55 protein-coding genes and 2 pseudogenes (2 of these 57 only partly in view) are annotated in these 57139 nt (G+C 68.7%); 16 read left to right on the top strand and 41 right to left on the bottom strand.

Annotated elements, in window-relative coordinates:
• From JZ792_RS12205 to JZ792_RS12190, 5 genes and pseudogenes are all read right to left on the bottom strand, one after another.
• Positions 1-304: the 5' end (the start) of an adenosylcobinamide-GDP ribazoletransferase gene (locus tag JZ792_RS12205; RefSeq protein ID WP_216910045.1), read on the bottom strand. The gene continues 446 nt to the left of window position 1, outside the view; 304 of the gene's 750 nt are visible here — the first part of the coding sequence; it begins with the start codon at positions 302-304; the stop codon falls past the left edge of the window.
• Complete coding sequence (locus JZ792_RS42635) at positions 301-423, bottom strand: hypothetical protein (RefSeq protein ID WP_256461409.1); 123 nt, start codon at positions 421-423, stop codon at positions 301-303. Before JZ792_RS42635 ends, JZ792_RS12205 begins: the two co-directional genes overlap by 4 nt.
• 128 nt (positions 424-551) lie before the next feature.
• Positions 552-1613: pseudogene (gene cobT, locus JZ792_RS12200) on the bottom strand (nicotinate-nucleotide--dimethylbenzimidazole phosphoribosyltransferase); the annotation flags it as partial.
• 134 nt (positions 1614-1747) lie between these two features.
• Positions 1748-2308 (bottom strand): bifunctional adenosylcobinamide kinase/adenosylcobinamide-phosphate guanylyltransferase, encoded by a 561-nt coding sequence (locus tag JZ792_RS12195; protein WP_438804331.1) that lies wholly within the window; start codon positions 2306-2308, stop codon positions 1748-1750.
• A 165-nt stretch (positions 2309-2473) separates the two neighbouring features.
• Positions 2474-3472, bottom strand: a complete 999-nt coding sequence (locus tag JZ792_RS12190; protein WP_216910039.1) for a helix-turn-helix domain-containing protein — start codon at positions 3470-3472, stop codon at positions 2474-2476.
• Between the two features lie 86 nt (positions 3473-3558).
• Here JZ792_RS12190 and JZ792_RS12185 point away from each other — a divergent pair, with 86 nt between their 5' ends.
• Positions 3559-3720 carry a hypothetical protein gene (locus JZ792_RS12185; protein ID WP_216910037.1) on the top strand — a complete coding sequence of 54 codons (162 nt, stop codon included), beginning with the start codon at positions 3559-3561 and terminating at the stop codon, positions 3718-3720.
• A gap of 90 nt (positions 3721-3810) precedes the next feature.
• On the opposite strand, the gene JZ792_RS12180 is transcribed toward JZ792_RS12185, so the two are convergent.
• On the bottom strand, positions 3811-4482 hold the full coding sequence (locus JZ792_RS12180; RefSeq protein ID WP_216910028.1) for a DUF3043 domain-containing protein: 672 nt from the start codon (positions 4480-4482) through the stop codon (positions 3811-3813).
• 223 nt (positions 4483-4705) lie between these two features.
• Between JZ792_RS12180 and JZ792_RS12175 the strand changes: the two genes are divergently transcribed.
• Both JZ792_RS12175 and JZ792_RS12170 read left to right on the top strand, forming a co-directional pair.
• Entirely contained in the window at positions 4706-5056 is a 351-nt protein-coding gene (locus JZ792_RS12175) for a HesB/IscA family protein (RefSeq protein ID WP_109526305.1), read from the top strand.
• A gap of 83 nt (positions 5057-5139) precedes the next feature.
• Positions 5140-6108, top strand: coding sequence for a carbohydrate kinase family protein (locus JZ792_RS12170; RefSeq protein WP_216910026.1), 969 nt, complete (start codon positions 5140-5142; stop codon positions 6106-6108).
• A gap of 62 nt (positions 6109-6170) precedes the next feature.
• Here JZ792_RS12170 and asnB read toward each other — a convergent pair whose 3' ends face one another.
• The gene (asnB, locus tag JZ792_RS12165) at positions 6171-8114 is read right to left on the bottom strand and encodes an asparagine synthase (glutamine-hydrolyzing) (protein WP_109526303.1); all 1944 of its coding nucleotides are present in this window, start codon (positions 8112-8114) and stop codon (positions 6171-6173) included.
• Between the two features lie 617 nt (positions 8115-8731).
• On the opposite strand from asnB, the gene ctaC reads away from it, so the two are divergent.
• Both ctaC and JZ792_RS12155 read left to right on the top strand, forming a co-directional pair.
• Positions 8732-9712, top strand: a complete 981-nt coding sequence (ctaC, locus tag JZ792_RS12160; RefSeq protein ID WP_254189703.1) for an aa3-type cytochrome oxidase subunit II — start codon at positions 8732-8734, stop codon at positions 9710-9712.
• Positions 9713-9727: 15 nt separating this feature from the next.
• The gene (locus JZ792_RS12155; RefSeq protein WP_109526301.1) at positions 9728-10144 is read left to right on the top strand and encodes a cytochrome c oxidase subunit 4; all 417 of its coding nucleotides are present in this window, start codon (positions 9728-9730) and stop codon (positions 10142-10144) included.
• A 75-nt stretch (positions 10145-10219) separates the two neighbouring features.
• Here JZ792_RS12155 and JZ792_RS12150 read toward each other — a convergent pair whose 3' ends face one another.
• From JZ792_RS12150 to JZ792_RS12080, 15 genes are all read right to left on the bottom strand, one after another.
• The gene (locus JZ792_RS12150; protein WP_216910022.1) at positions 10220-11074 is read right to left on the bottom strand and encodes an SDR family NAD(P)-dependent oxidoreductase; all 855 of its coding nucleotides are present in this window, start codon (positions 11072-11074) and stop codon (positions 10220-10222) included.
• Positions 11075-11214: 140 nt separating this feature from the next.
• Complete coding sequence (locus tag JZ792_RS12145) at positions 11215-12492, bottom strand: FAD-binding oxidoreductase (RefSeq protein WP_216910020.1); 1278 nt, start codon at positions 12490-12492, stop codon at positions 11215-11217.
• A 408-nt stretch (positions 12493-12900) separates the two neighbouring features.
• Entirely contained in the window at positions 12901-14292 is a 1392-nt protein-coding gene (locus JZ792_RS12140; protein ID WP_216910018.1) for an ABC1 kinase family protein, read from the bottom strand.
• 131 nt (positions 14293-14423) lie between these two features.
• A complete protein-coding gene (locus JZ792_RS12135; protein ID WP_216910016.1) occupies positions 14424-15302 on the bottom strand; it encodes a hypothetical protein in 879 nt (292 codons plus the stop codon).
• A gap of 193 nt (positions 15303-15495) precedes the next feature.
• Entirely contained in the window at positions 15496-16266 is a 771-nt protein-coding gene (locus JZ792_RS12130) for a sporulation protein (protein WP_216910014.1), read from the bottom strand.
• 131 nt (positions 16267-16397) lie between these two features.
• Positions 16398-17123, bottom strand: coding sequence for a lysophospholipid acyltransferase family protein (locus JZ792_RS12125; protein WP_216910012.1), 726 nt, complete (start codon positions 17121-17123; stop codon positions 16398-16400).
• Between the two features lie 191 nt (positions 17124-17314).
• Positions 17315-18328, bottom strand: coding sequence for an ROK family glucokinase (locus JZ792_RS12120; RefSeq protein ID WP_216910010.1), 1014 nt, complete (start codon positions 18326-18328; stop codon positions 17315-17317).
• Positions 18325-18813, bottom strand: a complete 489-nt coding sequence (locus JZ792_RS12115) for a hypothetical protein (RefSeq protein WP_216910008.1) — start codon at positions 18811-18813, stop codon at positions 18325-18327. Before JZ792_RS12115 ends, JZ792_RS12120 begins: the two co-directional genes overlap by 4 nt.
• Positions 18810-20042 (bottom strand): ArsA family ATPase, encoded by a 1233-nt coding sequence (locus JZ792_RS12110; protein WP_308165267.1) that lies wholly within the window; start codon positions 20040-20042, stop codon positions 18810-18812. The genes JZ792_RS12115 and JZ792_RS12110 overlap by 4 nt, the downstream gene beginning before the upstream one ends.
• 29 nt (positions 20043-20071) lie before the next feature.
• Entirely contained in the window at positions 20072-20509 is a 438-nt protein-coding gene (locus tag JZ792_RS12105) for an SRPBCC family protein (protein ID WP_216910006.1), read from the bottom strand.
• A 93-nt stretch (positions 20510-20602) separates the two neighbouring features.
• The gene (locus JZ792_RS12100; protein WP_216910004.1) at positions 20603-20986 is read right to left on the bottom strand and encodes a polyketide cyclase / dehydrase and lipid transport; all 384 of its coding nucleotides are present in this window, start codon (positions 20984-20986) and stop codon (positions 20603-20605) included.
• 86 nt (positions 20987-21072) lie between these two features.
• Positions 21073-22200, bottom strand: coding sequence for a glycosyltransferase family 4 protein (locus JZ792_RS12095; RefSeq protein ID WP_216910002.1), 1128 nt, complete (start codon positions 22198-22200; stop codon positions 21073-21075).
• Between the two features lie 95 nt (positions 22201-22295).
• A complete protein-coding gene (locus JZ792_RS12090; RefSeq protein WP_216910000.1) occupies positions 22296-23294 on the bottom strand; it encodes a hypothetical protein in 999 nt (332 codons plus the stop codon).
• 6 nt (positions 23295-23300) lie between these two features.
• On the bottom strand, positions 23301-24362 hold the full coding sequence (locus JZ792_RS12085; protein ID WP_308165264.1) for an NlpC/P60 family protein: 1062 nt from the start codon (positions 24360-24362) through the stop codon (positions 23301-23303).
• A 259-nt stretch (positions 24363-24621) separates the two neighbouring features.
• The gene (locus tag JZ792_RS12080; RefSeq protein ID WP_216909998.1) at positions 24622-25188 is read right to left on the bottom strand and encodes a C40 family peptidase; all 567 of its coding nucleotides are present in this window, start codon (positions 25186-25188) and stop codon (positions 24622-24624) included.
• 590 nt (positions 25189-25778) lie between these two features.
• Between JZ792_RS12080 and JZ792_RS12075 the strand changes: the two genes are divergently transcribed.
• Both JZ792_RS12075 and JZ792_RS12070 read left to right on the top strand, forming a co-directional pair.
• On the top strand, positions 25779-27614 hold the full coding sequence (locus JZ792_RS12075; protein WP_216909996.1) for a DEDD exonuclease domain-containing protein: 1836 nt from the start codon (positions 25779-25781) through the stop codon (positions 27612-27614).
• Positions 27615-27650: 36 nt separating this feature from the next.
• Positions 27651-27926: an Lrp/AsnC family transcriptional regulator gene (locus JZ792_RS12070; protein ID WP_216909994.1), complete on the top strand. Its 276-nt coding sequence runs from the start codon at positions 27651-27653 to the stop codon at positions 27924-27926.
• Between the two features lie 6 nt (positions 27927-27932).
• Here JZ792_RS12070 and JZ792_RS12065 read toward each other — a convergent pair whose 3' ends face one another.
• From JZ792_RS12065 to JZ792_RS12055, 3 genes are all read right to left on the bottom strand, one after another.
• On the bottom strand, positions 27933-28214 hold the full coding sequence (locus tag JZ792_RS12065; protein ID WP_216909992.1) for a hypothetical protein: 282 nt from the start codon (positions 28212-28214) through the stop codon (positions 27933-27935).
• Between the two features lie 284 nt (positions 28215-28498).
• Entirely contained in the window at positions 28499-29560 is a 1062-nt protein-coding gene (gene trpD, locus JZ792_RS12060) for an anthranilate phosphoribosyltransferase (protein WP_216909990.1), read from the bottom strand.
• Between the two features lie 53 nt (positions 29561-29613).
• Positions 29614-30039, bottom strand: a complete 426-nt coding sequence (locus tag JZ792_RS12055; RefSeq protein WP_216909988.1) for a hypothetical protein — start codon at positions 30037-30039, stop codon at positions 29614-29616.
• A gap of 220 nt (positions 30040-30259) precedes the next feature.
• Here JZ792_RS12055 and ctaE point away from each other — a divergent pair, with 220 nt between their 5' ends.
• The 4 genes from ctaE to qcrB all read left to right on the top strand — a co-directional run bounded on the left by ctaE (position 30260) and on the right by qcrB (position 34629).
• The gene (ctaE, locus tag JZ792_RS12050) at positions 30260-30868 is read left to right on the top strand and encodes an aa3-type cytochrome oxidase subunit III (RefSeq protein ID WP_216909986.1); all 609 of its coding nucleotides are present in this window, start codon (positions 30260-30262) and stop codon (positions 30866-30868) included.
• A 61-nt stretch (positions 30869-30929) separates the two neighbouring features.
• Positions 30930-31817, top strand: a complete 888-nt coding sequence (qcrC, locus tag JZ792_RS12045) for a cytochrome bc1 complex diheme cytochrome c subunit (RefSeq protein WP_216909984.1) — start codon at positions 30930-30932, stop codon at positions 31815-31817.
• A 20-nt stretch (positions 31818-31837) separates the two neighbouring features.
• Positions 31838-33013 (top strand): cytochrome bc1 complex Rieske iron-sulfur subunit, encoded by a 1176-nt coding sequence (gene qcrA, locus JZ792_RS12040; protein WP_216909982.1) that lies wholly within the window; start codon positions 31838-31840, stop codon positions 33011-33013.
• A complete protein-coding gene (gene qcrB, locus JZ792_RS12035) occupies positions 33010-34629 on the top strand; it encodes a cytochrome bc1 complex cytochrome b subunit (RefSeq protein ID WP_216909974.1) in 1620 nt (539 codons plus the stop codon). Before qcrA ends, qcrB begins: the two co-directional genes overlap by 4 nt.
• A 66-nt stretch (positions 34630-34695) precedes the next feature.
• On the opposite strand, the gene JZ792_RS12030 is transcribed toward qcrB, so the two are convergent.
• Positions 34696-35184, bottom strand: a complete 489-nt coding sequence (locus tag JZ792_RS12030) for a polyadenylate-specific 3'-exoribonuclease AS (protein ID WP_216910091.1) — start codon at positions 35182-35184, stop codon at positions 34696-34698.
• Between the two features lie 186 nt (positions 35185-35370).
• On the opposite strand from JZ792_RS12030, the gene JZ792_RS12025 reads away from it, so the two are divergent.
• Positions 35371-36759, top strand: a complete 1389-nt coding sequence (locus tag JZ792_RS12025; protein ID WP_216909972.1) for a class II 3-deoxy-7-phosphoheptulonate synthase — start codon at positions 35371-35373, stop codon at positions 36757-36759.
• A 137-nt stretch (positions 36760-36896) separates the two neighbouring features.
• On the opposite strand, the gene JZ792_RS12020 is transcribed toward JZ792_RS12025, so the two are convergent.
• Entirely contained in the window at positions 36897-38144 is a 1248-nt protein-coding gene (locus tag JZ792_RS12020) for an MFS transporter (RefSeq protein WP_216909970.1), read from the bottom strand.
• Between the two features lie 133 nt (positions 38145-38277).
• Between JZ792_RS12020 and JZ792_RS12015 the strand changes: the two genes are divergently transcribed.
• A complete protein-coding gene (locus JZ792_RS12015; protein WP_216909968.1) occupies positions 38278-39204 on the top strand; it encodes a LysR family transcriptional regulator in 927 nt (308 codons plus the stop codon).
• Positions 39205-39312: 108 nt separating this feature from the next.
• Here the strand turns inward: JZ792_RS12015 and JZ792_RS43195 are convergent.
• Together JZ792_RS43195 and JZ792_RS12010 are read right to left on the bottom strand one after the other, a co-directional pair.
• Positions 39313-39537 (bottom strand): annotated as a pseudogene (locus JZ792_RS43195) (DUF4262 domain-containing protein); the annotation flags it as partial.
• Positions 39538-39604: 67 nt separating this feature from the next.
• Positions 39605-40633 (bottom strand): ADP-ribosylglycohydrolase family protein, encoded by a 1029-nt coding sequence (locus tag JZ792_RS12010; protein ID WP_254189680.1) that lies wholly within the window; start codon positions 40631-40633, stop codon positions 39605-39607.
• Positions 40634-40801: 168 nt separating this feature from the next.
• Between JZ792_RS12010 and JZ792_RS12005 the strand changes: the two genes are divergently transcribed.
• Positions 40802-41434, top strand: coding sequence for a VOC family protein (locus JZ792_RS12005; protein WP_216909966.1), 633 nt, complete (start codon positions 40802-40804; stop codon positions 41432-41434).
• 65 nt (positions 41435-41499) lie between these two features.
• On the opposite strand, the gene pknB is transcribed toward JZ792_RS12005, so the two are convergent.
• On the bottom strand, positions 41500-43467 hold the full coding sequence (gene pknB, locus JZ792_RS12000) for a Stk1 family PASTA domain-containing Ser/Thr kinase (RefSeq protein WP_216909964.1): 1968 nt from the start codon (positions 43465-43467) through the stop codon (positions 41500-41502).
• A gap of 215 nt (positions 43468-43682) precedes the next feature.
• Here pknB and JZ792_RS11995 point away from each other — a divergent pair, with 215 nt between their 5' ends.
• Positions 43683-44051, top strand: a complete 369-nt coding sequence (locus tag JZ792_RS11995) for an Rv2175c family DNA-binding protein (protein ID WP_216909962.1) — start codon at positions 43683-43685, stop codon at positions 44049-44051.
• On the opposite strand, the gene JZ792_RS11990 is transcribed toward JZ792_RS11995, so the two are convergent.
• The 5 genes from JZ792_RS11990 to JZ792_RS11970 form a co-directional block, all read right to left on the bottom strand.
• Complete coding sequence (locus JZ792_RS11990; RefSeq protein WP_216909960.1) at positions 44023-45195, bottom strand: phytoene/squalene synthase family protein; 1173 nt, start codon at positions 45193-45195, stop codon at positions 44023-44025. The two genes, JZ792_RS11995 and JZ792_RS11990, sit on opposite strands and share 29 nt — an antisense overlap.
• Complete coding sequence (locus JZ792_RS11985) at positions 45192-46874, bottom strand: alpha-(1->6)-mannopyranosyltransferase A (protein WP_216909958.1); 1683 nt, start codon at positions 46872-46874, stop codon at positions 45192-45194. Before JZ792_RS11985 ends, JZ792_RS11990 begins: the two co-directional genes overlap by 4 nt.
• Before the next feature lie 85 nt (positions 46875-46959).
• The gene (crtI, locus tag JZ792_RS11980; protein ID WP_216909956.1) at positions 46960-48522 is read right to left on the bottom strand and encodes a phytoene desaturase family protein; all 1563 of its coding nucleotides are present in this window, start codon (positions 48520-48522) and stop codon (positions 46960-46962) included.
• A 196-nt stretch (positions 48523-48718) separates the two neighbouring features.
• Complete coding sequence (locus JZ792_RS11975) at positions 48719-48922, bottom strand: hypothetical protein (protein WP_109526272.1); 204 nt, start codon at positions 48920-48922, stop codon at positions 48719-48721.
• Positions 48919-50091: a polyprenyl synthetase family protein gene (locus tag JZ792_RS11970; protein ID WP_216910087.1), complete on the bottom strand. Its 1173-nt coding sequence runs from the start codon at positions 50089-50091 to the stop codon at positions 48919-48921. The genes JZ792_RS11975 and JZ792_RS11970 overlap by 4 nt, the downstream gene beginning before the upstream one ends.
• A gap of 242 nt (positions 50092-50333) precedes the next feature.
• Between JZ792_RS11970 and JZ792_RS11965 the strand changes: the two genes are divergently transcribed.
• Entirely contained in the window at positions 50334-51335 is a 1002-nt protein-coding gene (locus JZ792_RS11965; protein ID WP_438804329.1) for a methylenetetrahydrofolate reductase, read from the top strand.
• A gap of 20 nt (positions 51336-51355) precedes the next feature.
• Here the strand turns inward: JZ792_RS11965 and JZ792_RS11960 are convergent, their stop codons facing one another.
• The 6 genes from JZ792_RS11960 to JZ792_RS11935 form a co-directional block, all read right to left on the bottom strand.
• Entirely contained in the window at positions 51356-52507 is a 1152-nt protein-coding gene (locus tag JZ792_RS11960; RefSeq protein ID WP_216909954.1) for an LLM class flavin-dependent oxidoreductase, read from the bottom strand.
• Positions 52504-53313, bottom strand: a complete 810-nt coding sequence (locus tag JZ792_RS11955; RefSeq protein WP_216909952.1) for a DUF1684 domain-containing protein — start codon at positions 53311-53313, stop codon at positions 52504-52506. The genes JZ792_RS11960 and JZ792_RS11955 overlap by 4 nt, the downstream gene beginning before the upstream one ends.
• A 262-nt stretch (positions 53314-53575) precedes the next feature.
• A complete protein-coding gene (locus JZ792_RS11950) occupies positions 53576-53761 on the bottom strand; it encodes a hypothetical protein (RefSeq protein ID WP_216909950.1) in 186 nt (61 codons plus the stop codon).
• The gene (locus tag JZ792_RS11945; RefSeq protein WP_216909948.1) at positions 53758-55416 is read right to left on the bottom strand and encodes a dipeptide ABC transporter ATP-binding protein; all 1659 of its coding nucleotides are present in this window, start codon (positions 55414-55416) and stop codon (positions 53758-53760) included. The genes JZ792_RS11950 and JZ792_RS11945 overlap by 4 nt, the downstream gene beginning before the upstream one ends.
• A complete protein-coding gene (locus JZ792_RS11940) occupies positions 55413-56285 on the bottom strand; it encodes an ABC transporter permease (RefSeq protein ID WP_216909946.1) in 873 nt (290 codons plus the stop codon). The genes JZ792_RS11945 and JZ792_RS11940 overlap by 4 nt, the downstream gene beginning before the upstream one ends.
• Before the next feature lie 41 nt (positions 56286-56326).
• On the bottom strand, positions 56327-57139 hold the 3' portion of the coding sequence (locus tag JZ792_RS11935; RefSeq protein WP_216909944.1) for an ABC transporter permease. It continues 195 nt past the right edge of the window; 813 of the gene's 1008 nt are visible here — the last part of the coding sequence; its start codon lies off the right edge, out of view; its stop codon occupies positions 56327-56329.

Raw genomic sequence — 57139 nt, 5'->3', positions numbered from 1 at the left:
TGATCTCCCGCGCCCGCTCCGGCGGACCGTAGCTGCCGAGTCCGTCGAAGGTGTCGGCCAGCCCGTCCAGGTGCATGCCGCGGGTCGCAGCCGCGAGTGCGACGACGACGAGCAGGCCCGCGAGCAGCGTGCTCGCGCCGACCGAGGTGAACAGCCACAGCAGCCCGGCCGCCGCGGCGCCGAGCAGCGCGCCGACGACCGGGGCCAGCGCGATCGCCCGTCCGGCGACGTTCCGATCGACGTCGTCGGGCCCGCGCACCGGCAGCACGGTCAGCCAGGACACGGCGAGCCGCAACCCGTTCATATCGGCGCGCGCTCGCTGTCGATCCGGATCTTGCCGCCGTGACCCTCCACGATCTTCTCGCACACGGCAGGCCCGATGCCCGTTTCGGTCGCGTCACGCCCTTCGGGGCAGCCACTCATTTCGTCAGATTCGGCCGCGCCGCCTCGGCCTCGGGGCCGTCACCGGACGTGTCGATGCCGACCTCGGCATTACCACCGGATGTGCCGCCGCCCGCCTCCGCTTCAGGGGTGTCGGATGTGCTGGTGCCCGCCTCGGCTGCGGGGCTGTCGTCGGATGTGCTGACCCCCGCCTCGGCGAAAGTCGACATTTCGGCGAGGGTGGCGACGGCGGCGCGCAGGATCGGCAGTGCGGTGAGAGCGCCGGAACCCTCGCCGAGGCGCATGCCGAGGTCGATCAGCGGTTCCAGACGCAGGCGGCCGAGTGCGAGGGCGTGGGCCGGTTCGGTGGAACGGTGGCCCGCGAGCCACCAGTCGCGCGCGCCCGCGGCGAGATCCTCGGCGACCAGCGCGGCGGCGGTCACGACGACACCGTCGAGGATGACGGGCGTGCGCCTGCTCGCGGCGTGCGCCAGGAATCCCGCCATGGCGGCGATATCCGCGCCACCGGCCACGCGCAGCAGTTCGACCGGATCCTTGGCGACGGGCCGCGCGCGGCGCATGGCGTCACGGATCGCGGCGACCTTGCGCGACCAGCCCGCGTCGTCGATACCGGTGCCGCGGCCCACCGCGCGGACCGGTTCGGTATCGGTGAGCGTGGCGATGAGCACGGTGGCCGGGGTGGTGTTGCCGATACCCATATCGCCCGCGACGAGCAGATCCGCGCCCGCGTCGATCTCCTCGTCGGCGATGGCCCGGCCGACGGCGAGCGCCGCGTCGATCTCGTCGAGGGTGAGCGCGTCCTCCCGATCGATGGATCCGCTGGACCGGCGCACCTTGTGCGCGCCGACGACCTCGTCGGTTTCGGCGTCGACGGCGATATCGACCACGCGCACCGTCGCGCCCGCCACCGCGGCCAGGGCGTTCACGGCGGCGCCGCCCGCGCGGAAGTTGGCGACCATCTGCGCGGTCACCTCGCTCGGATAGGCGGAAACACCGTGGCGCGCGATCCCGTGGTCTCCGGCGAAGACCACCACCCGCGCGCGCCGGAACTGTTCCGGCGGGCACACGCCCTGGCAGGCCGCGACCCAGTTGCCGAGTTCCTCCAACCGCCCGAGCGCCCCGGCGGGCTTGGTCAACTGCTGCTGTCGTCGCGCCGCCGCCGCACGAGTCTCCGGGTCGGGGGGTGTGACCGGTCCGAATCCGTCTATCACTGTCGAGCCTCTCGGTCGGGGCGTCTGTGCCGCGCGTGGTTCCGCCGACCAATCTTGCCCGGCCGGTTCTCGCGCGGTGACAGCGCCCGACTCGTTCGCACCGCCCACCACGTGCGCCGACGGCGAACGGTCGCCTATTTCAGGCGCAGCGGCAGACCCGCGACGATGAGGAACGCTTCGTCGCACGCGGCGGCCAGTCGTTGATTGAGCGTGCCGATCTCGTCGCGGAACAGTCGCCCGGAACGCGTCGCCGGGATGACGCCCATGCCGACCTCGGGGCTCACGATCACCAGGTGCCCCGGATACGCGGCCACCGCCGCGACCAGTTCATCCGCGTCCGGTCCCACGGTGCCGCGCGGGGCGTCCCAGGCCGCGCGCGCATCGATGCGGGCGGTGAGCCAGGTGCCGATATCGTCGATGAGCGTCGCACCGGTCGACGGATCGGCGAGAACGCCTGCCGGGTCGATACTTTCGACGACGGACCAATCCGGTGGACGCCGTCGCCGGTGGACGGCGATGCGCTCGGCGAAATCGAGATCGGCGGGGTCGGGAACCGAGGTCGCCACGTAGCGCACCGGCCCGTCCGCCCCGGCCAGGTTTTCGGCGTACGCGGATTTCCCCGACCTGGCTCCGCCGAGCACGAGCGTGCGCGGTGGGCGGACGGGGTCGGCGCTCGGCGGTGGCACGGTCGGCAATCTATCAACCACGTGGTCGTCGGCCCCGCGTGGAACCATCTCGGCACGTGTCGAAGTCGGCCGGAACGAATGTGCCCGGATCCGCCGGGCGGTTCGCCGTTGCCGACGGTGCCCGTGCCCGGCAGGTGGGAACGCCGAGGCGACGCGATCAGCGGCGGAGCGCGTTCACCCGATCGGGGCCGGGTCCGATCGCTGCCCTTCCGAGGAAGAACCGAAGCGTCGGCGGTACTCGGTGGGCGCGATTCCGACCAGTCGCTGGAAGTGGTGACGCAGCAGCGCGCCCGAACCGAAACCCGCGCGTCCGGCGATCTGCTCCAGTCCGAGATCGGATTCCTCCAGCAGCTGCTTCGCGTAGAGAACGCGCTGGTTGGTGAGCCATTTTACCGGCGTCGTCCCGGTTTCGGCGGCGAAGCGGCGGGCGAAGGTCCTGGTGGACATCGTCGAGCGGGCGGCCAGCTCCTCGACGGTGTGCTGGAGTTCGAGGTTCTCGTTCATCCACTGGAGGGTCTCGCCGAGACTTTCCGAACTGCACGCGGCGACGGGGCGCTCGATGAACTGGCGCTGACCGCCGTCGCGCTGGGGCGGCACCACCATGCGGCGGGCGATGGCGTTGGCGGCATTGCTGCCGATCTCCCTGCGCACCAGGTGCAGACAGGCGTCGATGCCCGCGGCGGTGCCCGCGCTGGTGATCAGATTGCCCTCGTCGACGAACAGGACGTCGGGATCGATGGTCGCCTCGGGGAAGCGGGCGGCGAGTTGGTCGACGTATTTCCAGTGCGTGGTGCATTTGCGCCCGTCCAGCAGACCGGCCGCGCCCGCCATGAACGCGCCGGAGCAGACGGTGAGCACGATCGCGCCCGCGTCGTAGGCGGCGCGGACCGCGTCGATGATCGGCTGGTTCTCGGGGTTGTCCAGGCCCGAGACATGGAACGCCGCGATGGCGACGAGGTCGGCGTCGAGCAGTGCGTCGAGCCCGTGATCCGGGGTGACCGTGACGCCGGGGGTGGTGGAGCGCAACGGCTTCCCGGGTTCGGCGCCGCAGACCCTGAAGTCGAATCCCGGCAGCCCGTCCATGGTGCGGTCGAGGCCGAAGACCTCGCAGACGACGCCGAATTCGAACATGGCGAGTGGTTCGGACAGCGCGACGGCCACCTTGGAGAGCATGGGCTCAGCGTACCTGGCCGAATATTTGCGGACAACGGCAGAACAGCCACTTTCGGCGGAAAATCTATGGGCGCAAAATTACTGCCATGATTACTTTTCTCCTCACCATGGCGATCATCGTGGCCTTCGGCGTATTCCTGGTCCGTGGCCGCACCCCGGCGGGTTCCCGCGATGTCATCGATCGCGACGCCCAACGCGTCCGCGCCGAACTGGACGTCATCCTCGGCCGTGCCTCCCACCACCACTGACCCCGGACCAGGTCCGGATATGCCACGGGCCTCTCCGTGACCGCATCCGAGGGGTGCGGTGACGGAGAGGCCCGTATGCGTCTGTCGAGGTCAGACGGCGTCGCCGGGGCTCACGCGGGGTTTGGGCGCGCGCATCTTGCGGATCTGGGAGGCGCGGACGAAGGCGTACCAACCGAGTTTGAACCCGGTGTCTGCGGTGTCGGGGAAGCGCTCGCGAACCCGGTTGTTGACGATCCGGCCGAGCACGAAGCCTTCGATCATCATGAACAGCATCATGACGAGCATGCCGAGGGTCAGGATCGATTGCAGGCGCGGCGCGGCGAACATCGACAGCAGCAGCACGACGGCCATCGGCATGAACAGCCCGACGAGATTGCGGCGACCGTCGACCACGTCGCGCACGTGGGCCCGGACCGGACCCTTGTCGCGCGGCAGCAGGAATTTGTCCTCGCCCGCGAGCATCCGGTTACGACGATCCTGGGCCGCGAGCCGCCGCTCGGACGAGGCCGATTTGCGGTCTTCCCTGGTGCCGCGGGTCGCTTTGCGGCGTGCCCTCGCCTCCTTGGAGGTGAGGGGCGCGGGCGCGACGGGGCCGCGCCGCTTACCTTGCGCGTCACGACGTTTCGGTGTGGGGCGGCCCTTTCCGAGGGTCGCGGTGGTGGAACTTCGAGTGGTACCGGCGGTCTCGCTACCGTTCGCGTCCGCCGTGGTGTCGGCGGTCGCGTCGGTGCTGCTGGACTCGCCGCGACGGAACAATTTCACACCGACCAGGCTATTCGATGCTCCACGCGGCAGGAAATGCGGTCCGCCGAGGGGGTGTGGGGCATGTCTCCGGCGGGTGCGGGAGAGGCCGGGCACAATGGAGGTTGTGCTCACGCCGGGGTGCGGTGGTGGCAAGATAGGGAATAGCAGCCCGCTGAGTGGCGTTGGACCACCAAGCCGTGCGCTGTTCACGGGTTGACGACAGCTGTCCTTAGGAGAGTTCATGACTGTGCAGAACGAGACGACCACCCACGGCGCGACTCTGACCGAAGCCGCCGCCCTCAAGGCGAAGGCGCTCCTGGATCAGGAAGGCCGCGACGATCTGGCGCTGCGTATCGCGGTACAGCCCGGCGGTTGCGCGGGCCTGCGCTACCAGCTCTTCTTCGACGACCGCTCGCTCGACGGTGACCTGGTCGTCGATTTCTCCGGCGTCAAGCTGGCCGTCGATCGGATGAGCGCCCCTTACATCCAGGGCGCGTCGATCGACTTCGTCGACACCATCGAGAAGCAGGGCTTCACGATCGACAACCCCAACGCCACGGGTTCGTGCGCGTGCGGAGACTCCTTCAACTGACTTCTGGTTGATACGGTGAGGGCAGGGACATTTCTCGTCCCCGTCCTCACTTTCTGTTGCCTACCGTTGAAGGGCTCAGCCTCGTGTCAATCGCCGTGTCCGCGTCCATCGCGACCGACCATCTCATGCGTTTCCCCGGACGGTTCGCCGACGTACTCCTGGCCGATCAGCTCGACCATGTGTCGCTGAGCTTCCTGGTCGATGATCTCCAGATCCGCCGCGGTGGCGTGGCGGGAAATATCGCCTACGCCATGGGCATCCTCAACCGGGCGCCGTTGCTCGTCGGGGCGGTCGGCGCCGATTTCGGCGAATATCGCGCCTGGCTGGAGAAGCACGGGGTCGACTGCTCGACCGTGCTCACCTCCGACCGCGCCCACACCGCGCGGTTCGTGTGCACCACCGATGACGACATGGCCCAGATCGCGTCGTTCTATCCGGGCGCGATGAGCGAGGCCCGCGACATCTCCATCATCGAACTCGCCGAATCGAACACCCTCGACCTGGTGCTGGTCGGCGCGAACGATCCCGAGGCGATGCTGCGCCACACCGAGGAATGCCGCGAGGTCGGCATCCCCTTCGTCGCCGATCCGTCCCAGCAGCTCGCCCGCCTCGACGGCGACCAGGCCGTCCGGCTGATCGAGGGCGCCACCTACCTGTTCACGAACAAGTACGAGTGGGCGCTGCTGTTGCAGAAGACCGGTCTGAGCGAGGCCGAGGTGGCCGCCAAGGTCGGTATCCGGATCACCACGCTCGGCGCCGACGGCGTGCAGATCGTCGACCGCGACGGCACCGAGGTGCGCGTCGGTGTCGTCCCCGAGCGCGAGAAGGTCGAGCCGACCGGTGTCGGCGACGCGTTCCGCGCCGGATTCCTGACCGGCCACACCGCCGGTCTGAGCCTGGAGCGTTCGGCCCAGCTCGGATCCCTGATCGCGGTGCTGGTGCTGGAGACCATGGGCACCCAGGAATGGTCGCTGAACAAGGACGACGCGCTCGAGCGGCTGACCGACGCCTACGGCGCGGACGCGGCCGCGGAGATCAAGCCGCTGCTCTGACACCGAGCGAAGACGAATGCCCCCGGACCGCGCGTCCGGGGGCATTCGGTGTATTCGGGGGTTTACAAGGAGACCGGGTAGGCCGGCTCCTGGATTTCCGGCTTGATCCGGTCCTCGACGAAGATGCCGTGCCACACCATGAACACCAGCAGTGTCCACAGCCTGCGACTGTGATCGGAGCGTCCGGCGCGGTGATCGTCGAGCATGGTCTTGATCGCGGCCTTGTCGAGCAGGTGATCGGTCTGCGAATCGGCGATCTGGGCCTGGGCCCAGTCGAACAGTTCGGTGCCGCGAAGCCAGTGCCGCAGTGGCACGGGGAATCCCAGTTTGGCGCGATGCAGCACATGCGACGGGACGATGCCCTCGAGTGCCTGGCGCAGCGCGTACTTGGTGGTCTCCTTGGTGATCTTCTGGTCGTAGGGCAGGCCCTCGGCGACCTTCAGCACTTCTGAATCCAGGAACGGCACCCGCAGTTCCAGCGAATTGGCCATCGTCATCTTGTCGGCCTTGACCAGGATGTCGCCGCGCAGCCAGGTGAACAGGTCCAGATGCTGCATCCGCGCCACCGGATCCCAGGCGGCCGATTGCGCGTACAGCGGCGCGGTCACGTCCTGATGGGTCCATTCGGGACGGAATTCACGCAGCACCGAACGCAACTGGGCGTCGCTGAAACTGCGGGCGTTGCCGTAGTAGCGCTCTTCCAGGCCGAGCGAGCCTCGGTGCAGCAAGCTCTTACCTCGGGTGCCGTCCGGAATCCGCTCCGACAATCGGCCCGCCAGTCGCCGCAGCCCCTTCGGCAGATATTCGAAGGGCTTGAGCGACAGCGGTTCCCGGTAGATCGTGTATCCGCCGAACAGTTCGTCGGCGCCCTCGCCCGAGAGCACCACCTTGACGTGCTTGCGGGCTTCCTTGGCCACGAAGTACAACGGGACCAGCGCCGGATCGGCCACCGGATCGTCGAGGTACCAGACGATTTCGGGAATCGCCGCGGCGAATTCGGCCGGGGAGACCACCTTGACGATGTGGCGGGCGCCGATCGCCTCGGCGCTCTCGGCGGCCACGTCGACCTCCGAATAGCCCTCGCGCTCGAAACCCGTGGTGAAGGTGATGAGTTTCGGGTTGTGCCGCATGGCCAGCGCCGCGATGGCGGTCGAGTCGATGCCGCCGGACAGGAACGATCCGACGGTGACATCGGCGCGCATGTGTTTGGCGACCGAGTCCTCCAGCGCCGCGGCGATCTCGCGGTAGCGCGCGGCCTCCGACCCGGCCGCGAAGGAGCGCACCCGGAAATCCGGCCGGAAGTATCGGGTCGACTTCGGCTCGCCGCCTTCGCGCACGGTCGCGTAGGTGCCCGATTCCAGGCGCCTGATCCCCGCGTGCAGCGTTTCCGGCTCCGGCACGTATTGCAGCACCGTGTAGTGCTCCAGCGCCCGCGGATCGAGGGCGTCGGACAGGCCGAGGGCGGGCAGCAGGTCGAGCAGGCTCTTCTTCTCGCTGGCGAAGGCGGTGCCGCCGGGGCCCGTCGCCAGGAACAACGGTTTGATTCCGAACGGATCGCGAGCCAGGAACAGTTCCTCGGTCTCGGTATCCCAGATCGCGAAGGCGAACATGCCGCGCAGGCGTTTCACCGCGTCGGCGCCCCAGTAGTGGTACGCGGCCACGATGGCCTCGGAATCGCCCTCGGTGGCGAACATCGTGCCGTCGGGGAATTCCGCCCCGTGGTCGGCGGCGAGTTCTTCGCGCAGTTCGAGGTAGTTGTAGATCTCCCCGTTGAAGGTCAGCGCGTACCGCTGCGGGTTGTCGGCCGGACCCCAGCGCAGCGGCTGGTGCGAATGTTCGATATCGATGATCGAGAGCCGGTTGAAGCCGAAGATCATGTGGTCGTCGTGCCAGGTGCCGCGCTCGTCGGGGCCGCGGTGGCGCATGCAATGCAGGGCGTCGTAGACCTGGTCGACCACATCGGATGTCGCCGCATCAGCTGTCAGGAATCCGAGCAGTCCGCACACGGTGTCGGCAACCTCGTTTCTCCGGTCGGGACGCCTCAGTCGAGGCGTCCGAAGTATCTTGCGGGGGGACGGTGCGCGGTCTCCGACGTGAGCGTGCGCGCCCGGTGGGACCGGGCCGCGATCGAGCGGAGCGCAGCGGCCGAAAACTCGTGTCCGAGTATGCCGCACGCACCGGATCCGCGCGTCACGGCAGTCCCGCCCGGCATCGGATTTCCTCGGCTGTGATGACAGGCTCGCCGCCCGTCGCGGCACGCGATCACGGTGCTGTCCACCGGTATCCAGGGCTTTTGCCGGACCTGCCCGGCCCGGTCCCGGCGGGCGGAGTGTCGAAGACGACCCGACGACGAACTGTGCGCCGGTTTGGTCTACGCTGCGTAGTACTCAGGTCATTCTCAGCTGGCGTGTGCACCACGTCGTGCCGGTGGCGGACGGCCTGAAACGTGCTTGGAACGTGTCGCCGGGGAGATCGCACCCTCGGCGGCGCATATGTCGGAATGTGTGGCGACCAGGAAGGCGTGAGCGTGGCGCACAAGGCGAGCGAAGAGATCGGGGCACGACCCGCCAGGGGCCGAGTCCTCCGGCGGGCCGGGCTGGCGGTATCCCTCGGGATCACCGCGATGCTCGTCTCGGGCTGCTCGATCGACAATGTCTGGCTGCGGTTCGGCTGGCCTTCCGGCATCACGCCGCAGGGCACCCGGATGCGGGAGCTGTGGACCTGGTCCGTCCTCGCCGCCTTGGTGATGGGCGTCCTGGTCTGGGGTCTGACCTTCTGGACCATCATCTTCCACCGCAAGAAGAAGGACTCCCCGGAGTTCCCGCGCCAGACCGGCTACAACGTGCCGCTGGAGCTGACCTACACGGCGATTCCGTTCGTCATCATCGCGGTGCTGTTCTACTTCACCGTCGTCGTGCAGAACTACGTGCACGAGAAGGTGCCGGATCCGGACGTCACCATCGACGTGACCGCCTTCCAGTGGAACTGGAAGTTCGGCTACCGCGATATCGACTTCAAGGACGGCTACAAGTTCGACGGTATCGACACCGTCCGCGAGGATGCCGCCAAGGAGCAGCTCGAGGAATACGAGCACCTCACCAAGGACGGCCACCCGCAGCCGGGTCCGCTGCACGGCAAGCCCGCCAACGACATCCTCTCGTTCCTGCACTACGACAAGATCGAGACCGTCGGCTCGTCGAGCGAGATCCCGGTCCTGGTGCTGCCGACCGGCAAGGTCATCGAGTTCCAGCTCGCCGCCGCGGACGTCATCCACGCCTTCTGGGTGCCGGAGTTCCTGTTCAAGCGCGACGTGATGCCGAACCCGAAGGAAAATCATTCCGACAACGTCTTCCAGATCACCGAGATCGAGAAGGAAGGCGCGTTCGTCGGCCGCTGCGCGGAGATGTGCGGTACCTACCACTCGATGATGAACTTCGAGGTCCGCGCGGTGTCGCCGGAGAACTTCACCAAGTACCTCGACGCGCGCAAGGCGGGCAAGACCAACGCCCAGGCGCTCGAGTCCATCGGTGAGTCCCCGGTCGCCACCTCGACCCGTCCGTTCAACACCGATCGCACGACCAAGACCGCGGTCGAAGCCAAGTAAGGGACTGATTCCGATATGAAGATCGAAGCGCGGATTTTCGAGCTGCTCACGGTGTTCTTCGTGATCACCGGCATCATCTACGGATTCTTCACCGGTAGGTCGCGCACCGGCGTCGAGTGGGCGGGCACCACCGCGATCGTGCTGACCGCGGGTCTGTCGCTGATCATCGGCACCTACTTCCGGTTCGTCGCCCGTCGTCTCGACCTGCGTCCCGAGGATTACGAGGATGCCGAGATCGTGGACGGCGCCGGTGACCTCGGCTTCTTCTCGCCGGGTAGCCCCTGGCCGATCCTGCTCGCGGGCGCGGGCTCGATCACCGCGCTGGGCTTGGCGTTCTTCCAGTTCTGGTTGATCGGCATCGGCGTGGTCTGCGTGCTGGCCGCGGCGGGCGGACTGGTCTTCGAGTACTACCTCGGTCCGGAGAAGCACTGAACTCGTACCGCGAGACAACGAAGCGCCCCGCTCACCGGCGGGGCGCTTTTCGTTGTGCGCCCGCCTGTCGCGAGGTCACCTGCTGAAGGTGTCGATGAGACGCTGGGTGGAACGCGGGGCCGCGTCCGCGAGGCCGCGCAGCGCGCGGGTCAGCCGGGGCTGGCGGCTCCGCGGGGTGTCGTAGCGCTCGCGGATGGTGTTCTCGATGGTGCGGGCCGACTCGGCGGCGGTGACCGCGAAATCGGCGGTGTCGTCCTCGGTGTCGGTGCCCGTCACCGGGTAGCGCACCGCGCTCACCTGGATACCGTGCGGCGCCAGCTCGGCGTCGGCGCACTGACCGAAGGTGGTCCACGCCGCCACGGAGCTGGCGTAGGACGCGAAATACGGGGTGGCGGCGGCATTCGGATGCAACGGCCCGACATTGATGACATGGCCCGACCCCGATTGCAGCATCGCGGGTAGCAGGCCGAGGGTCAGGCGCAGCGGGCCGAAGTAGTTGGCGGCCATGGTGCGCTGGTAGTCGCGGAAGCGATCCAGCGATTGCGTGACGGGGCGGCGCTGCGGGCGGGTCGCGTTGTTGACGAGGACGTCGACGGCGCCGAATTCACCGCGCACCCAGTCCACCAGCTGGTCGATATCGCCGAGCGCGGACAGGTCGCACCGGTGCCAGCGCGCGAGCCCGCCGGTCGCGGTGATCTCCTCGCAGACGCCGACCAGTTGATCGGAGCGTCGCGCCACGAGCACCAGTCGCGCGCCGCGCATGGCGAGCCTGGTCGCGGTCGCGCGGCCGACATCGGAACAGGCGTCGGTGACCAGGACGCAGAGTCCGCCGAGGGAATCGGCGGGGCAGCGGGGAGCGCGATCGGGGCGTAGACCGCCGGGGCGGAGACGATCGGTGAATCGGACGGGCGCGGGGCGGAATTCGAGCATCGGAACAGCAACCTTCACAGTCGATGAACGCTGATCACACGCTTCGGCACCCCGCCGACGGTGTCGAAGCCACGACCCGCCGACCGGCGGCAGAACCCGGAGGGGAGCTACCGCCCAGCGACTTCACGGTGCGGCACAGTCTAATCGGCCGAGTCGTACCGCAGGGCGTGTTCGGAGACGCAGATGTCGTCGATCGCGGAAACGATGTCGCGCAACAGTTCCGACGGCAGTGCCGAGGGCCGGAGCCGACAGGTGAAGGTGATCAGACCGTGGTCCTCGGTGGGCAGGTTGCGCCCCTCGGCCTCGGCCCGCAGATACGCCGAGCGCACGCCGTAGGTCATCGCGGAGATGACCGTGAAGCAGCCGGTGCGCTCGCGGTGCCCCGAGAACAGATCGTGCAGGCGGTAGAAGACCGAGCTGTAACTCGACAGGGGCGCGAAGATGCCCACCCGGTAGGCGGGACCGCGTTCGGAGGAGCTGATCACCGTGTCGGCCAGATATTCGGCGTCACGCAGCGTCAGCACCTTGGGCGCGAACATCAACGCGCCCGCCGCCGCGTTGCGCACCGGCATGCCCGCGCGCCCGCCCGCGGCCGACGCGATCGCGCCCAGCGATTTCCTGGTCCTCGTGCCGACCTCGCGCCTGGCGCGCAGCGAGCGCGTCGGGGTGGTGGGGTAGAGGCTCGACCACTGGCCGAAGCGGACGGTGCCGAGTTGCACGTGTCCGGTGCCGACCGGCCGGGACACCTTCAGCGGCGCGGTGTCGACCCAGCGGCCGACCTGCAACGCCGCGTTGGCGGGCCGCAGGATCTCGGCGTGCGCGTGTTCGACGAAGGAATCGAAATCCAGGAACCGGTCGGCGTCGGTGGTGAGCCAGGTGTGGTCCTTGTCGATATCGATCGCGTCGAGGGTCAGCGCGGTGATGATGCCCGCGCGTCCGCCCGCGCCGAGGATCCGGTGGAACCGCTCGGTGTGGTGGTTGCGCCCGCAGGTGCCGATCCGCCCGTCGGGGTCGACGTATTCCAGATCGACGATCTGGTCGGCGAACAGGCCGAACCGGTGCGAGGCACTGCTGACGCCGCCGACCGAGGCGAAGCCGCCCGCGGTGATGTCGCGATGGTCGCCGACGATCGGCAGGCCGAGGCCGTGCGCGCCGAGGCGGCGATCGATATCGGAGAGTTTGGCGCCCGCCTGAACCCGGACGGTCCGTTTGCCCAGGTTGATGTCGAGCACCGAATTCATCCGGCGCAGCGACACCACGGCCCGGTGATCGGGCAGTGCGAGGCCGTCGTCGAGCAGCTCGCCGCCGCTCACCGTCAGCCGAGCCACGCGCCCCCGTGAATCCCGCACAGTGCGAACGACATCCGCGGTGTCACGAGGTAGAAATTCTTCGGCGGAGACAGAGTGCGGCGTGCTCATGGCACGAAAGCTAACCACAGCCGGGCCCTCGATGTGCACCCGAATCAAGGGGGGCTTGCGAGACTCCGCGCACACCCGCTCCGACCTGCGGTGATGGATGCCCTTCCGGCGGCTATGGCCGGTTTCCGCGAACCGGTTCGGGATCGAACGGTCGGCGAGCGCCGAACCCGTCTGCCGACGGTGTCGGACCGACGGCCTCGCCGTCGGTGGCGGCGGACCCGGCGTACGAACTTCCGAGCAGACCGAACGGTCGGCTCAACGGCGGTCGGCTATCTTTCGGCGATACGGGCGCGCGCCGTCCGATCATCCGACCCCGGTGCTACCGGACGGTCGGTGCACGCGGCCGGTGAAGGGTTGCCGGTCGGTGGCCGAGAACGTCGGCACTCCGTCCGATCCGGACCTCGCGTCTCAGCCGGGACGGACGTCGGCCAGGGTCGCCACGACCTCGGGGAACCATCGCTCGTACTCGCGGCGCAGCGGGATCGCGGCCCGCAACTGGCCGAGTACGCCGAGTCCGGCGACGGCCGTGCGCGCGACCGTGGTGTGTTCGGACGGCATGGTCAGTTGGCGCAGCACATTGGTGACGCTGAGATCGGTGACCGCCGCCATCTGCCTGCGCATCCACCGCGAATCCAGTTCGAGGGTCGGCGCGAGGACGGCGTCGCGCAGCGGGGCGATCCTGGCGATGACGGTGTCCATGTCGAGCGGCCGTCCCGGCGCGACATAGCCGTTGCGGCGGATGGCCGCCTCCAGTTCGTCCGGGGCGCACCTCAGCATGGCCGGGGCGAAATCCTTGACCATGTCCAGGTATCCGGGCGGCCAGGGCGCGCAGGCGCCGAAATCGACCACGCCGAGCCGCCCGTCGGGCATGACGCGGAAATTCCCCGGGTGCGGGTCACCGTAGAGGAGTCCGGCGCGGGTGGGTCCGGAGAACAGGAACCGCAGGATGAGCAGGCCGACGCGGTCACGTTCGAAGGGCGTGCCGCGCGCGATGAGCCGCGACAGCGACGTGCCGTCGAGCCATTCGGTGACCAGGATGTCGGGGTATTGCGCGATGACGCGCGGCACCACGAAATCCGGGTCGTCGGCATAGGCTTCGGCGAATCTGCTCTGGTGCGCCGCCTCGAGTTCGTAGTCGAGTTCTTCGCTGATGTAGGCGCACAACCGCTCGATGACCGCGCGCGAGTCCGCGCCGGGCAGCAGCGCGTTGAACAGCGGCGCCATCCGCCGCAGTGCCGTCAGGTCGTTGCCGATGGCCTGTCGCGCACCCGGATACATCACCTTGACCGCGACGGCCCTGCCGTCGTGCCAGATCGCGCGGTGCACCTGACCGACCGAGGCGGCGGCGGGACGGCGGTCGTCGAAATCGAGGAACATGCTCCGCCATCGCGGCCCCATCTGGTCGGCGAGTACGGCATGCACGGTGGCGGGCAGCATCGACGGGGCCGAATCCTGAAGTCGCGCGAGGGCTTCCCGGTACGGACCTGCCACATCGGCGGGCAGGGCGAATTCGTAGATCGCGAGCATCTGGCCGAGTTTGGCGACGCAGCCCTTCATCTCACCGAGTACCGCGAAGACGTGCTGCGCGGTGCGCTCGCGGATATCCCGGTCGACCTCGGCCGCCGATCGGCCGATCGCGCGACGGCCCGCACCCGCGACCCGCCTGCCCGCGTAGGCGACCGGCAGCGCGGCCAGTTTCGCGCTGCGCACGGCCGAGCCGGTCGGCGGAACGTCGGACTTCCCGGCCGGCGTCCGCCGGGACAGCTGGAAAAGTCGACCACCGGGATCGCGGCGGACCATGCACACCTCATCTCACACGCGCGTACCGAACGCCTCGGACGCGGAACAACTCAGCCGCACGACAACTCAGCTGTACCCCCGATCGCTATCGTGCCCGAACAACGCTGCCGACGCGGCGGATTCGGGTCCGCTCACGAGGACAACCGGTCCAACGTCGCGAGGAAGCGCTCCTCGGGATAGATACAGAGCTGATCGGCTTCGTGGCGGATGGAGGCCGCGAGGTCGATGGCGCCGTGATGCCACCAGTACACGTCCTGGCTGACCGGCCACGGCCGCTTGGTGTATTCGAGGACGGCGAGCTGGGCCAGCAGCGTGGTCGCCCGGATCACCTGGACGTCGGTCACCGGGTAGGCGTAGATATGGCGTTGGGAGGGGATGACGAAAACCGTTCCCGCCGTTCCCGCCACCGGATAGTCGTCGCCGAGCCAGCGTGCGTGCGCGGTGATGTAGTCCGAGATGCCGCACAGCATCGTGAGTTCGATACGGGCTTGGCGCGGGCTGTCGAAATCGTGGGTGACCACGTCGAGTGGACCGTCGGCGCGGGTGTTGTATTCGGCCAGTTCGAACAGTCCCGCCGCGTCGATCGGCCAGTTCGCGAGCATCGGGTAGGTGACCGGAGCCATGGTGTGCACCTGGTCGATGAGTACTCGCTGCACCAGGCCCGGCGCCACCGGCCGGTGCACGACCTCGAGCGCGGTCGCCTCCGCGGAGTAGAGCCGGGTACGGATGAGATGGCGCATCATCGCGAAATCGCTGGTGTCGAGCGGATCGTGGTCGGCGGTGACCTGGATCAGGCTGGTGCTCAGATAATCCGCGACGAGGGCGGGCCACTGTTCGCGGGGTTCGTCGTCGGCCATTCGCCGCAGATTCGTCAGACCGACCAGCACGTTGCCGCCGGGCCCGGAAAGGATCACGTCGTCGGCGGCGGCCGCGGTCCGGCAGGAATATCCCAGCTGGTGCGCGGCCGCGACGGTCAGCGACATGAGCAGATCGGGCGATGACTCGGACACAACGGCCCCCTCGCTCGTATTGCGGAACATCGGGTTTCGCGCTGCCGCGCCGACGCTCCGCGAATGACCCCGGGAAGTCGTACACAGTGATTGTGCACCGCGGACGCGGATCGTGTCCGGGGTTGGCCAGGATCGGGCCCGGGCGCCGAGCCCGGACCGCTCCCGGTGGGGTGCGAGGAACGCCCCGGAACGATCAGTGCCGCGAGATCATACCGGCCAGTCGGTGATGTAATTCGCCTGCCCAATCCCGGTGCCCCAGTGCGGCGTAGTCGACCCACAGCGCGTCGAAGACATCGCTGCCCTCGGAATACCAGGTGCCGCGCTTATCCGCCTCCAGCACCACGCTCATGCCGTGGTCGGCGGCGATGAAGGTGAGCTCGAGCTGGTTCAACTGCGGATAGTTGTGCGAGCCGCCGAATTCGATCTCCTGGTAGAACGGCAACTGCTGCGCGGAATTCCTGATCCGGCCCGCCTCCACGTCGGCGCTGCGCAGCGGAAATCCCAAGCGTTCCACCGCCTCCAGCAGCACATGCTGCGCGGGCAGCGCTCCCACGCCGATGGGGTCGGTGTCGGCGGCGTCGACCGCGCCCTGGATCTCGACGACGGTGCGCAGCGCGACCTGGGTGCCGGGCAGATGGCGTCCGTTGTAGAAGGTGATGGGAGTTTCCATCGGCGCCCTGGCCCCGAACCGGAATTCGAGCGGCGCGCCGACCGGCAGGTGCAGCGGTCCGTGCACCGCCGTCCACCCGAAGCCGGTGTCGCGAAGACCCTCGTGATCCTCGTACTCCTGCTCCACCCTGGTCACGAAGTCGACGGCGATCCGCGAGATGTCCTGCGCGACATTGCCGCCGCGCAACCGGATGACACCCTCGACGATGCCGCCGGGCTGCACACCGTGGGTGAACAGTTCGGTCTCGACTTCCGCGCCGCCGACCCCCGCGGCAGCCAACAATTTCTTGAACATGTCCGGAAGTCTTACCGTCGCACCATAAGAGCGCCTTGTCGTTCGCTTGGGGGTGTGAGCAACCTCATCGGGGCCGGGAACGAGAAAAGCCCCGAGCGTGGCTCGGGGCTTTTCTCGGCAGGCGGATTCGCTCAGCCCGCCTTCGATTCGGGGATGCGGGTCGCCTCGGGGCTGCTACCCGAGGGCACGCCCTTCTTGAGGCTGTGGGCGTACACGTCCACGTATTCCTGCCCGCCGAGCTGCATCAGGTCGTACATCACCTCGTCGGTGACGGCGCGTTCGACGAAGCGGTTGCCGCCCATACCCTCGTACCGGGAGAAGTCGATCGGGGTGCCGAATTTGACGGTCACCTTCTGACGACGCCAGCGGAACGGGCCGGGAGGCGAGACGCCGTCGGTGCCGATGACGGCGACCGGGATGACGGGAACGCCGGTCTCGAGGGCGAGCCGGGCCATACCGGTCTTGCCCTTGTAGAGACGGCCGTCGGGGGAGCGGGTGCCCTCCGGATAGAGACCGACGAGCCGCCCTTCGTCGAGCAGCTTGCGCGCGGCGCTGAGCGCGTCCTCTGCGGCGCTGGCGCCGGTGCGGTCGATCGGATACTGACCGGAGGTGGTGAAGAACCACTTCTGCAAGCGGCCCTTGAATCCCGGGGTTTTGAAATATTCGGCCTTGGCCAGGTAATTGATCCGGCGGGGGCTCATCAGTGGCGCGAACAGCCAGTCGGCGAAGGAGAGGTGGTTACCCGCCATGATGGCGGGCCCGTCGGTGGGGACATTTTCCAGGCCTTGGACCGTCGGCCGGTTGTAGAGATGCATCAACGGTCCCAGCAGCACGTACTTCAGCAGCCAGTAGAACATGACGTCCTTCCCCCGGGACCGGGATAGAAGTGGGCAACCTGCGTAGTTGCCGACTTTACCGCTGGTCGGAGATCACATCCAATCGCAGCGAGGTATGTCACCACATTGGCGTGATCCATTCCGCAATCCCGTGGCATCAGTCCCCTTGACAGGTACCCGTATTCGAACGTATGTCCGGTTTGGTGGAATCGTCAGCGGCGGGTGGGTGCGACGTGATTCGGATGCGGGTCGGTGTCGACGAGGACCGCGCGCGCCAGTTCCGCGGCGCCGATCATCCCCGCCGCCTCGCCCAACTGGGTGGTGCGGATGCGAGCGAGCGGCCGGTGACCGGCTCCGGTGACCGCGCGCGCGTACTCCTCGCGCGCCTCGTCGAGGAACAGCGGAGCCGAACTGCTGACTCCGCCCGCGATCACCACCAGATCCGGATCGAAGATATCGCTGACGAACGCGAGTCCGAGTCCGAGCCACCGGGCGAAATCGGCCACGGCGCGCACCGCGATCGGATCGCCGTCCTGCGCGGCGCCCGCCACCCGGCGACCGGTCAGCGAACCGGGATCGCGGAACACCTCGCGGGCGAGCACGGTGGACCGCACCGGATCGGTCGCCAGCAATTCGATCGCGGTGTCGGCGAGCGCGGTACCGCTGCAATACCGCTCCCAGCACCCGCGTTTGCCGCACGGGCAGGCCCGGCCGTCCGGCACCACCTGGAGATGCCCGAGTTCCGGTGCGACGCCGTGACTTCCGCGATACAGCGTGCCGTCGATGAGCAGCGCCGCGCCGATCCCGGTGCCGATCGCCACCAGCACCACGTTGTGCCCGCCCGCCGCGGCCCCGAAGCGGTACTCGGCCCAGGCCGCGGCGTTCGCGTCGTGTTCGAGGATGACGGGCAGATCCAGTCGCCTGGTGAGCCGCTGCGCCACGGGGGTGTCCTGCCACGGCAGATGCGGGGCGAAGCGCACCGTGGAACGGTCGGCGTTGATGAAACCCGCCACCGCGAGCCCGACCGCGCCGATCGGATGACGTTCGCGCAGTTCGTGCACGGCCCGTTCCAACGCGTTCTCCAGCGCGCGGGCCGAATGCGGGGTCGGGGCCTGGACGGTGTCGAGCACCTCGCCGTCGCCGTCGACGACCGAGGCACGGATATTGGTGCCCCCGACGTCGATACCGACGGTCAGCGGAGTGACGGGTGAGGTCCGATCGGTCATGCCTTGATCGTCACGGGAATGCCGACGTACTTCGATCGCGCCCGGCCCGCGGCCGCGGTGCGCTCCGGTCGCGGCCGGTCCGCCGCGTCGTCGGACTCGCGATGACGATGCGTATGCTGGTGTGGCGCAGCGTCTTCGGACCCGCCGCTTTCGGACCCGCCGCTTTCGGACTCGGCGTCGGCGGGCACCGGCTCGACCGGCGCGCCGGCCAGTGCTTCGCGCAGCACCGTCACGATGGCTGTGCCGTGATCGGCGATCGCCGCTACGACCTCGTGATGTTCACCGCGCATCAACGCCGCCGCGGCGCAGACCGGGCACCAACTGCAACTCGACCATTCGCCCGGTTGGTCCGCCGCGTGCCGTAGGACGGGTTCGACCCGCTCCAGGACGGTCTCGGCCAGTAGTTTGAGTTCCTCGGCGAATTCGCCGAAGCCGTCACCGGGTTCCTCGTCGGGCCCCGGGCGGGAATCACGGGGTCGCGTCATCGCGGCCACATTTCCGGATCCGGGACGAAGCGTACGACCAGGTATCCGTCATCGAGTTCGGCGCCGTCGACCATGCACCGTCGCAACACCGGAGCCAGGCGCACCCGGCGCCGCACCCCGTCCGCTCCCACGATCAAATCGTCCTCCACTCGTCCCAGTCGCAGCGTCGCCGGATCGGCGACGGGCAGGGGCAGCCGCAGCGAGTACACCGAATGCAGGCCGGTGCCCGACTCACATCGAACCATCGGCACAGCGGAACTCGCGTGAACCTCCCGTACTTCCGTTGGATTGTCGCCAAGCATAGGATGCGCGTCCACCGCGTACGACAGGGCGGACAGCGACCCGTAGCCGACCGGCTCCGAGCCGGTGTGCTGGGCCGTCAGCACCGGGATACCCGGCACGGCTTGTCGCATTCGCGCGATGACGTCGAGTTGTTCGGCGCGCCGGTTCAGATACCAGTGCGCCGCAGGATGTTCCGAGGGGCCCGACGGCGGCGGCGCGGGCGGCAGCACCTTGTTGACGATCACCTCGGTCACCCGAAGCCCGAGCAGGACCGCCGCCGACCGCAGCCGCGCGGTCTCGGCGACGGCGAGTTGTTCGGCGAGGGTGACCAGCCGCGCCTCGGTGCGGTCGTGATCGCCGAGCAGGTCGTTCACCTCGGTGACCGCGGCGACGATCCGCTCGACCGTCGCCGCCAGCACCGCGCGGCGCAGGTCGGCGCCGATACCGCTCATCGTGCGCGCGTGCGGCGGCCAGATCCGCTCCACATAGCCGAGCAGCGTCGGCGGCGCGCTCAGCACGCGCAGCGTGTCGGCCGACGGCGGGCAGTCAAGGACGATCACGTCCCAGTCGTCCTCGCTCGCCAACTGGGCCACTTCCACCAGCATCAGCAGTTCCTGGACGCCGGGCAGACCGGTCAACTCGGCCGGATCGAGTGCGGCGATATCGATGCCGTGGTCGTGTCCGGTGTCCGCGCCGAGCACATGGACCACCTCGCGGAACCGATCCTCCAGCAGCGCGAGCGAATCCAACTCGATCACATCGAGATCGGGCGCGACGTTCACGATTCCGGCGATCGTTCCGGCGTCGTGCGGGAAGCGGAAGCCGAACGCGTCACCGAGCGAATGCGACTGATCCAGCGAGGCGAGCAGCGCCCGGCGGCCCGCGCGGGCGTGGGCGATCGCCGTCGCGCACGCCAGTGTCGTCTTGCCGACCCCACCCTTGCCGATGAACAGTTCCAGACGGGTTCGCGCCGCGGTCAGCCTTCGACCCGTTTCTTCAGTTCTTTCAGCGCGGTATCGGTGATCACCTTCTCGGCCTTGCGTTTGAACATGCCGATCATCGGGATGTTCAGGTCGACGGTCAGCTCGTAGGTGACCTCGGTGGTGCCGTCGGGCAGTTCGCGCAGTTCGTAGGTGCCGTCCTGCGCCTTCTGTAGCTCACCGCTGGTCATCCGCCAGCTGACCGCCTTGTCGTCGGGACGCCAGGTGTAGGAGAGCACATAGGTGTCCTTCACGACGCCCGCGTCGAGCACGAACCGCGCGGTCAGCGCACGGCCGTCGGCCCCTTTCGCCAGCACCTCGACGGATTTCGCCGCCGCGACCCATTCCGGGTAGGACTCCAGGTCGGCGATGACGGCCATCACCCGCCGCGAAGGTGCCTCGATGAGGATCGACCTCTGGGTCCGGTCGGCCATGGTGGTCAACGGTTCCTTTCCAGCGACGTGCTCGTCCCGGTGACGGGTCGCGGTCGGCGAAGCGTGGGTCGGGCGTGGTTCAGGCGATGGGGTTCAGGCTGCGGGGGTCACGCCCGCGGCGCGACCCGCTTCCAGGCGTGCCTTGATCTCGAACGACATCCGTTTGCCCGCGACCCGGCGCGACCGGATGACCGCGAGCAATCGGCGCGGCGACATCCGCTCGACACCCGACGGCTCGGCATGCAGGAAGTAGTGCAGGATCACCCCGTCCAGCGCAGGCTGCAACCACACCTCCATGGTGCCGGTCAGCCCGCCGCTCACCGTCCAGCGAATCCCCTTGTCACCGCGATCTTCCCTGACCTCGAGTTCGAGATCCGGCCACCACTCGCGCCAACGGTTCGGCCCGCCGAGCACCTCGGCGACAGCGGTGCCGTCGGCGGCGACGAATGTCTGATCCGCGACCTGAATACTGCTCACACCGCTGAGCGTAGTTGATCCGGTTACGTGCGCATACGCGACTGTCACCGGGTGCGGATCGCCGCGGCGCACCCGGCGCCGACCACTCAGCGCAACAGGTGGCGCAGCCGCGCTCCCAGGCTGTCCCAGCGCCACTGCCGCTCGACGAATTCGCGACCGGCCGCGCCCATCTTCGCCGCGGCGTCGCGGTCGGAGAGGATGTCGACGATGGCGTTGGCGATACGGGTGGCGTCGCGACCGTCGACGACATGCCCGGTCTTGCCTTCGAGCACCGTCTCGGGCGCACCGCCGGAATTGCCCGCGACCACGGGAACCCCGGTGGCCGAGGCTTCCAGATAGACGATGCCGAGCCCTTCGACGTCGAGCCCGGCCCCGCGGGTACGGCTCGGCATCGCGAACACGTCGGCGATGGTGTGATGCGCGGCGAGTTCGGCCGAGGGCACCCGCCCGGTGAACACCACATCGTCGGCGACCCCCGTCGCGGCGGCCAGCCCGCGCAATTTCTGCTCGTACGGGCCACCGCCCGCGATCACCAGCACCGCGCCGTCGACGCGTTCGCGGATCTCGCGCATGGCGACGATCAGCGCGTCCTGGCCCTTGCGCGGCACCAGGCGGGACAGGCAGAGCACGGTGGGGCGGTCGTCGAGTCCGTAGCGGGCGCGCAATTCGGCCCGGGCCCCCGGATCGGGACGGAACACCTCGGTGTCGACGCCTGGCGGCAGATATTCCAGCGCCGCGGTCGGTCCGAACGCCGAGGCGAAGCGTCGGCGCGTGTACTTGCTGACATAGGTGACGACGTCGGTGTTCGTGCCGATCGCCCGCAGCGCCTGGCGCGCGCCGGGCAGCATGGACCAGCCGACCTCGTGTCCGTGCGTGCTGGCCAGAATGCGTTCCGCGCCCGCCCGGCGCAGCATCGGCGACAGCAACGCCAGCGGCGCGGCGGCGCCGAACCACACGGTGTCGCAATTCTCGCTCCGCAGCAGCCGCGCCGCCCGGCGCAGCACCAGCGGTGTCGGCAGCATCAGGGTGGTGGGATGGCGCACGACCTGGAACTTCTGCGCGGCGTCGAATTTCAGATGCGAATCCCCGCGCCAGCGCGGCGCGTAGACGACCAGATCGTCGGGTGGCAACTGTCCGGCGAGCGCCTGCAGATACGACTGGATACCGCCCGGCCGTGGCGGGAAATCATTGGTAACCAGCAGAGTTCGGGCCATGGGATAAACCTACTGTGTCGGAGGGGCCGCGTTTTCGGCGCGGCGTGTTCGTTTCGGCGGCCGATGCTCCCCGCCGCGCGGTTCGGGATCCGCGGTTACCGCGGCTGCGCCGACAGCCACTCGCGCCACCGCGTCACGAACTCGGCGGTGTCGGTGCCGAGAACTTCGCGCAGCATCCGATCCTGCGCCGCGGAATCCGCTGGGCCCGCCGCGATCCGGCGGTACAGATCGACCAGGTCGGTTTCGCCGTACTTCTCCGCGACGAACGCGCACGCCGACCATGCCGACTCGTAGGTCTCCGCGGCCCGGCTCCCGCTGAAATCGGCGTCGGAGGGCAGGCCGGTCGGGAGTTCGCCCGCGCGGATCCGGGCGGCGACCGTCGGTGCGATATCGCCGAAGCGGTGCCCCTGGGCTCGGTGCGCGGCGTATTCGGCGAACCCTTCGAGCATCCACCGCGCGGCGCCGTCGACGGTGACCGCGCGGGTCGCGACGTGGGTGAGTTCGTGGCGGAGCAGGGTACGCAATTGATCGGGGGTCAGCCGTGCTCCGGCGTCGGGGCTGAACACCACCCGCTGACCGGTCGGCATGGCGCCGGGCGCGAACGGGTCGGTGACCGTGACCGCGGCGACCTCACCGGGCAGCAGCGAACCCGCGCGCACCAGGGCCGCGAATTCCGAGGCATTGCCCGCGACGACGATCATCGTCGAACGTGGCCACTGCGGCCCCCACAGTTCGGTGACGGCGGTGACGGCTCGCGGCAGTTCGTCACCGAGGACCGCCATCTCGGCCTGCCCGTTCTCGTGCCCGACGACCAGCGACTCCTGCCCGTCACCGGTCGCGATCCGCTCGGTGCTGATCTCGCCGAACGGTTCGAGGATCCGGCGCACGGTCGCCAGCCGCGGATCGTCGGCGGCGACCTGTCCGAGCGACAGCGCGGACGCGGGTTGCGCGGCGCGGATCTCGGGCAGCGCGAAATTCGGCAGGACGACCAGCGCGCCGCAGGCGCAGGTCAGCATCACCACCGTCGTGAGGGTCAGGGCGAACTGGCCGCGTCCGCGCGCCGTGCACCAGGCACGTAACCCTCGTATCCGCATAGCAGATCAGTATCGCCGAGCGGAATGAAACGGTGTCGAGGAGATGGGGGCCACGGCGACGGGGACGCCGAAGGTGGAGGCGTGCAACATCAGGCCGTTGCCCGCGTAGATCCCGACGTGGGAGATCTCGGGATAGAAGAACACGACGTCACCGGGCTGCATATCGCTCTTCTTCACCGGCGTGCCGAAATTGGCCTGCTGGGAGCTCGTGCGCGGGACGTTCTTCCCGACCTGCTTGAACGCCCACTGCACCAGGCCGGAGCAGTCGAACTGGTCGGGGCCGGTCGCGCCCCAGACGTAGGGATCGCCGACGCGGGTCAGGCCCGCCGCGAGCGCGCTGGTGCCGCTGCCGGGGACGAGTCCCTGCAACAGGGTGTCGCGGTCGAAGCCGGGCGGGAAGGGCGAACCGGCCCACGTGGCTTTATCCCTGACCGACAGCGAGGTCCACGCCTCGACCACCTGGGCGATGGCGCCCCCGAGTTCGCCCTGTTTGCGCTCGAGGTCGGCCCGCACCTCCTCGGCGCGGGTGGCTGCCGCGCGGGCGGCGTCGGCGGCCGAATGCGCCGCGGCCTCGGCGGCAGCGGCGGCGTCGCCCGCCTTCTTGAACTGCTTGAGTTGATCGGTGGTCTGGGTCTCCACCACATCGAGCATCGACATCTGGTCGAGCAGCTGCTGCGGTGAATCGCTGACCAGGACCGCGAACATCCGGTTGGTGCGCGCGCCCTGATAGGCGGCGATCGCGGTGCGATCGATGACCGGCTGGAATTTCCTGACCTCGTCGCGGGCGGCGTTCACCGCGTCGGTCTTGGTGGCGAGCAACGCCTCGGCGTCGTTCTGGATGGCCAGTTTGGCGTCCAGATCGGTCTGCGCGTCGAGGGCCTGCTGATTGAGCTGATCGGAGCTTCGCGACAGTTCGATCATGCGCGCGACCGCTTCACTCGCCGTCGAGGGCAAGGTGACGGGATCGGCCGCGGCCGGACCGGCGGCGCACGGGGCGGTGGCGAGCACCGCGGCCGCCAGAATCCCTCCCGCCAGACGCTTCGGCGAATGTCTCCGGTGTGGTGCCACGGTGTACGTTGCCCCGTTCTCTCGAGCGACGATGTTCAGCGGACGGGCCGAAGTAACGGGGCGGACGGCCCTGTGACCCGCGTAGGTCTCGATTAGGTTACGGAACAGCGTATCTCCGTGTCCAGTAGGGCACAAACCCATCACATCCGCCATCCGGAGGCATGGCTGTGACGTAGCTCCGCGGCCGCGGGAGCGTCCCCGGCGAGCCGCCCGTTCGCGCGATCGCGCGAACCGGGGCCGAACTCGCCGGGCGGACCGATCAGAAGTGGCGCGCGCCCGTGACCGGCATCGACGAGATCGGGGCGATCATGACCGGGGTGCCGGAGGTGGAGGCGTGGACGACGTTGCCGTCACCGGCGTACAGGCCGGAGTGGCCGCCGCCGTAGAACGAGATCAGGTCGCCGGGCTGGAGCGCGTCGAGCGAGACCGGCGCGCCCGCGTTGAGCTGGGCGCCGCTGGTGCGCGGTAGCTCCATGCCCGCTTCGCGGTAGGCCCATTGCACGAGGCCGGAGCAGTCGAAGGCGTTGGGCCCCGCCGCGCCGTACACGTACGGTGCGCCGAGTTTGCTCATGGCGGCGTCGAGGGCGACCTCGCCGAGGCTCTTCTGGGGGGCCACGAAGGGCAGCGGGCCGCCGGGCAGTTCGATACCGGGGATGGCCGGGATCTGGATCTCGTTGGGAACCTCGAAGGTTCCGACGCCGGGGATGGTGACCGGCTGGGCCGACGCCGGAGCGGCGGGCAGGAGGATCGCGCCGATGGTGGCAGCGCCGACGGCTCCGGCGGCGACGGCACGCCGCGCCTGTCGCTTGACGGTGTTGGACGCCATGATGCGTACTTCCAATCTGCCCCACGACGCCGCACCCGGTGGTGCGGCGGACTGCGTGCCTACCGCTTCGACGCGGCGGGACTCCGTGAGGTCTCGAAAAGGTTACGAACACATCACGGGTGTTTGTAAAGCCGTGACAATCCGAAATGCCAACGCTCAACAGAAGGTCGACACTGCACGTGGGAGATATCTCACAGACAATCACGAAACGATAACTAGCAATTTTCGCGCATCCACTCCCGGTGGAATCCCGGGCGTGTCTCCCTGTTTCGCTCGGGTTACCGACGGCGTGTCGAATCGGCGTTCCCCCAGTTCGTCACGCGTGTTCCGATGGTACGACCGTCCCGAAATCGGACAAGTGTCTGAATGGTCCGATCGGATCGCGGGGCCCACCTCCGGTGTCGCTCGTGCTCGAGAGGTGTCAGTCGGACAATTGATTCATATTCATGTCGACTGTGAGCTGCCTCTCTTTTGGGTGTTCTAGATCATTCAGCGGGCATCGAAACGAAATCCCCGTGTTGTAATTCGTTCATTTCGCGGGAGTTTTCGCGCGCCCATATCTGTCGGACCCGGGCCCTAGGCTGCACGCCGTGCCCGACCCCGCAGCGCCAACGGCCGCCGCCAAGCAGTTGGCGTTCGACGAACTCGACACCCCGCTCTACGACACCACCTTCGTCGTCGTCGATCTGGAGACCACGGGAACGAGCCCGGACGGCGATGCGATCACCGAGATCGGCGCCGTGAAAGTGCGCGGCGGTGTCGTGCTCGGCGAATTCGCCACCCTGATCAACCCCGGCCGCGAGATTCCGCCCACGATCGTGCACGTCACCGGGATCACCACGGCCATGGTCTACGCCGCGCCCCGCATCGACGCGGTGCTGCCCGGATTCCTGGAATTCGCCGCGGGCGCGGTCCTGGTCGCGCACAACGCCCGTTTCGACACCGCGTTCCTGCGTGCGGCAGCGGCACGGCTGGAAACCCCGTGGCCGAATTTCCCGGTGCTGTGCACGGTGAAGCTGGCGCGGCGGGTACTGACCCGCGACGAGGCGCCCTCGGTGCGACTCGGCGTCCTGGCGCGGGTGCTCGGCGCGAGCACCGAACCGACCCACCGGGCCCTCGACGACGCCAAGGCCACCGTCGACGTACTGCACGCCCTGATCGCCCGTGTCGGCAATCAGGGCGTGCACAGTCTCACCGAACTGATGGACTACCTCCCCGGCGTCACCACCGGCCAGCGCGCCAAACGGATTTTCGCCACCGACCTGCCGCAGGCGCCCGGTGTCTATCTCTTCCGCGGCCCCGCCGACGAAGTCCTCTACATAGGCACCGCGGTGAATCTGCGTCGCCGTGTGCGCAACTACTTCACCGGTTCGGAGACCAGGGGCCGGATGAAGGAGATGGTCGCGCTCGCCACCCGGGTCGACCACGTCGTGTGCGCCCACGGTCTCGAGGCGGTCGTGCGGGAACTGCGACTGCTCGTCGCGCACGCCCCGCCGTACAACCGGCGCTCCAAATTTCCGAAGCGGGCGTGGTGGCTGACGCTGACCGACGAGCCGTTCCCGCGATTCGCGGTGGTCCGCACCTCGACCGCGGATGCGCTCGGCCCCTTCCGTTCCCGCCAGGACGCCGCCGATATCGCGGCCACCGTGGCTGAGCATTCCGGGCTGCGAACCTGCACCGCGCGGTTGCCGCGCGACGGGGTCCACGCCTGTCCACCCACGGCCGTCGGCGGCTGCCCCGCCGCCGCCCCGTCCGGAAATCCCACGGTCATGGCCGATTACGCCGCCGCTCCCGCCGCGGTGCGTGCGCTGTTCAGCGGATATTCCGACGTCGTCCTGCGCCGGATGGTCGACACGATCGACACCTACGCCCGCGCCGAGCATTTCGAGGCCGCGGCCCGATTGCGCGACCGCACCGTCGCCGTGGTCCGCGCGCTGCGCCGCGTACAACGCCTCGCTGCCCTGGCCCGGTTGACCGAGATCATCGTGGCGGGCCCGGACGGTGCGGGCGGATGGGAGTTCGCGGTGATCCGGTACGGCCGCCTGGCCGCCTCGGGTACCGCGGCGCGGGGCACGCCGCCCATGCCGGTGGTCGAACACCTGGTGGCCGCCGCGGAAACCGTTGTCCCGGAAGGTGATTCCACGGCGGCGTGGATGGAGCCGCCGGAGGTCGCGCGTGCCGGGGCGGGTCCACCGCTGCGCGGTGCGCCCCCGGAGGAAGTGGGCCTGGTCGTACGGTGGTTGACGCGGCCGGGTGTGCGGATCGTGCGGACCGCCGAGGGGTACTGCGAACCCGTCCACGGCGCCGCGCGGTGGACGGCGTGGGCCGAGATCGCGGAGAACGCGGCCGCGACGGCCAGGGATTCGGAGGGCGCGGACTACATCGATGCCTCGGCGGGGACGGGCCGGACGGGATCGCGCCCGTGACCCACGCGGGCCGGTCGGCGGCCTAGGCTGGCGATCATGATTAACGCGATCGTGCTGATCCAGGCCGACAACGGCCGCATTCCGGAGACCGCGCAGGCGCTCGCCGACACCGACGGTGTCGCCGAGGTCTATTCGTGCGCGGGCGATGTGGATCTGATCGCCATCGTGCGGGTGCGCGACCACGCGCAGATCGCCGACGTGGTGACCGGCCGCATCGACAAGACCCCCGGCGTGCTGCGCACCGTCACCCATATCGCGTTCAAGTCGTATTCGAGCGCGGACGTGGAAGCCGGGTTCTCACTCGGCGAGTGATCCGGCTCAGGAGATCTGGAGCGACGCGCCGTTCGTCGTCGCGATCTGACTCGGGGTGAGGACCGCCGTCACCTCGCCTCGGCATCCCGGCCTGCTGTAGACGGTCACGGTGGTGTCGGTGTGGTTCTCGACCGTCAGTTGCGGCCTGCCCGCGGTCGCCTCGAGGCATCCGACCGGATCGCGGAGTACGGAGCCGTCCATGACGACGCTGCCCTGGGCGGCGTAGGCCGATGGGGCGACGACGAGCACGCCCGCCACCGCCAGCGCACCGAATACCGCGCGCATCATGCCTGCACTCCTTGCGAATCGTTCCGACCGGCAGGCACCGTTCGCGCTGGCCGATCCCGGGGACCGGGTGCCGCAACTGTAGCGGCGGTCGCCCGCTGTACCGAGGATTGTGCCTGGTGCGTTGCCCGGTCGCTGTTTAAGACCGGTCGGTATGTAGTTACCGCCGCGGTTCCACCATCGGAAACCGCGCTACCAGGCAATATTCTACGCTCGGCCCGGTTGAGCAGCCCGGCTCGCGAGCCGTCCGCCGTTCGGCGCCCCACCATCGCGGGACGCCCGCGTTCTCAGTCCTCGCCGAGGGTGCAGGTGAGTTTGGCCCAGCTGTCCAGCAGGGCCGCGGCCTGCCCGTTATCGATCGCGGCGGCGGCGCGTTCGATGCCCGCGGCCAGCGCTTCGTGGATATCGACATCGAATTCGTGTGTGCCCTGGGACAGGTCGTAGGCGACGATCGCCGCGGCCGAATTCACCAGCACCGCGTCGCGGACCGCGCCCGCGGTGCCCGCGAGCACATCCCGTGCCACCCCGGCGTTGACATTCGCGTCACCGCCGCGCAGCGCGTCCAGGTCGACGCGGGCGATGCCGAGCCGGGTGGGGTCGATCGTGGTCTCGCGCAGCCGTCCGCCCGACACCACCCAGGCGGAGGTGGTGTCGGAGGTGGTGATCTCGTCGAGCCCGTCGTCACCGCGCACCACGAGGGCGCTCGCGCCGCGTTCGGCGAAGACCCCGGCGATGACGGGCAGCAGATCGGGGAACGCGCAGCCGATCAGTCCCGCGCGCGGTTGCGCCGGATTCGTGAGCGGGCCGAGCACATTGAAGACGGTGGGGATACCGATCTCCTTGCGTGCCGGTCCGGCGAACCGCAGGGCGGGATGGAACAGCGGCGCGAAACAGAAGCCGATCCCGGCCTCACGCACCGAACGCGCGACCGATTCGGGGCCGAGCGCGAGTTTCACCCCGAGCGCCTCCAGCACATCGGCGCCGCCGCTCTTGGACGACGCCGCGCGGTTGCCGTGCTTGACCACGGGCACACCCGCCGAAGCCACCACGATCGAGGACATGGTGGAGATGTTCACCGAACCGGACCGGTCGCCGCCGGTGCCGACGATATCGACCGCGTCACCGTCGATATGGACCAGCCGCGCGTGCCCGAGCATGCCGGTCGCCAACCCCGACAGTTCCTCCGGCGTCGGACCCTTGATCTTCATGGCGACGCCGAACGCCGCGATCTGCGCCTGCGTCGCGTTGTCGGTGAAGATCTCGTTGATCACCCAGGTCGTGTCGTCGGCGGCCAGATCGCCACCGTCGGCGAGGGTGCCCAACACCTGGGGCCAACTACGCACGGTCATCTCCACATACTCCCGTCACCACCGGCTCGCGCACCAGTTCGTCGCGATGCAGCCTAGTTGGCCGCGCCCGGTTGCAGCGCGTCCCAACCGTCGGCGAATCCGTCGTGGCGCTGGGCCAGACCCGCCATCCTGGAGCGCTCCTGCGAGCAGTGCAGGGCGTCGAGCACCTGGACTCGTCGCAGGATCAGCGGCGCGAGTGCGTCCCCGATGACCGGATTCGGTTCCGGCGCGTACCCGTCCTGCGCGGCGATCTCGCACACCCGCTCGTGCCGGTCGGCCGGAATCCGCAGGTGATGGCGCAACACGACGGCGGCGTCGGGGGCGAATCCGGTCGCGCGGGCGAGTGCGGCCGAACACGCCTCCGCGTCGTCGAAACTCGAGGCGACCACCACCAGATCGGTCCGCGACGGGTCCAGTGGTTCGGGCCCCTTCCGTCCGAACAGCCGCTGCCACAGTCCGGTCGCCACATTCGCCTCCATCTCAGCTTCTCCTTACCCGAGGCTGTCATAGTTGCCCGTGTCGTCGCGTCACGACGGGGGGCGTCGCGGGCGATCCGGCGCGTGGATCCGGTCCGAACTGGGCAAATGCTGACACGCCGCCGCGGGGTGAGAGTCGGTCCGTCCGTGCGATATCCGACACGGGGCGAGAACTTTCCCACCCGGGTACTCCTGTCGTACTACGACGAGTCATACTTAGCCCGTGACGACCGCAGTAGGGACCCCAGGATCGGCCATTACCCAGCGTGTGCACTCGCTGAACCGGCCCAACATGGTCAGCGTCGGTACCATTATCTGGCTGTCCAGCGAGCTGATGTTCTTCGCCGGCCTCTTCGCGATGTACTTCGTCGCGCGCGCGCAGGCCACCGAGTGGCCGCCGGAGCCGACCGAGCTCAATCTGAAGCTCGCCGTTCCGGTCACGGCCGTGCTGGTGGCCTCGTCGTTCACCTGCCAGATGGGCGTGTTCGCCGCCGAGCGCGGCGATGTCTTCGGTCTGCGCCGCTGGTACGTCATCACGCTGATCATGGGCGCGTTCTTCGTGAGCGGCCAGGGATACGAGTACTACCACCTCGTGCACGAGGGCACCTCGATCTCCAGCAGTTCCTACGGCTCGGTGTTCTACATCACCACCGGCTTCCACGGTCTGCACGTCATCGGCGGTCTCATCGCCTTCGTGTTCCTGCTGCTGCGCACCAAGGCCAGTAAGTTCACCCCGGCGCAGGCCACGGCCGCGATCGTCGTCTCCTATTACTGGCATTTCGTCGACATCGTCTGGATCGGTCTGTTCGCGACGATCTACTTCGTCCGCTGATCGCGGTCCGCGCCCCACAGCATTTGTACAAGTCGGTTCCGTCTACTCCAAAGGGACACAGATGAGTTCATCTCCCCCGTCAGCGCCAGAGCCCGCAGGCACCAGCGCGGCGTCCAGCCCCGACGGCACTGCCGCGGCGGCAGGCAGGATCCGCAAGCAGCGTCGCACCCGTCGGCGTATCGCGGGCGGTCTCGCGCTGCTGGTGGGTCTGGTCTCAGCGGGTTTCCTGGCCACAGCCCTGACCCCGGAGCCGCAGGTCGCGACCGCGCACGAGGACCAGTCCGCGCTGATTCGCGAGGGTAAGCAGCTCTACGAGACGTCCTGCATCACCTGCCACGGCGCGAACCTGCAGGGTGTGCTCGATCGTGGTCCCAGCCTGATCGGCGTCGGCGAGGCCGCGGTGTACTTCCAGGTGTCGACCGGCCGTATGCCGCTGGCCGCCAACCAGGCGCAGGCCACCCGCAAGCCGGTCAAATTCGACGCGCAGCAGACCGACGCGCTGATGGCCTACGTCGCCTCCAACGGCGGCGGACCCACCGTGGTCCGCGACGCCAACGGTGAGATCGCGCAGGAGTCGCTGCGCGGTGACGACATCGGCCGCGGTTCGGAGCTGTTCCGGATGAACTGCGCGTCCTGCCACAACTTCACCGGCCGTGGTGGCGCGCTGTCCTCGGGCAAGTACGCGCCCCCGCTGGACGAGGCCTCCGAGGCGCAGCTGTGGACCGCGATGGTGTCCGGCCCCGAGAACATGCCGAAATTCTCCGACCGGCAGTTGTCTGCGGAAGAGAAGCGCGACATCATCGCTTATATCAAGAACGCGCAGGAAGAAGGCGCGCCCGGCGGTTACGGCCTCGGTGGCTTGGGCCCCGCGACCGAGGGGCTCGCCATCTGGGTGGTCGGCATCACGCTCGTCGTCGGTGCCGCGATGTGGATCGGATCACGGTCATGACGGACAAGGAGCCTAACGACATGGGTCGGCCGGATGAGGGCCACGACGACGTCACGTTGTCGAAGACGGAGGAAGCCGCGCTCGCGGCCGATCCCACCGAGGCCGAACTCGACGCGATGACGCGGGACGAGCTGGTCAAGCTCGGCACCGAACGTGACGGCGTCGATGTCGCCTATCGCGCCGAACGCTTCCCGATCCCCGGCACCCGTGCCGAGAAGCGTGCCGAGCGCGAGGTCACCTTCTGGTTCGCGATCTCCGGCCTGTTCGGCGCGGCACTGATCGGCGTCTACCTGTTCTGGCCCTGGGAGTTCAAGGGCGAGGGCAACAAGGACCACGGCAAGTACCTGCTCTACACCCCGCTGGTCGGTGTCGCCTTCGGCGTCTCGGTGCTCGCCATCGGTATCGCCGTCGTGCTGATCCGCAAGAAGTTCATCCCGCCGGAGCTGTCGATCCAGACCCGTCACGACGGGCCGTCGCCCCTGGTCGAGCGCCGCACGCTGGCCGCTCAGCTCTCCGATTCGGGGGAGACCACGACCCTCGGACGCCGCAAGATGATCACCCGCACCGCGGGCGCCGGTGTCGGCGTGCTCGGTGTCGGCGCGCTGCTGGTCTTCGTCGGCGGCATGATCAAGAACCCGTGGGCCAAGGGCGACAAATCCCCGCTGTGGGTGTCGGGCTGGACCCCGGATTTCGAGGGCGAGACCGTCTACATCCGCCGCGACACCGGTCGCCCCGAGGATGTCGTACTCGTGCGCCCGGAAGATCTGGACGCCGGTTCCATGGAGACGGTGTTCCCGTGGAAAGAGAGCTGGCGCGGTGACGAGCACGCGACCTTCCAGTCGCTGCGCGGCATCCGCAACGCCGTCATGCTGATCAGGTTGCGCACCGAAGACGCGCAGAAGGCGATCAAGCGCAAGGGTCAGGAGAGCTTCAACTTCGGCGATTACTTCGCCTACTCGAAGATCTGCACCCACCTCGGTTGCCCCACGTCGCTGTTCGAGCAGCAGACCAACAAGATCCTCTGCCCCTGCCATCAGTCGCAGTTCCTCGCGACCGAATGGGGTAAGCCGGTCTTCGGTCCCGCCGCTCGCGCACTGCCGCAGCTGCCGATCACCGTAAATTCCGAGGGCTATCTCGTCGCCAACGGCGACTTCATCGAGCCGCTCGGCCCGGCTTACTGGGAGCGTCGATCATGAGTCGTGTGGCAACGCAAGCCAACGAGATGGACGAGCGGTATCGCGCCGCCGCGTTCATGAAGCGTTCGATCAACAAGGTCTTCCCGACCCACTGGTCGTTCCTGCTCGGTGAGATCGCGATGTACAGCTTCATCATCCTGTTGCTGTCGGGTGTGTATCTCACGCTGTTCTTCGATCCGTCGATGAGCGAGGTCGTCTACAACGGCGCCTACCAGCCGTTGCGCGGCGTCACCATGTCGCGGGCCTACGAGACCGCGCTGAACATCTCCTTCGAGGTGCGCGGCGGTCTGTTCGTGCGCCAGGTGCACCACTGGGCGGCGCTGCTGTTCGCGGCGTCGATCATCGTCCACCTGTTCCGCATCTTCTTCACCGGCGCGTTCCGCAAACCGCGTGAGGCCAACTGGGTGATCGGCTGCCTGCTGCTCATCCTGGCGATGTTCGAGGGCTTCTTCGGCTACTCGCTGCCCGACGATCTGCTGTCCGGCACGGGTCTGCGCGCCGCGTTCTCCGGTATCACGATCTCGATCCCGGTCATCGGCACCTGGATGCACTGGCTGATGTTCGGCGGCGACTTCCCCGGCGACATCATCATCCCGCGCCTCTACATCGCGCACGTGCTGCTGTTCCCCGGCATCATCCTGGCGCTGATCGCGGCGCACGTGGCCCTGGTCTGGTACCAGAAGCACACGCAGTTCCCCGGCCCGGGCCGCACCGAGAACAACGTCATCGGCGCGCGCATCGTCCCGGTGTTCGCCGCCGACCAGGGCGCGTTCTTCGCCTTCACCCTCGGCATCGTCGGCATCATGGGCGGCGTGCTCCAGATCAACCCGATCTGGAACCTGGGTCCGTACAACCCGTCGCAGGTCTCGGCGGGTTCGCAGCCCGACTTCTACATGATGTGGACCGACGGCATGGCGCGACTGATGCCGCCGTGGGAGCTGTACCTGGGCCGCTACACGATTCCGGCCGTGTTCTGGGTCGCGCTCATCATGGGTCTGGTGTTCACGGTCCTGATCGCCTACCCGTGGATCGAGAAACGCCTCACCGGCGACACGGCGCCGCACAACCTGTTGCAGCGTCCGCGTGACGTGCCGGTGCGTACCGCGATCGGTGCCATGTCGATCGCCTTCTACGTGGTGCTGACGCTGTCCTGCGTCAACGACATCATCGCGCTGAAATTCGACATCTCGCTGAACGCGACCACCTGGGCGGGCCGTATCGGTCTGCTGGTGGTGCCGCCGCTGGCCTACTTCGTCGCCTACCGGTTCTGCATCGGTCTGCAGCGCAGTGACCGCGCGGTACTCGAGCACGGCATCGAGACCGGTGTGATCAAGCGTCTGCCGCACGGCGAGTACATCGAGGTGCACCAGCCGCTCGGCCCGGTCGACGATCACGGCCACCCGATCCCGCTGGAGTACCAGGGCGCGAGCGTCCCGAAGAAGATGAGCAAACTGGGTTCGGCGGGCAAGCCCGGCACCGGTTCGTTCCTGCGGGCCGATCCGAAGGCGGAATCCGACGAGCACTTCAGGCTCGAGCACGAGGAAGAGCACAAGCAGCTGAAGGTGCTGCAGGCGGCTCAGGACCGGGCGAACGGCAACGGCCGTCACGGTCACTGACAGCCGGTCCGATATGTGAGAGGCCCCCGAGTCGAATCGACTCGGGGGCCTCTCACGTCGAAGGGGTCAGCGGCGGCGCGCGGCCTCGATCGCCTCGAATTTGGCGAAGTTGTGGCGGGCGTCGGCGAGGGCGTCGTGGGCGTCGGGCGGGACCGGGGGCAGTTCCGGCCTGCCGTGGAACTCCCAGTGCTGGCGCAGTTCGTTGGTGTAGCGGGGCAGGGTGTTGGGCAGGTCGACCATCGAACCCCACAGCTGACACAGGGCGACGTGGTCGTAGGCACTGACCCAGGCCCACAGTTCGGGCTGCACGGTGGGGCGCGGGACGAGGAACCTGTAGAGGTCCGTACGGATCTGTTCGCGGCTGCGCCACAGCGGTGAGGCGGGGGGCGGCAGTTGCGGCAGCACGTACTTGCGCACCCACGGGCCCGCTTTGGCGGGCTCGAATTCGGTGGAAACCGCGTAGTACTCGCGCCCGTCCTCGCAGACGACGCCGATCGACACCAGGTCGATCACCACGCCGTCCTCGATGAACTCGCAGTCATAGAAATATCTCAGCGAGATCGACCTCTCCTCGATGATCTGGTCCGGTTGGGGGACTTGGTGCCGGTGCTCAACCCTATGCGGGACGGCGGGCGGAGCGCGCGCAAGGGCACCCGGGGTGCGGATTCGAACACTCGGTGGTATTGATTCGACCCCTACCTCCGGGTATTCGCGGGACTGATCGGTCCGTATTCTGAAGTGGTGAACTGGACCGTCGACGTACCCATCGATCGCTTGCCGGAACTGCCGCCGCTGCCCGCGGAGCTGCGCAGGCGCCTGGACGCCGCGCTGGCCAGACCCGCCCTCCAGCAGCCGTCGTGGGACCCCGAGCAGGCCGCGAACATGCGCACCGTGCTCGAGAGCGTGCCACCCATCTGCATGCCCGCCGAGGTCGTCGAGCTGCGCGAGCGCCTCGCCGAGGTGGCGAGGGGTGAAGCGTTCCTCATGCAGGGCGGTGACTGCGCCGAAACCTTCGCCGACAACACCGAGCCGCATATCCGGGGCAATATCCGGACCCTGCTGCAGATGGCGGTGGTGCTGACCTACGGCGCCAGCCTGCCGGTGGTGAAGGTCGCGCGGATCGCGGGCCAGTACGCGAAACCGCGTTCCTCCGACACCGACGCCCTGGGTCTCAAGTCCTACCGCGGCGACATGGTGAACTCGCTGCACCCCGACGCGGCATTGCGCGAACACGATCCCTCGCGCCTGGTGCGCGCCTATGCCAACGCGAGCGCCGCGATGAATCTGGTGCGCGCGCTGACCAGCGCGGGCATGGCCGACCTGCACAAGGTGCACGACTGGAATCGCGATTTCGTCTCGCAGTCGCCCGCGGGCGCTCGATACGAGGCCCTGGCCGAGGAGATCGACCGCGGCCTTGCCTTCATGACCGCGTGCCGGGTCAACGACCCGAGCCTGCAATCCGCGCGTATCTACGCCAGCCACGAGGCGCTCGTGCTCGACTACGAGCGCGCGATGCTGCGCCTCGGTGCGGACCCGGCGACCGGTGAGCCGCTGCTCTACGACCTGTCCGCGCATTTCCTGTGGATCGGTGAACGCACCCGCCAGCTCGACGGCGCCCATATCGCGCTGGCCGAACTGCTCGCCAACCCGATCGGGCTCAAGATCGGCCCGACCACGACACCGGACCAGGCCGTCGAATACGTCGAGCGGCTCGATCCGAACAACGAGCCCGGCCGCCTGACCATCGTGTCCCGCATGGGCAATTCGAAGGTCCGCGAGGTGCTGCCGCCCATCATCGAGAAGGTGCAGGCCACCGGTCACCAGGTGATCTGGCAGTGCGATCCCATGCACGGCAACACCCACGAGGCGTCGACCGGCTACAAGACCCGCCACTTCGACCGCATCGTCGACGAGGTGCAGGGCTTCTTCGAGGTGCACCACGCCCTCGGCACCCATCCCGGCGGCCTGCACATCGAGCTGACCGGCGAGAACGTCACCGAATGCCTGGGCGGCGCGCAGGACATCTCCGATCTGGACCTGAGCGGTCGCTACGAGACCGCCTGCGATCCGCGCCTGAACACCCAGCAGTCGCTGGAACTGGCCTTCCTGGTCGCGGAAATGCTGCGCTGAGCCCGATCGGAAACGGCGGCGTCGAGTAGTCGGCGCCGACCGGAGGAGGACGCCCTCGACGACGTGGACGAGGATTTCGTCTTCGAGATCGTCCGCCGGACCACCGGTATCGCCTGGACCGCGATACAGGAAGCGTTCTATCGCGTGTGGACGAATACGGTCTGACCCCTTCGGGAATGCGCGGTGCTCACCCGCTTCGGAAGCAGGAAGGGCGTGGCGAGGAGCAGGATTCCGGCGGCGGCGATGGCCGCGCGGGGGCCGGTGTAGCCGGCCATCAACCCCCACGTCACGGTGATCAACGCGGTGCTGAGACTGCCGGTGATCGTCCACGCGGTGAGTACCCGGGCGCGGCGGCTGTCGTCGGTGTTGCGCAACCGGTAGGCGCCGACGGCCGGGGTGAAAATGCTCGCGCACACGATCAGTCCGAACTGGGTGGCCATCACGATCAGGAGGCCGACGGGGCCGGGCTGGACGAAGGCGAGTCCGATCGGCCAGCAGGCGCGCAACGCGCCGAAACCGCGCAACACCCGCCGTTCGCCGTGACGGGCGACGACGTGGCGGGCGAGTCGCGATCCGATCAGCCCGCCGACACAGGGAACGGCGAACGCCAAACCGTACTGCCATGCCGGAAACCCCATGTGGGAGAGCATGAGAACGGCCAGGAGCGGTTCCGTCGCCATGATCAGGCCGTTGAACAGCGCGGTATTGAAGAACAGCGGCCGCAGGGTCGGATGGCCGAGGATATAGCGCCATCCCTCGACGATGTCGCCCCATCTCGTCGCGGTCGGTTTCGGGGCGGGGCGCGGCTCGGGTTCCCGGATCGCGGTGACGGCCAGCCCTGACAGCAGGTAGCTCACGCCATCCACCAGGACGGTGATCGCGGGCCCGAACAGTCCGATGGCGGTACCGCCCAGCGGCGGTCCGACGATCGTCGCCGACCACGTGGTCGACTCGAAACGGCTGGTGGCGACCAGAAGCCGGTCGTCGGGGACGATGGTCTTCAGATACGCGCCACTGGCCGCGGTGAACGCGATCTTCGCCGTCGCGGTGACCACGGCGACCACCAGAATTTGCGCGAACGACAGCACCCCGAGGAGGTAGGCGAGCGGGATCGATGCCAGCGCCGCGAAACGGACCAGGTCCGCGGTGATCATGATCGGCCGTTTGGCGCGGAACTCGATCCACGGCCCGAGCGGGATCGCCAGCAGCGCCCCGATCGCGAGCCCGGAGGCGGAAAGCGCGGCCACCCGGGCCGGGCCCGCGCCCAGGATCTCGATGGCGACGATCGAGAACGCGCCGAATCCGAGTCCGGTCCCGTAGGCGCTGACCGCGTAGGCGGCCCACAACCACCCGAACGCCCCGCCCGAGGCTGCCTTCCGCCGCATATCCCGACCCTTCGCTCATCACCGCGACAACACCGTGTTGTCCGAGTGATTGAAGCCGGTCGGTGGACATCGGCACCAACAACGGAATGGGTTGCGTGTCACAACTTCTCGTTGTGGGGGTAGGTTCGGCCTGGTGGATCTGGATGCTGTGCGTACCTTCGTCGCGGTCGTGGAGACCGGCCAGTTCCAGGCCGCCGCGGACGACCTGCGGATCACCCAGCAAGCGGTGTCGAAACGCATAGCCGGACTGGAGCGCGAACTCGGCGTCCGCCTGTTCGCACGCACCGCGCGCGGCGCGCAGCCCACCGTCGACGGGCAGGCGCTGCTGCCGCACGCGCGTGAACTGCTGCGTGCCGCCGAACGGGTGCGGTCCGCGGTGACCCCGGGGCGCAGAGCCCTCCGGATCGACGTCGTCAGCCGCAGGGTCGTCACCGCCGGAGTCCTGCACGCCTTCTACCAGCAACATCCGGGCATCGAACTGGATGTCGTCGCCCTCACCCACCTCGAGGCGGACCAGGCGCTGGCCGAGGTCAGCGCGGGCACCGTCGACGCGACCTTCCGATCGCTGCGCGCGGGCAAAGCGCCGGACGGTCTGCGCGCGGCGCGCGCCATCGACGACCGACACAACCTGCTGGTGGGACCACGCCATCCACTGGCCGACGCCAGGACCGTGACACCCGCCGAACTCGGCGACTACCCCATCTGGATGCCAGGCATGACCGACAGCGAGCCGATCGGCTACTACGAGGATCTCGCGTCGGCGTTCGGACTCACCATCGACACCATCGGCCCGAGTTTCGGCGTCGAACCCCTGCTCGCCGAACTCGCCGATTCACCCCGCCTCGCCACCTTCCTGGGCGAGGGTTCGCGCTATCTCTGGCCGGAAAGCTACGACCTGCGCCGCATCCCGATCGTCGACCCGATCCCCGTCTACCCCCTGTCGGTGATCTGGCGCGCCGACAACCCCCACCCGGTCCTCGCCGATTTCCTCGCCTACCTCCGGACGAACTACGCGGCGAGCGCCCGCGACGACATCTGGGTACCCGACTGGGCCCGCTGAGAGTCGCTCCGGGCGGTCCGCTGACCCGGCGTCGAAGCGCCCCCGCCGAAATGGCGACGGCGACCGGCTGTCGACGATGTGGCGTTCGTGCCCGCGCCGGGCGAGCCCAGTCTCCGGTCGAGTGCCCGCGGCGACCTGATCACCGATCAGATTCAGTATCGCCATGGCGGTGTGGGCGGATATCCCGAACACCGCGACCTCCGGGACCCGATAGCTATGCCACAAACCAGCGGTGAACGCCACATCGGTACGAGTGTCGTCGCCGGGGACTCCGAGCACGCCCCAGCCGTGCCTACCGATATTCTCGACCAGGCGCTGGTCGGCGGGATGCATCTCGGCACGATTTCCGTAGTCATGACACACCACGCACGAGCAATGCGTATTTCCCACGGCAGCAACTCTAATGGAGATTGTCCCCGCGCTCATTCGGAGCCGCCGATGACAGTCGGGTCCGACCTCGCGACATGCCGGACAACCACCTTCGGATGCGGCCGGAGTTCTTACGCCGTCGCGTTCGGTGGATCTCGTCGAACCAGTCGGGTAGCGGTTCACGTGCGGCGAGCCACGTGTGCGGGACTCCGGAGATCCCATTCCGGTCGGCACCGATTCCGGTGTGGGCCGCGATGATTCCGCCGACGATGGCGCAGGTGGTGTCGATATCTCCGTCCGCCGCGATACAGGTGGCGATCGCGCGGGGGTAGTCGCCCAGATGGGTGGCGGCGACCCAGATCGTGAACGGCACCGTGTTCTGCGCGGTGACGAGCGATCCGTTGCCCAGCTCGGCCGCGGCTTCCGCCGCGGGTACGCCGAGCAGTGTCCGGGCTCGGCGGATCAGGCGCGTCGTGTCACCGTCATCGAGGTGGTCGAGCAGTGTGTCGACGAATTCCGTTGGGGTGAGCCGTATTCCGTTTCGTCGGGTATGTGCGGCCTGACCGGAGGCCAGCGCTACCGCGACCGCGCCGATGATGCCTTCGGGATGTAGGTGGGTCACCTGAGCGGACCGTATCGCCTCGGCGACAATTCTTTTCGGATCGCCCGCGTAGAACGCGCCGAGTGGAGCGACCCGCATGGCGGCACCGTTGCCGCAGGAGCCCTGGTGGTCGTACGCGGCCGCGGACGCCACGTGCCAATCCGTTCCCTCCCGGATGCGGCGCAGGGTGTCGACGGTGACGAAACCGTAGTCGCGGCCCCGGTCGAGGCGACGGGCGAAGGCGGCGGCCAGGCGCGTGCGATCGATGTCTCCGTGGACGGCGATTTCGGCGACGACCGTGCAGGCCATTTCGGTGTCGTCGGTCCATCGCCAGGGCCCGTCGGGGACATCGCCCGCGAGAAGTTCCGGAATCGACCGGCGCATGACGGGGAACTCCGCCCCTACCGCGTCCCCGACCGAAAGCCCGTCCAGTGAATCGAGCATCGCATCGCTGTACATCGGGTCGGATGGTAGTCGTCTCGAATCGGCGATTGCGCGGGGCTACTCGATGCCGCGACTCTCGTTCGTCGCGTCGACACGGTGGTCCAAGCGGGTCATCAGAGGGAACCGGAGAACGGTCAGGAATCGAGAAGCACGGGTGGCCCGGTGCGAATTAACGTTGTCGGTATGAACATCATTGCTGATCAGAGCGTTATCGAAGCCGTCGTTCTCGAGGCGGAAGATCCTGCGGCGGCCGCTGCCTTCTATGAGGCCGCGTTCGGGCTCGGGGACCGGTTGCGGGTGCGTGAGTCCGCGACTGCCACGTCCGGGTTCCGGGGGTTCATCCTGTCGCTGGTGGTGGCGCAGCCGGGGACCGTGGACAGTCTCATCGGCACCGCCGTGGCGGCGGGAGCGTCCGTGCTCACGCCCGCGAAGAAGAGTTTCTGGGGGTACGGCGGGGTGGTGCAGGCTCCCGACGGCGCGATCTGGAAGATCGCGACCTCGGCGAAGAAGGACACCGGACCGTTCACGCGCGAAATCCAGGATTTCGTGGTGTTGCTCGGAGTGGAGGACGTGAAGGCGACCAAGCGGTTCTACGTCGACCGGGGTCTTCGGGTCGGCAAGAGTTTCGGCAGCAAGTACGTGGAGTTCGACACCGCGCCGTCGACGGTGAAGTTGGCGCTGTACGGTCGTCGCGCCGCGGCCAAGGACGCGGGAGTGTCGGCGGAGGGTTCGGGTTCGCATCGCCTCGCGCTCACCGGCGGCGTGGGCGCGTTCACCGATCCGGACGGCTTCGCCTGGGAAGCCGCCGACGCCTGAGGCCGACGGGCCGGGGGACCCGTCGCGGGCGCCGACGAACTACGGCGATGCGACCCGAGCGGGTGTCAGGGCAGTGCGGTCAGGGTGACGGTGCTGCCGGGAGTCACCTTGCTGCCCGCACCGGGACTCTGCCCGATCACCACCGAACTGTCGGACGGCGTCAACTGCTGGACCTGGACGTTCAGGCCGAGAGCTTCCAGCTTCGCGCGGGCCGAGCCCACATTCTGGCTGACCAGGAACGGCACCTTCACCGCGTTGGAGACGATCAGGGCCACGCCCTCGCCGTTGCCGACGGTACTTCCGGCGGCCGGATCGGTGCCGATGACCTGGTCGGCGTCGATGCCCTTGTCGTATTCGGTCCTGGTCTCGCTGACCTTGATCCCGGCTTTGCCGAGCGCTTCGATCGCCTCTTCGGTGGTCTTGCCCCGGACGTCGGGCACCTTCACCGGCTGCGCGCCGCTACTGCGGTAGACCTTGACCTGCCCGCCCATCGGCAGCACGGTGCCCGGACCGGGATCGACCCGCGCGACAGTGCCTTTCGGCGCGCTACTGCCCGTCTCGCCCGCGTCGACCGGCAGTAGTCCGGCGTCGCGGATCAGCTGGTTGACCTTCTTCACATCGTCACCCGGTGTGACCGGGGGGACGGCGGGTTTGCCGCTGGAGACCAGCACCGCGACGGTGGAACCCTTGGTCACCTTGGAACCGGCGGACGGGTCGCTGCCGACCACGCCGCCGACGGGGATGGTGTCGGACGCCTTCTGTCTGATCTCGGTCACGAATCCGGCGTCCTGCAATGTGGCGGTGGCCTTGTCGCTGGTGAGGCCCGCGATGGGCGGCACCGACTCGTAGCGGCCGACGCCGAGCCACCAACCGCCGACGCCGACGATCAGGGTCAGCACGGCGACAACGGCCACCCACACCAGGGTGGTGCGCGAGCGTTTACGGCCGGGCTCGTAGTTCTGGTGCGGTGCGGGCTGGCGCATATCGGCGCGCTGATGATCGTGGGCGCGCGGATCGTAGTCGTCGGGCGGACCGTAATCCGGCACGCGCGGCCGCTGGGTCGTCACGACCTTGGTGTGCTGCGGGTCGTGCGATTCCATCGCCGGACGCGGCGCGGGGGCTTGGCGCGGGTCGAGATCGGCCACCGAGGCGAATCCCGCGCTCAGATGCTCGGCCGATTCCTGTGGCGCGGGCACGCGGTAGGGCGGCAACCGCAACGCGGCCGCGACGGCACGCAGTTCGGACACCATCTGATTGGCGTCGGCGAAACGGTGCGCGGGTTCGCGGGCGGTGGCCCGGGCCACCAGTTCGTCGAATTCCGGCGGCACACCCGAGATGAAGGTGCTCGGACTCGGCACGTCGTTCTCGATGCGCTGGTAGGCCACCGACAGCGAGGTGTCGCCGGTGAACGGCACACGGCCGGTGAGCAATTCGAAGATCAGGATGCCGAACGAGTAGACGTCGCTGCGGGAATCGGCGGTGCCCGCGGTGACCTGTTCCGGGGACAGGTACGCCGCCGTGCCGAGGATGACGCTCGCCGAGGTGGTGTTCGCCGCGGCCACCGCGCGCACCAGCCCGAAGTCTGCGATCTTCACTTCGCCCGCGTCGGAGATCAGCACGTTCTCCGGTTTGATGTCGCGGTGCACGAGACCGGCCGCGTGGGCGACGCCGATCGCCGCGAGTACCGGATCGGCGACCGCGCGCACCGCGTGCGGCGGCATCGGGCCGCGTTCGCGCAGTAGTTCGCGCAGTGTGCCGCCTTCGACCAGTTCCATGATCAGGAACGGGTAGTCGCCGTCGACGCCCTGGTCGTATACCGCGACCAGGGACGGGTGCTTGAGTTTGGCCACCGCGCGGGCCTCGAATTCGAACCGGGACAGGAACTGCGGATCGGAGGCGAATTTGGGATCCATCACCTTGATGGCGACCGGACGATCCAGTCGCGTGTCGACCCCGCGGAAGACCATGGACATGCCGCCACGCGCGATCGGCGCGTCAATCCGGTAGCGCCCTTCCAGCATCTGCCCGATCAAGTGATGTCCTCCGGCTTTCACAAAGTTCTCACCCCTCGCCGATTACGCGACAAGCGAACCGCCGCCCGGTGCGGCACCACGATCGTAACCGGGAACAGGTGCCCGACCCGGCGGTGTCTTCGATCGGCCGTGTGTGTTTCTCCGTCGACCCGCGCAGGCGGGGTTGCCCCCGGGTGTCTCATGGCGCGCGGCGGCGACGGTCTACCGTTTACCGGGTGAGCGCATTTCCCTGTAGCGAGGACGTTCTTCCCGAGTCGGTAACCCTGTTGCCCCTGCCCGAAGTCGCGGATCGACTCGGCATCGTGGTGACACGGGTACACCAGATGTTGCGTGACCACGAGTTGCTCGCTGTCCGCCGTGACGGCGTCGCCGGGATTCCCGAGCGTTTCTTCGACGCGGACGGCAATGTCACGCGATTCCTGCCCGGCCTGATCACCGTGATGAAGGACGGCAAGTACTCCGACGAGGAGATCCTGCGATGGATCTTCACCGACGACGACACGCTGCCAGGCAAACCGGTCGACGCCCTGCACGGAACGCTGGCCCGCGAAGTCATCAGGCGAGCGGCCGCCGAGCCGTTCTGAGGCGGTCGCGCACGGCCGATGCCGCGAATTCGGCGGCCGCGACACGCAACCGCACGCGGCGGGGTACCGCCGCGCGGGTCCGGAAGATGTCGTAGCCGCCGGATTCGACGCGATCGAGAATGCCCGCGTAGAGGGTGCTCGCGGTGCGGATCGCGGGTCGCACCCGGGGATCGAGCAGGTCGATGCCGGGATTCGCGCGCCGGTAGATGTCACGGTTGATCGCGATCAGGTGCGACAGCGCGCGGCGCACCCTCGGATCGGTGCGGCCGGTGTCGCGGCAGTGCGCGAGCAGTGCGCGGTCGACGCCGAACGCGGCGAGTTCGTCGGCGGGCAGGTACAGCCGCCCGCGATCGAGATCCTCCGCGACATCGCGCAGGAAGTTGGTGAGCTGGAATGCCTCGCCGAGCGCGGCCGCCGCGGGTTCGGCCGCTTCGACCGGAACCACCGTGCCGAGTACGGGCAGTAGTTGCAGCCCGATCGCCGCCGCCGAGCCGCGCATGTATTCGCGCAGGTCGTCCATGGTCGGGTAGTGGTCGCGGAATTGCGAGGTACCGGGGATGTCCATGCGCATCGACGCCAGGAACACGCGGAAATGCGCGGGTGCGATGTCGTAGCGGCGAATGGTGTCGGTGACCGCGAGCAGCACCTGGTCGCGGTACGCATCGGCCCCGGGGAGTTCGGGTCGCGTCTGCGGAGAGGTCGGCGGCGGTGCCTGGGATGTCGAGGGGGCGGCGCCCGCGCCCGCCGTCTTCGCGCCGTCGCCGGTCCGAGTGCGGATCCCGGTGCGGCCGATCGCGGGCCCGTGGCGCTCGATGCTCGCCCACAGTTGCCGCTCGATCGAGTCGAGTTGTTCGGTCGCGTCCGCCGCTGCCTCCGGGTCCACGCCCGACCGGGCCCTCCGATCCCCGGATATCGCACCGCCGGAACCGTTTTCGACGTCGACGATATCGTCGACCACGCGGGCGAAGGCGTAGAGCGCGTGCACGGCCGAACGCCGCGACGGACCGAGCAGGCGGGTCGCGAGATGGTAGGTGCGTCCGTGTTCGGCCGCGATCCGCCCGCAGAGTTCGTAGGCGTCGGCCAATGCGGAAGCCGCACCCGACGACCCGCCGATCGTTGCCCCGGAAGCCAGGGCCGCGGTCATGTTCGGGCGGGTGTGGTCGGCAGTTCCGCCGGGGGAGTGGCCCGGAGCCGCAACGGGTCGACCTTGCGCAGCGACGACGCGGCGACCACGGCGGCGAAGGTCGCGGCGGCGACGTGCCAGAAGCTGTAGAGCCCGATCGAGCCGTCCGGCTGGAATACCAGCATCAGCCACGCGCACAAGCCGACGAGCACCATCAGCGTCGTCGTCGAGAGCGCGAAACCGGCGGCCAGTGCGAGCGGCCAGGAGTAGTACCAGGGCAGCGCGGCGGGGGAGAGGATGACGATCGCGACGAAGGCGATCAGGATGCCGAGCACCGCCTCGCGTTCGCTGTGCCGGAATCGCCACCAGGTCGCCACCAGCACCGCGACCAGGGCGAGCGCGCACAGCGCCCGGGTGATCACCAGCACCGGATCGGTGTTGAACGGGGTCACCCAGGTGACGGCGTGCGCCATGATCGTCGGCAGCGACAGCCAGTTGATGATCTTCTTCGAACCCGACAGCGCCGTCAGCCAGCCGATGCCGACACCGGCGATGGCCGAGGCCGCGACGAACACCACGGCGAAGACACCGAGTCCGAGTCCGGCGATCTTGGCGAACATCAGGGCCGGATTGGGGTTGTCCTGGGACGGCCGAGCCGCGTCGTCGTGTTCGGAATCGGTGACCTGCGACGGATCGAGTCCGGCGCGCTGGGCGGCGCGGCGTTCCTTCTCGTGCAACATCCAGATCCACACCAGGAAGGGCAGCGCGATACCCGCCGTCGCCTTGATGGCGACGCCGATCGCGACCACGACGATGCCCGCCACGTGGTGACGTTCCAGCACCAGCGCGATACCGGCGCACATCAGCCCGACCATCAGCATCTCGTTGTGGACGCCGCCGATCAGGTGGATCAGCACCAGGGGGTTGAGCACGGCCAGCCACAGCGCGACCGTCGGCTTGCCGCCCAGATGTTTGGTCAGATACGGCACCGCCCACATCATCAGCGCCAGTCCGGGCAGCATGACCAGTCGCAGCGCGATGGTGCCCGCGATCACGTTGTCGCCGGTGATGGCGGTGATGGCCCGGCCCAGCAGCAGGAAGACCGGGCCGTAGGGCGCGGTGGTGGTGGTCCAGACCGGGCTCACATTGTCCAGAAGCACGCCGGGATTGGCGACGGGGCCGACCTGGTAGGGATCGAAACCGTCGCGCAGCAGCGCGCCCTGCGCCAGATAGGAGTAGGCGTCGCGGCTGAACATGGGCACCGCGAACAGCAGCGGGAAGATCCAGATGCCGACGATCGCCCGCAACTCGTTCAGGGTCACCCCCGCGCCCGGACGGTCGCCGAGTCCGATGGTGGTGCGGCCGAGGCGAACCCACGCGGTGATCATCAGCAATACGCCGACCCAGATCACCATGGTCGAGAGGGCGTAGCCGTGGCCGAAGCGCAGCCACGACAGGTGCATCGCCTCCAGCAGCGGATCGCGTTTGCGGACGCTGCCCGCGCCGAAGCCGCCGAAGGTGATCATCACCGCGCCGAAGAGACCCAGCAGCGCCGAGTGGCCCTCCGGACTCCGGACGAAATCGGTGTAGGTCTGCACGCGTGCGCGCAGCGTGTCGGCGCGTACCGAGGATTCGGACTGCGAAACGGCGTCGTGCGAACCTGCCGGGGTTTCGGGGGCACGGGTATCCGGGGGTGGCATATGGTGTCGGTCCCCCCGGTCAGGTCGGCGGTCGCAACCGCGAGCGAATTAGGTCGGCGATCAGTTTAATGGTTCGTCGGGAACACTATCCCGCTGGTGCGTGGGGTTTCATCCCGAGTGGAATCGTGGCACCGGTGATCCGGTTTGCCGCGAGTTTCCCGGACAGCAGTGCGGTGGGCACCCCGACGCCGGGTGTGGTGCCGCAACCGGCGATAACCACATTGTCGCTGGACGTCGGAAAATTACGAGTTCGAAATGGTCCGGTCTGCCGGAACAGATGCGCGGCGGAGAAGGGTGTGCCCGCGATCATCCCCTTGTCGCGCCATGTCTTCGGGGTGTCCAGATGGTCGACGGTGAAATGCGTGGCGATCCCCCGGTAGCCGCGCGCTTCCAGGACGCCGAGCAGTTCGCGCAGATAGGGCGCGCCGAGCCGATCCCAGTCCAGCGGCGCGGACACCAGATTCGGGCACGGCGCCAGCAGTGAGAACGGTTCGTGTCGTCCGTCCTCGCGCTCGATGAACAGCGCGGGGTCGGTGAGGGCGGGGCGGGTCAACAGCAGTGACGGATCACTCATCGTCGTGCCCTTCCCGCGCCCGGCCGCGATCTCGGCGAAGGTGCGGTCCCACGCGGCCCCGAACTCGATGGTGTGGTGGGCCCGCACCGGCCAGGTCGCGGCGACCGAGGCGGGAACGGTCCCGTGGGCCACGACGGCGGACGGCGCGGCGCGCAGCCCCCGTCGCCGCCGGAGCCCGAACCGTTCGATGACGCCGAGATCGGCGGTCAGCACCACCGCGTCGCAGGACAGCGCGCTGCCGTCGGCGAGTCGCACCCGCCTTGCTCGGCGGTCGTCGTATTCGAGTCCGACGACCTCGGTGTTCAGCTGCAAGGTGCCGCCCGCCGAGGTGAAGGCGTCGGCCATGGCGGCCGCGACGGCACGCATGCCGCCGCGCGGGAAGTACACGCCGAGGGAGGTGTCCATATGCGGGATCGCGCCGTAGACCGCGAGGGCCTCGGCGGGCGCCATCCCCGCGTAGAGGGCCTGGAAGGTGAACAGGCGGGCCAGTCGTGGATCGCGCAGGAATCGGCCGACGCGCGGACCGAGCCTGCCGAACCCACCCAGGCGGACGAGTTCGAGCAGCGCGGCCCGTTTCTCCGGCCGCCGGATCATGTCCAAGGGCGAATCGAAGTTGGTGTCCATGAATTCGGTGAACTCGGCGCGATAGATCCGGCCGAGCCAGTCGCGCAACAGTCGGTAGCCGCGTGCCTCGCGCGGCCCGCAGGTCCGCTCGACCTCCTCGGCCATCCGGTCGGGGTCGGCGAAGACACGGATGGTCGAATCGTCGGCGAAGCGCGCGTGATAACTCGGCGCGAGCAGGTCGATGCGCAACGGCGGTGTGCAGGTGTCCCTGGTGTGCCCCACCGCCGCCAGTGCGTCGTCGATGAGTTCGGGCAGGGTCAGAACCGTTGCACCGGAGTCGATTTCGTAGTCCGGACCGGCGTAGCGCCCGACCCGGCCGCCGGGGTGGTCGGCCTGTTCGAGCAGGGTGACGGTGCGTCCGGCGCCGCGCAGATACAGTGCCGCGGCCAATCCGGACAGTCCCGCGCCGACCACGACCACGTGCTCGGTCGGTCCGGGGACCGTCTTCATCGGATTCTCCTCGATACCTGCGCGGCGCACAGCGAATGCACCGCTGCCGCCGTGACCGGACGGGGACATGCCTGTACGCCCGTCGAGTCATCGGTTCTCACGTGGGCCGCGCTGTGCGCGCCCGTTCGGCGCGACGGTGCGAATACACTCCGCCGGGGCCGAAGTGTTGCGGAAGTATCTTCTCCCGCAACGGATTTCACTCGTCGTCGGTGCGCTCTTCGACCGGGGTCGCGGCGCAGGAACGAGGTAGTCGGATCGCACGGCGCGCGGGCAGGCCCGCCGCCATGATCAACCGGCGTTCCGTCTGCACGACGGTGCGGCGACGCTTGCCCGTGGTGCGAGGGGCAGGGCCTGCGCCGACGGCGATGGCGCGATCGGCTGGTCCCATGACGGCTTTCATGCGGTCCTCCTGGTTGCGGCCAGTGCCATCGCGCGCAAGGTCTTCTTGGCGGAGGAAGTGGCCGAGCTGGTTTCGATGGCGGCGAGACCGCGATCGGTGAGATCGGCGATGCGGCGTTCCACATCGTCGACGGCGCCGAGATCGGTGAGTACGGCGCGTAAGCGTTCTACTTCCTCGGCGCCGAGATCGGTGCCGAGACTGGTGCGCAGCAGTTTCGCGGAAAGCGGGTCGGTGGCGTCGGCGCGCTGCAGCGCTTCGGCCAGTAATACGGTGCGCTTACCCTCGCGCAGATCGTCGCCGGAGGGTTTGCCGGTGACCTCGGGATCGCCGAACACCCCGAGCAGGTCGTCTCGGAGCTGGAACGCGATCCCGATATCGGTGCCGAATTCCCGGTAGGCCGCGATCAGGGCCGGGTCGGCGTCGGCGACCGCGGCACCGAGGTGCAGCGGTCGCTCGACGGTATAGGCGGCGGTCTTGTAGCGGTTGATGCGCAACGCGGCGTCGACGGATTCGTCGCCGCCCGCGTGGCCGTTGATGTCGAGCAGTTGCCCGCCGAGCACCTCGGTGCGCATGAGCGCCCAGACCGGTGCGAAGCGGGTGATGGCGGCCGGATCGAGGCCGGAGGCGTGGACCATGTCGTCGGCCCAGGCCAGGGCGAGATCGCCGATCAGGATGGCCACGCTGGTGCCGAACCGGTCGGCGTCGCCCGCCCAGCCCCGCTCACGGTGACGCTGTTCGAAGTCGACGTGCACGGTCGGGAAACGGCGCCGCGTGCGCGAGGCATCGATGATGTCGTCGTGGATGAGCGCGCAGGCCTGCACGAGTTCCAGCGCGGCGCAGGCGTTGGTCACCGCCGCCGCCTCGGGGCCGTCGGCGTCACCGCCCGCGCCGAGCCATCCGATCCACGCGAAAGCGGGCCTGGTGCGTTTGCCGCCGAGAAGGACGAACTGGCGCAGCGCTTCGGCGGCTTCGACGAAGATCGGGCCGAGCTGTTCCACGGTGTCGCGGCGGGAGGCGAAGAATTCGTCGAGCGCGGATTCGGTGGCGGCGACGAACGCGGCCGACCCGAGGGTCGCCGACGGTGCCCCGGTCGAGTCGGCGGGTCCGTGGAGCGCCGCCGACGGGGTTCGCGTCGGAGTACCGGATCCGGCGGACAGTGCAACCTCCAGGGGTCATTTCGGTGGTGCCGCGCGGCGCGCGCGGCGAAAGGTCTCGTCGTGCTCGGGCGTGCCGTTTCGATGCCATGCACACCGTGCGTGATCCGGGCCGCCGCGAGGATACTGCCCAGTTGTCTAGAATACCCGTGCGCTCCGGCACGCCTGCGCGCGGTACACCTGTCGCGCGCCACGCGCTCGCTCGCCCTGTCCACGGGCCTGCCCTACGGGTCCGACCGCACCTCTACACTGGGTCGGTGACTTTCGATTCCGTCCCGGGACGCCCGACCCCTGGGAGCCCGTCCCCGACGCCGCCGATCGTCTCGGGGACCCCTTCGGTCGTGCAGAGTCTGCGGACTCGTTCGGGCGGTTCCGTGCCGTTCTCGGTGGAGTTCAACCCCCCGCGCGACGCGGCGGGTGAGGCCAGACTGTGGCGCGCGGTCCGCGAGTTCGAGCGGATGCATCCGGCCTTCGTCTCCATGACCTACGGCGCGGGCGGATCGACCAAGGACCGCACGGTCCGGGTCACCGGCCAGCTGGCGCGGGAGACCACCCTGCTGCCGGTGGCGCATCTGACCGCGGTCGGTCACAGCGTGGCGGAACTGCGCTCGCTGGTCGGCTCCTACGCCGATTCGGGAATCCGCAACATCCTCGTGCTACGCGGCGATCCGCCCGGTGATCCGCTCGGCGAGTGGCGCAGGCACCCCGAGGGTGTCGAGTACGCCGACGAACTGGTGCGCATCGTGCGCGATCTGGGCGATTTCCACGTCGGTGTCGCCTCGTTCCCGCAGGGACACCACCGCTCGCCCGACCTGGCGTGCGATACCGAATACCTGGCGGCGAAATTGCGCGCGGGCGCGGAATACTCGATCACCCAGATGTTCTTCGAGGTCGAGCACTACCTGCGGTTGCGCGATCGGCTCGCGGCCTTCGATCCGATCGAGGGCGCCAAACCGATCATCCCCGAGTTGATGCCCATCACCTCGCTGCGCACCGTCGAGCGCGCCGAGGAACTGTGCGGTCGTCCGCTGCCCGATTCGGTGCTCACGCGTCTGCGTCGGGCGGCCGGTGACGGCAAGGAAGAGGATCGCGCCGCGGTGCGCGAGGTCGGTATCCAGATCGCCACCGAGATGGCGCAGCGTCTCATCGACGAGGGCGCGCCGTGCCTGCACTTCATCACCTTGAATTTCGCCAAGGCGACCAGCGAGGTGCTGACCAACCTCGGTTACGGCGTCACCGCGGCGCCCCTCAGCGCCTGAGTATCACGAGCGCCTGAGCGTCACGCGGCCTTGGCCGAACTCAGCCCCCAGGCGTCGGCGAGCAGACGGTGCGATTCGAGTCGCTGCTCGTGATCGTGGGTGACGCTCGTGACGAGCAGTTCGTCCGCGCCGGTGACCCGCCGCAGCGCGGAAAGCCGTTCCACCACCGTGGCCGGTGAGCCGACGAACTGGGTCGCCAGCCGGTCGTCGACCAGACGCCGCTGGTCGGCCGTGAGCGGGGTGGCCGTGTCCGGATCGATGTACTCGACCGCGCCCGCGCCGGATCGGATGCTGTGCACCCAGTGCCCGTAGGTCGAGGCGCGGTGCCTGGCGGTGGCGTCGTCGGGGGCGACGACGACATCGGCCGAGACGACCACGTACGGCTCGCTCAGGTATCGCGACGGCCGGAAGGCCGCGCGATAGGCCTCGACCGCTTCGAGCGAGGTACCGGGCGACACGTGGTAGTTCGCGGCGAAGGGCAGTCCGAGGCTGCCCGCCACCTGCGCGCTCGCGCCGCCCGAACTGCCGAACAACCACACCTGCACCTGCGCGCCCTCACCGGGGACGGCGTGCAGCGCGACACCGCCGGGTGTCGTGTAGGTGCCGTCGAGCAGGGCGAGCACCTCGTCCACCTGGTCGGAGAATTCCGGCGGCTGCGCGCCCTCCTGTTGTAGGGCGTGCACGGAGGCGAGGAATTTGGTCCGGTCCACGATGCGGCCGGGTTCGAACGGCGGCGGCACCACGACGCCGTCGACGATCCTGGTCCGGCCGGTGACCGTGTCGACCACCGGACGCCCGACCTTGGGGTGGGAGGGCTCGCTGCCGAACTGCGCGCGCCGATGTCCGGAACGACCGAGACCGAGGTCGAGGCGTCCCGGATAGAGGGCGTCGATGGTGCCGAACGCCTCGACGATGGAGGCCGAGGTGTGGTGACCGACCTGGACCGCCGCCGATCCGACCCGGATGCGCGAGGTGGCCGCCGCGACCAGCCCGATGAGGGTGATCGACGACGAACTGGCCACCGCGACGAAATGATGTTCGGCCAGCCAATAGCGGTGGTAGCCCCACTGTTCGGCCCGCTGGGCGAGTTCGACGGTGTTGCGCAACGCCTGCTGCGGTGTCGATCCGGCACTGACGGGGGCCAGATCCAGGATGGACAGCGGAACGCTCATGCGTGCGCACCGCCCAGCTTCGGATCCTGCTCGCCCGCCTCGATCGCGATGCGCAGCCGGTTCTGCTCCGGCGCTACCGGGCAGGTCGCGAAATCGGTGAAGGCGCAGGGCAGATTCGCCGCGCGATTGAAATCGAGTACGACCGTGCCGTCGTCGGCGGCCGCGCCGATCGTGAGCGACCGCGCCGCGGGGTAGGTGGTGACGCCGCTGGTCGCGTCGGTGAACAGCACCCGCAGATCATCGGCGGTGCCGAAGGCGATGAGCTTCTCGGTCACCGTGCCGAGGGTGAATTCGATGGTCCCGACGGCGGTGTGGTGGTGTTCGAGCCCGTCGACCACCGCGCCGGTGGTGAGGGTGCGCGGCTCGTCGAAGGGCAGGTAACGGCCGGTCACCACCCAGCGCTTATCGGGTGCGTAGGAGGTGACGCCGGTGAACGCGCGCAGGGTGGGCGCCGCCGGATCGTGCACCCGCACCGCGTACCGACCGCTGCGCCGGATCACTTCGAGCACCCGGCCCTCGTGGCGCACGCGCAGCCCGGGAGCGCCCTCGGCGGGCCGCAGGATCTGCACGCCCGCGATGCCCTCGCCCTCGTGAACCAGACGGTCGGCGGGCTGGGCGGTGATGAACACCTTGTTGTCGGTCACCCACCAGGTGCCGGGTAGGTCGGGCAGGCGCTCGGGTTGATCGGTGAGCCAGATGAGCGCGGTCAGGCTCAGGAAGCCGAGCGGGTCGCGCAGTCGTTCCTCCCGGTCGCTGTGCCAATGTGCCCACTCGGTCTCGAAATGCGGTGCGGTGGTGGTGGTCATGACGCTGGGGCTCCTTCGTGGACTGGGCGGATACGAGTGAATGAGAGGATCCGGAGGTGGCGGGGGTCGAGACGATGCCGGTCGCGGGGCTGCGGTGATGCCGGACGGGGTGATCCCGTGTGGCCGGTAGGCGGCGAGACAGTAATGACTCGGCGGCAGATCCGGTTTCGGTACCAGGGCGGCATCGTCGCCAAGCGCACGCTGACCGGGGGCCGCCGACAGGAACTCGAGGTCCGCCGGCGGGTGAGAAGGATCGACTTGCTCATCGCGCCTCCCAATCGATGAGCCGGTGCGCCGTGGGCCCGGCGGCACCCGCGAGATCGGGGGCGAACAGGTACGCGGAATGCCACAGGGCCGAACGCGATTCCGACCGCGCGCGCGCCCGGAAGAATGCGCGCAGGCGTGTCGATATCGCCGGTCGGCCGGGGTGCTGCTCGGAGTTCGTCATCGGCGCGAGTCCTCGAGTGTGGGAATGGCGGAGAGCAGTTCGCGGGTGTAGTCGTGTCGCGGGTTGTCGAAGATCGCCTCGGTCGACCCCGTCTCGACGACGCGGCCGTGCCGCATGACCGCCACCCGGTCGCTGATGCGGCGCACCACCGCGAGGTCGTGGGAGATGAACAGGTAGCTCAGGTTCAACTCGGTTTGCAGGCGGTCGAGCAGTTCCAAAATCTGGGCCTGCACCGAGGCGTCGAGCGCCGAGACCGGTTCGTCGAGGACGAGCAGATCCGGATGCAGGGCGAGCGCGCGGGCGATGGCGACGCGCTGACGCTGTCCGCCCGACAGTTCCGCGGGACGCCGCTGGTCGTAACCGCCGGGCAGGGAGACCTGATCGAGCAGTTCCCGAACCCGCGCCCGCCGCTGCGCGCTGTCGCCGACGCCGTAGGCGCGCAACGGTTCCTCCACGATCCGCGCCACCCGCCAGCGCGGGTCGAGCGAGGCGTACGGATTCTGGTAGACGATCTGGAACCGTTGGCGCAGTCGTCGCAGCCGCGACCCGCGCAGGCTGTTCAGATCGTGGCCGTCGAAGGTCACGGTGCCGCTGTCGGGTTCGGTGAGGCGCAACGCGATACGCGCCGTCGTCGATTTACCCGAACCGGATTCGCCGACCAGCGACAGGGTTTCGCCGCGCGCCAGTTCGAATCCCACACCGGAGACCGCCGTCACCGTGGCGCCGCGCGCGCGGAAACTCTTGTGCACGTCGCGCAGCGTCAGCAGCGGGGGACCGGCGTCGGCGCGGGCCGGACGGAAACCGTCGAACGGCGCGAGGCTCGGCGACGCCGCGAACAGCCGTTTGGTGTACGGGTGGCGCGGGTGCCGAAGCACCGTCGAGGTCGGCCCGGATTCCACGATCTCGCCGCCTTCGAGCACCACGACCCGATCCGCGCGTTCGGCCGCGATGGCCAGATCGTGGGTGATGAGCAGCACGGCCGTCCCGCGCGCCGCGGTCTGCTCGGCCAGCCGGTCGAGCACCCGGCGCGCGACGGTGGCGTCCAGCGCGCTGGTCGGCTCGTCCGCGATGACCAGATCCGGTTCGGCGATGAGCGCCGAGGCGATCAGCACCCGCTGGCGTTGCCCGCCCGACAGTTCGTGGGGGTACTGGCTCGCGCGCAGTTCCGGCCGGTCGAGTCCGGCGTCGGCGAGCAGCCGCAGTGCGCGGTCACGGGCCGAGCGCCGGTCGGCGATGCCGTGCACGATCAGCGTTTCGGCCACCTGGTCGCCGACGCGGCGCACCGGATTCAACGACAGTCCGGGATCCTGTGGAACGAAACCGATCCGGACCCCGCGCAAACCACGCAGCGTGCGCTCGTCGTCGGGGCGCACCGGCTTACCGTCGAAAACCACGGTGCCGCCGGTGATCTCACCCGCCGACCCGAGCAGTCCGATCACCGCCTGCGCCAATGTCGATTTTCCCGAACCGGATTCGCCGACCAGGGCGACCACTTCGCCCTTCGCGATGGTCAGCGAGACACCGTCGAGAGCCGTCACCGGGCCGTTCTCGCCCCGGTAGCGCACGCGCAGCTCGTCGACGCGCAGCAGGGCGGCGGCCTCGGCGGGCGTGTTCTCTTCGGCGAGTGCGATATCGGCTTCGAGTGAGCGGCTCATCGGTCGGAATTCCTTCCCGCGGCGCGGCCGAGCCGCTGGGCGGCGATCACGACGGCGATGATCACCAGGCCGGGAAGCGTGGTGAGCCACCAGGCGGTGGCGAGGTAGTTGCGGCCCTCGGAGATCAGCGAACCCCATTCGGGGGTGGGCGGTTTCGCGCCGTAGCCGAGGAAACTCAGGGCCGAGACCGCAAGCACCGCCATACCGAATTCCACTGCGGCCAGCGCGACGACCGGCTGATAGGAATTGGGCAGCACGTGCCGTGCGAGCACCGTGTACCAGCGCACCCCCGACGCGTGCGCCGCCTCCACATAGGTCGCCTGCTTGACCCGAAGCACTTCCGAGCGCATCACCCTGGCGAAATTCGCGACCAGCGAGACACCGACGGCGATCGCCACATTGCGGGTGCCGAAGCCGAGCGCGGTGACCAGCGCCAGCGAGAGCAGCAGCGACGGGATCGACAGCAGGACGTCGACCACGCGCATGATGGCGGTGTCGACGAGACCGCCGATCGCCCCGGCCAGCAGTCCGAGCAGCGTTCCGGCGATCAGCGCGATCGCCACCGCCGACAGCGTCGCGGTGAGCGAGAGCCCGGCCCCGTGCACCATCCGCGTGTAGAGGTCGCGCCCGATATTGTCGGTGCCGAACCAGTGTTCGGCGCTCGGCCCCTGGAGTTTGTCCGAGGGCACCCCGGTCAGCGGATCGCCACCGGCGAACACCGAGGGGAACAGCGCCCAGCCGACGGCGAGCAGCGCCACCGCGGCGGCGACAAGCAGTCCGGCGTTGTCGAGCAGGCTCCGCCACCGCACCACGGGGCGGATCGGCAGCGGCAGCGTGGCGCGCCGGGAATCCTCAGCGACGTCGACCATGCGCCGTCACCCCCGTGTCACCCGACGGGTCGTAGCAGGACTCAGACACGAACCGCCACCTCCTCGATGGTCTTGTCGGTGGATGTCTCGGCGGCCACGTCGCCCACCCGCCGCGCCCTACCCGCGATCCGCGGATCGAGCAGGGGATAGAGCAGGTCGACGAGGAGGTTGACGCTCACGAACACCACCGAGGTGAACAGCACGATGCCCTGGACCATGGGGATGTCCTGGGCCATGACCGAGGTCTGGGTCAGCCTGCCGACCCCGGCGCGGGCGAACACCGTTTCCACCACCACCGAGCCGGCGAGCATATTGCCCACGAGCACACCGGCGATGGTGAAGGTCGGCACGCTGGCCGGGCGCAGCACGTGGGTCCGCTGCACCCACCAGCGCGACCCGCCCTTGGCCAGTGCCACCTCGACGAACGGCTGCCGCCATGTCGATTCGAGTCCGGCGGCGAGCACCTGGGCGATGACGGCCCCGATCGGGACGGCCAGCGTCAGCGCGGGGAGCACCGTGCCCGCGAAACCGTGCCCGCCGAACGCGGGCGCGAGCCGCCAGTGGAACGAGAACAGTTGCAGCAGCAGCAATCCGGTCCAGAAGGTCGGCACCGACACCCCGAGCGACGGTAACGCGGCCAAACCGTTGCGCAGCCACGGCCGCCGGGTGTAGGTCGCGGCGAAAGCCAGCGCGACCCCGCCGACCGTCGCGAACAGCAGCGCGAGCCCGGCCAGCGCGAGCGTGTCCGGCAGGGCGTCGCCGATCGCCCGCGTCACCGGCTGACCGGTGACGATGGAATGGCCGAGATCCCCGCGCACCCCGTGCCCGAGGGCGGTCAGGTACTGGTCCCACAG

Origin of the sequence: Nocardia noduli, assembly GCF_019038455.1 — a bacterium.
Taxonomy (GTDB): Bacteria; Actinomycetota; Actinomycetes; order Mycobacteriales; family Mycobacteriaceae; genus Nocardia; species Nocardia noduli.
The sequence above is the reverse complement of the archived record's forward strand: the minus strand, read 5'-3'. Positions and strand labels throughout refer to the sequence as shown.

Excerpts from the sequence above, each read along its gene's own strand:
- JZ792_RS42635 (WP_256461409.1), bottom strand. The coding sequence starts at position 423 with ATGAGTGGCTGCCCCGAAGGGCGTGACGCGACCGAAACGGGCATCGGG.
- JZ792_RS12190 (WP_216910039.1), bottom strand. The coding sequence starts at position 3,472 with ATGCTCTCCAAGGTGGCCGTCGCGCTGTCCGAACCACTCGCCATGTTC.
- JZ792_RS12185 (WP_216910037.1), top strand. The coding sequence starts at position 3,559 with ATGATTACTTTTCTCCTCACCATGGCGATCATCGTGGCCTTCGGCGTA.
- JZ792_RS12175 (WP_109526305.1), top strand. The coding sequence starts at position 4,706 with ATGACTGTGCAGAACGAGACGACCACCCACGGCGCGACTCTGACCGAA.
- ctaC (WP_254189703.1), top strand. The coding sequence starts at position 8,732 with ATGCTCGTCTCGGGCTGCTCGATCGACAATGTCTGGCTGCGGTTCGGC.
- JZ792_RS12155 (WP_109526301.1), top strand. The coding sequence starts at position 9,728 with ATGAAGATCGAAGCGCGGATTTTCGAGCTGCTCACGGTGTTCTTCGTG.
- JZ792_RS12150 (WP_216910022.1), bottom strand. The coding sequence starts at position 11,074 with ATGCTCGAATTCCGCCCCGCGCCCGTCCGATTCACCGATCGTCTCCGC.
- JZ792_RS12145 (WP_216910020.1), bottom strand. The coding sequence starts at position 12,492 with ATGAGCACGCCGCACTCTGTCTCCGCCGAAGAATTTCTACCTCGTGAC.
- JZ792_RS12140 (WP_216910018.1), bottom strand. The coding sequence starts at position 14,292 with ATGGTCCGCCGCGATCCCGGTGGTCGACTTTTCCAGCTGTCCCGGCGG.
- JZ792_RS12130 (WP_216910014.1), bottom strand. The coding sequence starts at position 16,266 with ATGTTCAAGAAATTGTTGGCTGCCGCGGGGGTCGGCGGCGCGGAAGTC.
- JZ792_RS12125 (WP_216910012.1), bottom strand. The coding sequence starts at position 17,123 with ATGTTCTACTGGCTGCTGAAGTACGTGCTGCTGGGACCGTTGATGCAT.
- JZ792_RS12120 (WP_216910010.1), bottom strand. The coding sequence starts at position 18,328 with ATGACCGATCGGACCTCACCCGTCACTCCGCTGACCGTCGGTATCGAC.
- JZ792_RS12115 (WP_216910008.1), bottom strand. The coding sequence starts at position 18,813 with ATGACGCGACCCCGTGATTCCCGCCCGGGGCCCGACGAGGAACCCGGT.
- JZ792_RS12105 (WP_216910006.1), bottom strand. The coding sequence starts at position 20,509 with ATGGCCGACCGGACCCAGAGGTCGATCCTCATCGAGGCACCTTCGCGG.
- JZ792_RS12095 (WP_216910002.1), bottom strand. The coding sequence starts at position 22,200 with ATGGCCCGAACTCTGCTGGTTACCAATGATTTCCCGCCACGGCCGGGC.
- JZ792_RS12090 (WP_216910000.1), bottom strand. The coding sequence starts at position 23,294 with ATGCGGATACGAGGGTTACGTGCCTGGTGCACGGCGCGCGGACGCGGC.
- JZ792_RS12080 (WP_216909998.1), bottom strand. The coding sequence starts at position 25,188 with ATGGCGTCCAACACCGTCAAGCGACAGGCGCGGCGTGCCGTCGCCGCC.
- JZ792_RS12070 (WP_216909994.1), top strand. The coding sequence starts at position 27,651 with ATGATTAACGCGATCGTGCTGATCCAGGCCGACAACGGCCGCATTCCG.
- JZ792_RS12065 (WP_216909992.1), bottom strand. The coding sequence starts at position 28,214 with ATGATGCGCGCGGTATTCGGTGCGCTGGCGGTGGCGGGCGTGCTCGTC.
- trpD (WP_216909990.1), bottom strand. The coding sequence starts at position 29,560 with ATGACCGTGCGTAGTTGGCCCCAGGTGTTGGGCACCCTCGCCGACGGT.
- JZ792_RS12055 (WP_216909988.1), bottom strand. The coding sequence starts at position 30,039 with ATGGAGGCGAATGTGGCGACCGGACTGTGGCAGCGGCTGTTCGGACGG.
- qcrC (WP_216909984.1), top strand. The coding sequence starts at position 30,930 with ATGAGTTCATCTCCCCCGTCAGCGCCAGAGCCCGCAGGCACCAGCGCG.
- qcrA (WP_216909982.1), top strand. The coding sequence starts at position 31,838 with ATGGGTCGGCCGGATGAGGGCCACGACGACGTCACGTTGTCGAAGACG.
- qcrB (WP_216909974.1), top strand. The coding sequence starts at position 33,010 with ATGAGTCGTGTGGCAACGCAAGCCAACGAGATGGACGAGCGGTATCGC.
- JZ792_RS12020 (WP_216909970.1), bottom strand. The coding sequence starts at position 38,144 with ATGCGGCGGAAGGCAGCCTCGGGCGGGGCGTTCGGGTGGTTGTGGGCC.
- JZ792_RS12010 (WP_254189680.1), bottom strand. The coding sequence starts at position 40,633 with ATGTACAGCGATGCGATGCTCGATTCACTGGACGGGCTTTCGGTCGGG.
- JZ792_RS12005 (WP_216909966.1), top strand. The coding sequence starts at position 40,802 with ATGAACATCATTGCTGATCAGAGCGTTATCGAAGCCGTCGTTCTCGAG.
- JZ792_RS11990 (WP_216909960.1), bottom strand. The coding sequence starts at position 45,195 with ATGACCGCGGCCCTGGCTTCCGGGGCAACGATCGGCGGGTCGTCGGGT.
- JZ792_RS11985 (WP_216909958.1), bottom strand. The coding sequence starts at position 46,874 with ATGCCACCCCCGGATACCCGTGCCCCCGAAACCCCGGCAGGTTCGCAC.
- crtI (WP_216909956.1), bottom strand. The coding sequence starts at position 48,522 with ATGAAGACGGTCCCCGGACCGACCGAGCACGTGGTCGTGGTCGGCGCG.
- JZ792_RS11975 (WP_109526272.1), bottom strand. The coding sequence starts at position 48,922 with ATGAAAGCCGTCATGGGACCAGCCGATCGCGCCATCGCCGTCGGCGCA.
- JZ792_RS11960 (WP_216909954.1), bottom strand. The coding sequence starts at position 52,507 with ATGAGCGTTCCGCTGTCCATCCTGGATCTGGCCCCCGTCAGTGCCGGA.
- JZ792_RS11955 (WP_216909952.1), bottom strand. The coding sequence starts at position 53,313 with ATGACCACCACCACCGCACCGCATTTCGAGACCGAGTGGGCACATTGG.
- JZ792_RS11950 (WP_216909950.1), bottom strand. The coding sequence starts at position 53,761 with ATGACGAACTCCGAGCAGCACCCCGGCCGACCGGCGATATCGACACGC.
- JZ792_RS11945 (WP_216909948.1), bottom strand. The coding sequence starts at position 55,416 with ATGAGCCGCTCACTCGAAGCCGATATCGCACTCGCCGAAGAGAACACG.
- JZ792_RS11940 (WP_216909946.1), bottom strand. The coding sequence starts at position 56,285 with ATGGTCGACGTCGCTGAGGATTCCCGGCGCGCCACGCTGCCGCTGCCG.